Genomic DNA, 49,408 nt, shown 5'->3' with positions numbered 1-49,408 from the left:
GGTTGTTGTGTCCTGGGCCCGCCGGTGGGGTGGGTTTTGTGGGTCGCGGGGCCGTTGGTTCTTCGTGGTTTTTTGGGTTGGTTGGTGGGGCCCCCCCCCCCCCCCAACAACGCCATGACCGCCTACAGCTCCGGCCTCGCCCTCCAGGCCGCCGGCGTCCGCGTCGGCCGCTCCCTCGGGGTCCTGGTCGACGGAGCGCTCGGGGTCGTCCTGACCCTCTACGCCCTCCTCGTCTCCAACTTCCTCGACACGGTCGGCAACCTCCTCCAGCTGACCGTCGTCGTGCTGGGGCCCAGCACGGCCGTCTACGCGACCGACATCCTGCTCCGCGGCTGCCGCTACGACGGCCCCGCACTCACCGACGAGACCCCGGGCAGCCCCTTCTGGTACACCGGGGGAGTCAACTGGTCCGGCGCGCTGGCCCTGACGGCGGGCATCGCGGCATCCGCGCTCTGCGTGGACACCCTCTACACGGGCCCCGTCGCCCGGGCGCTGGGCGGCGTGGACCTCTCCCTGCCCGCCGGCATCCTCGTGTCGGCGGCCCTCTACCGGCTCCTGATGCGAAGCTCCTTGCGCCGCCCCCTGCGGGACTCCCCGCGGGGCCGGGCCGCCGCGCCGCCGGACTGACCCGGATACGGGCCGCCGGCGGACGCGCACCCGCTACGACGGGGCGTGCAGCTCACCGGAGCGCGCCACGCGGGCGTACCAGCGGGCACTCGACTTGGGCGTGCGCTCCAGCGTCTCGTAGTCCACGTGAACCGCACCGAACCGCTTGGCGTACCCGTACGACCACTCGAAGTTGTCGAGCAGCGACCACAGGAAGTACCCGCGCACGTCCACCCCGTCGCTGATCGCCCGGTGCACGGCGTCGAGGTGGGCGTGGATGTACGCGGCACGGAGCGGGTCGTGCACCGTGCCGTCCGGACCGACCTCGTCCTCGTACGCCGCGCCGTTCTCGCTGACCACCAGCGGCAGCCCGGGGTACCGGGCTGCGGTGCGGGTCAGCAGCTCGTACAGGGCGCTCGCGTCGACCGGCCAGCCCATCGCCGTGCGTTCACCCGGCGCCCGGTGGAAGGCCACGCCCTCCGCACCCGGCCACGGCGAGTGCTCGCTGTTGCCGTGCCCGTCGTCCTGCGGCACCCCTTCGCCCTCCGCCGCCCGCGAGACGACCGTCGGGGTGTAGTAGTTCACGGCGAGCAGGTCCAGCGGCTGGTGCACCGTGGCGGTGTCCCCGTCCCGGACGAAGGACCAGTCGGTCAGGCGCGCGGTGTCCGCGAGCAGGTCCTCGGGGTAGGCGCCCTCCAGCATCGGCCCCAGCCAGATCCGGTTGCCGACGGCGTCGATGCGCCGGGCCGCCTCCCGGTCCGCGGCCGAGGAGGTCAGGGGGCGCACCTCGTGGAGGTTGAGGGAGACCGCGACCTGGCCGTCCCGGGGCAGCGCCGCCCGCAGGGCCTGCACGGCGAGGCCGTGGCCGAGGTTGAGGTGATGGGCCGCGCGCAGGGCGGCGACCGGGTCCGTACGGCCCGGGGCGTGCACACCGGAGGCGTAGCCGAGGAACGCGCTGCACCAGGGTTCGTTGAGGGTGATCCAGTGCTTCACCCGGTCGTCGAGGGCGTCGGCGACGAGCCCCGCGTACGCGGCGAAACGCTCGGCGGTGGCGCGCTCCGGCCAGCCGCCCGCGTCCTCCAGCTCCTGGGGGAGGTCCCAGTGGTAGAGGGTGAGGGCGGGTGCGATGCCGGCGGCGAGCAGCTCGTCCACCAGCTTGCGGTAGAAGTCGAGGCCCTTCTGCACGGCCGGACCCCGGCCGGTCGGCTGGACCCGCGACCAGGACACGGAGAACCGGTAGGCGCCCAGGCCGAGTTCGGACATCAGCCGGACGTCCTCGGGGAAGCGGTGGTAGTGGTCCACCGCCACGTCACCGGTATGGCCTTCGAAGACCTTGCCCGGGGTGTGCGAGAAGGTGTCCCAGATGGACGGGGTCCGGCCGTCCTCCCGTGCGGCGCCCTCGATCTGGTACGCGGCGGTGGCCGTGCCCCACAGGAAGCCGGACGGGAAAGAGCGGACGGCGGTGAGCGGCCGGGTCTCGGACGCGGTCATGGAAGGGCGCTCCCAACGTGAGTGTGGATGGAACGGTGCCGGACGAGGGGTGCCCGACGAGGGTGCGGAACGAGGGTGCGGGACGAGGGGTGCCCGGCCGGTCAGTTCTTGACGGCCCCGGCGGTGATGCCGCCCACGATGTGCTTGCCGAGCACGGCGAAGACCAGCAGCAGCGGCAGCGTGGAGATGAGGGCGCCGGTCAGCACGACGGCCTGGTCGACGGTGTGGTCACCCGCGCCGAGGCCGGCCAGGGCGACCTGGAGGGTCGGATTCCCGTCCGGGGTCAGCGCGATGAACGGCCAGAAGAAGTCGTTCCAGGCCTGCACGAAGACGAGCATCCCGAGGACCGCCATCGCGGGCCGGGCCACCGGGAACACCACGTGCCAGATGATGCGCAGGCTGTGTGCGCCGTCCATCCTGGCCGCCTCCACCAGTTCCACCGGCAGGGCCTCGATGAGGTACTGGCGCATGAAGAACACACCGAAGGCGGCGACCAGCGAGGGCAGCACGACCGACTGGAGCTGATCGACCCAGCCGAGATCGGTGATGATCTGGTAGAGCGGGATCACGCTGAGCTGCGGCGGGATCGTCATGGTCGCCACCACCAGTGCCAGCAGGGCGCCCCGGCCCTTGAAGGGCAGCTTGGCGAAGGCGAAGCCGGCCAGGGTGGAGAACAGGACGGTGGACAGGGCCACGAGCCCGGCCACGACGGTCGTGTTGACCAGGGCCTCGCCCATGTCGACCTGGTTCCAGGCGAAGGCGAGGTTGTCGAAGAGCCGGGGGCCGGGCAGCAGCGGGGCCGGGGCCTCGACCACGCGCTCGCCCGTGTGCGAGGCCGCCACGAGGTTCCAGTACAGCGGGAAGAGGGAGACGAGGGCGGCGAAACCGAGGAGGACGTACGTCAGCGGTCCCGCGTGGTGCTGACGGCCCGCCGACTGGCGGAACAGACTGCGGCGCGGCCCCGGCGCGGCGGCCCGGCCCCCGGGCGGGCCCGCGGATCCGGCGGTGGGTGCGGGCGTGGACGGGACTTCGGGCGTGGAGGTCGACGTATCGAGCGTGCGGGCCATGAGCTCAGCTCCCCGGCTTCTTGCGCTTGCGGTGCGTGCGGGTGATCAGCGTCTGGAGGCCGCCGACGAGCAGGAGGAGCAGCAGCATGACCCACGCGATGGCGGAGGCCTGGCCCAGCGCGCCGGTCACCCAGCCCTTCTCGTACATGAGCAGGCTCAGGGTCTGGAACTGGTTCCCGCTGCCCCCGCTGATGCCGACGCTGCCGCCGTAGAGCATCGGCTCCCCGAAGAGCTGGGTGGCTCCGATGGTGGAGACGATGACCGTGAAGAGGATCGTCGGCCGGATGGAGGGGATGGTGACGCTGAGGAACTGCCGCAGGCGCGAGGCCCCGTCCAGCGCGGCGGCCTCGTAGAGGTCCTGCGGTACGGCCTGCATCGCCGCCAGGTAGATGAGCGCGTTGTAGCCCGTCCAGCGCCAGGTCACGATCGCCGATATCGCGATCTGCGCGGGCCACTTGGAGGACTCCCAGGCGACCGGTTCGAAACCGACCCAGCCCAGGGCGGTGTTGATCAGCCCGTAGTCCGTGTTGAAGAGCTGGGCGAAGACGAGCGTGGCCGCGGCGATCGAGGTGGCGTACGGGGCGAGCACCGCGACGCGGAAGAAACCCCGGCCGCGGAGCCGGTAGTTGAGCAGGTGCGCGAGGCCCAGGGCCATCAGCAGCTGGGGGACGGTGGAGATCACGCCGATGGTGAAGGTGTTGCCGAGCGCGTTCCAGAAGAACTCGCTGGTCGCCAGTGAGCTGTAGTTCTCCAGCCCCTTCCACCGGGCGCTGCCGCCGAGTTCGACCCGGTGCAGCGAGAGCCAGCCCGTGTAGATCAGGGGGAAGAGCCCGAAGGCCGCGAAGGTGAGGAAGAAGGGGGCGACGAAGACGTAGGGGACCGCCTTCAGGTCCAGGCGGTAGAGCGTGCTGCGCAGGCTGGTGGGCGGCGGGGAGCCGCCACTGGTCGCCCGTACGGAGGTGGCCACGGGGGCGTCCTTCCGGGTCGGTGCGTACGGAGGTGCGTACGGGGGATGCGTACGGGGGATGCGTACGGAGGTGCCGTACACGGGGATGCTGGACGGCGGCGGCCCGCCACCCGCGGGCGGCGACGGGCCGCGCGCGGCCCCGCTACTTCTCGATCTTGTCGTCGACCAGCTTCTTGACGTTCTCCCAGGCCTTCACCGGGTCGGTGCCGCGCTGCTCGATGTCGAGGATGCCGTTGTCGGTCAGGAAGGTCTTCACCTGGCCGTCCCAGCGGCTGATCGGGGCGGGCGTGATGCCGGCCGCGGCCTCCGAGTAGATCTTGCCGACCGGGGTGTCGCCGAAGTACGGCAGCTTGGCGTCCTGGACGGCCGGGGAGGTCAGCGTGTCCTTGGTGGAGGGGATGTTGCCGTTCACGCCGAAGACCTTGGCGTGCTGCGCCGGTGCGGTGAGCCAGGCGGCGAGCTCGGCGGCCTCCTTGGTGTGCTTGCCCGACTTCGGAACGGCGAGGAACGAGCCGCCCCAGTTGCCGGCCACGGGCGGCGCGGCGATGTCCCACTTGCCCTGGTTCTCCGGGCCCGCCTGGTCCTTGATGATGCCGGTCATCCAGCTGGGGCAGGCGACGGTGGCGAACTTCGAGTTCTTGAAGGCCGCGTTCCAGGTGCCCTTCTCGTCGAACTGGCGCAGCTTGGCGGTCAGTTCGCCCTTCGCCGCCGCCACGGCGGTGTCCCACGCCTTCTTCACGCCCGGGCTGTTCTCGTAGTCCAGTTCGCCCTTGGTGTCGGCGTACTGCACGGGCTGGCTGGAGATCACCGCGTTGAACAGGCCGCTGGCGGAGTCGTGGAAGGCGGTCCCGGCGGGGGCGCTCTTCTTATACGTCTCGCCGGTCTCGATGAACTTGGCCCAGTCGCCCGCCCAGAGCTTGGCGACCTCGGTGCGGTCGGTCGGGAGCTTGGCCTGGGCGAAGAGGTCCTTGTTGTAGCAGATGGCCATCGGGCCGATGTCCGTGCCGAGGCCGATGACCTTCCCGTCGGCCGTGGTGGCCTGCTTGACCTTCCAGTCGAGGAACGCGCCGAGGTCGGCGCCGCCCGTCTTGCCGAGGTCGGTCCACTTGTCCGCCATCGCGGAACCGGTCGCCTCCGCGATGTAGCCCACTTCCAGGGCCTGGATGTCCGCGAGCCCGCTGTCGCGGGAGAGGCGCAGTTTGAGCGTGTCCCAGTACTTCTGGCCGTCGGCGACGTTCGACTCTTCGATCTTGATGTTCGGGTGGGCCTTCTCGTACTCGGCGTAGAGCTTGGCCCCGGTGGCGTTGTCGTAGCCGAACGAGCCGAAGGTTCCGATCCGCAGCGTGATCTGCCCGCCGCCGGCCGCGCCGTCGGCCTTGTCGCCGTCACCGTCGCTGCCGCAGCCGGTGAGCAGGGCCGTACCGGTCGCCACGACGGCGATCGCGGTGACCGCGTTGATCGCAGTGCGGCGTCCGCGTCCGTGTCTGCTGCTGGAAGTGCGCATTCCACTCTCCTCGTCCAAGGTGGTGCTCGTTGTGCGCCGGGGGGTCCGGCGGGCTGTTCGCGGCTCGGCGAGGGCCCGGCCCGGACCTGATGTGAAGGTCGTTCTCGCATCCCAGAGTGGGAGCGCTCCCACGTCGTTGCCGGAAGGTTGCTGCTTGGCGGGTGCGGGTGTCAAGACGTGAACGTGAATTCGTGACGGGAAGCCGTCCGGCGCGTCGGAGGCCCTGCTTTCCGGCGCGGCCTCGTCGGGTTCTGAACGCGGACGTGGCGGCAAGAGGGGATCATGAGTAGTGTGGGAGCGCTCCCATTTGAACCTCCGGTGCGCCGGACCGGCGTAACGTGTTCCGCGTGAGATGGGGGGCGGGATCCGCTTCTTACCTGATCAGCCGTGCTCCGGCCCGGCACGCACCGGCCCGGAGCGCGAGGGCGCACGAGGGGAGTTCGAGGATCGTGAGCGGACGGCAGAACGGCAGACCCACCCTGGAAGAGGTCGCGGCCCTGGCCGGAGTCGGCCGGGGCACCGTCTCCCGGGTGATCAACGGCTCGCCGCGGGTGAGCGAGCAGGCCAGGGAAGCCGTCGCCCGCGCCGTGGCCGAGCTGGGGTACGTACCCAACCAGGCGGCCAGGGCGCTGGCCGGCAGCCGGACCGATGCGGTCGCCCTCGTCATCCCGGAGACCGAGGCCAGGCTGTTCTCGGAGCCGTACTTCCTCGACCTGATCCGCGGGGTCAGCGCCGAACTGGCCGAAGCCGACAAGCAGTTGCTGCTCACCCTGGTCCGGACCGAGGCCGAGCGCCGGCGCTTCGAGGACTACCTGGCCGCCCAGCGGGTCGACGGCGTCCTGCTGGCGTCCGTCCACGGCGACGACCCGCTGCCGGACCGGATCGCGCAGCTGGGCCTGCCGGTCGTCATGAACGGGCGGCGCTCGGAGGCCGAACCCGTCGCCTACGTGGACTCCGACAACATCGGCGCGGGACGGGCCGCCGTCGCCCACCTGGTGGGGCGGGGCCGGAGCAGGATCGCGACCATCAGCGGACCGCTGGACATGTACGTGGCACGGGCACGCCTGGGCGGCTACCGCGCGGGGCTCGCCGAGGCCGGGATCCAGCCCGACGAGTCCCTGGTCGCGACCGCCGACTTCACCGAGGAGGGCGGCCGGCTGGCCATGCGCGAGCTCCTGGAGCGGGCCCCCCGCCTGGACGCGGTCTTCGCCGCCTCCGACGTGATGGCGGCCGGCGCGCGCGGGGTGCTGCGCGAGGCCGGCCGCCGGATCCCCGAGGACGTGGCCCTGGTCGGGGTCGACGACTCCGCGGTGGCCCGCCTGATGGATCCGCCGCTGACCAGCGTGCGCCAGCCGATCGAGGAGATGGGCCGCACGATGACCCGGCTGCTGCTCCAGAAGATCGCGGAAGGTTCCGGAGCCGGCTCCGCGACGCCGGAGGCGAAGGGCGAGGAGCCGCGCAGGGTCCTCCCGACGGAACTGGTCGTGCGGGATTCCTCCTGAGCCGGGATCGCCGGGAGACCGGTTCCCCCTCGTCGCGGCCGTCGGCCGTCGGCCATCGGCGAGCGGCTGCGACCCGACGCGGCCGATAGGCCTCAGGGCACCGGACTTCCGGTGCTCAGGCGCGGGTGAGCAGGTCGGCGACCCCGGCGACCAGCTGGCTCTCCGCTGAGTTGCGGGCGGTCGTCGGGTGGTAGGCGAGAACGAAGCGGCGTTGCTGGTCACGCGTGGAGAACGCGGCGTTCTTGTAGCCGTACGTCTCGCCGGTCTTCCCCCAGAGGGTCACGCCGTTGACCGCCTCTCCGTACGGGCGGCCGGTCACCTTGTCGATGATCAGTACGGCCAGAACGTAGTTGATGCCCCGGTACTCCTGCGGTGTTCAGCGGTGGGAGAGGAACGGGTGACGTGGGAGACGCGACGGCCCGGCGCGCGGGCGGCACGGCGGTGGTGGCCAGTACGGCCGCTCCTGACAGTGTGGCGCCCACAAAGACCCTTCGGGACATGTGTGTTGGTGTGATGACCCTCAGGCTGCCAGTGGGTCTCCGACCGGGCATCGGGGCTGCCCCGGACCCGTCCCCGATGTCACCCCGACCCGGTCCTGCTGGGCGCGCCGCGGCCGGAGCCGTACGGAGACCAGGGGTTTCCGTACGGCTCCGGCTCATCGGTGAGGCGGGTCGGTCAGCTCACCGGCGGTGTGTCAGAGCGCCGGGTGGGCGTTCTTCATGAGCTCCTGGAACTGGGCCGAGAACCACCGGCCCGACAGCGGCGCGTCCGGGAGGGAGCCCGACATGCTGTTCCCGTTGCGTGCGTTGCCCGTGTACGTCGGGTCGCACATCCGGTCGAAGCCCTTGCCCTCGTCGTTCGCGATCTCCTTGCTCGCCCCGTCCGACTCGCCCGGCGGCTTGATCCACACGTAGGCGTCGATGCCCGCTGCCGGAGCTGCCTGCGGCCGCTCGCCGAGGCCGGCGCCCGACTGGTTGCACCAGTTGCCGAGGTGGATGCGCCGGTCGTAGCGGCCGCCGTTGACGTAGGTGTCCACGCTGGTCAGCGCACCGGGTCCGGTCGGCCGCGCCGTGCCTCCCCAGCCGTTGCGGGAGGTGTCGATCAGCATGCCGAGGTTCGCGTCGAAGCCCAGGGACACCAGCTTGGTCCGCATGGCCTGGGCGTAGGAGAGCTCGTCCGTGTACCGGTTCCAGTCGACCCACTTCGACTGGCGCACGGAGGTGCCGTTGACGGAGTCCTCGATCGTGAAGTGGTCCTCCTTCAGGGCGCTGTAGTTGGCCGTGTTCACGATGAAGCCGTGCACCTTGGCGAGCGTGGAGCCCTCGGCGGTCGCCGCCTGCTTGAACATGTCGGCGGAGGCGCCGAAGTTGTCGTCCCAGCCGAGCCAGCCGTGGTGTCCCGCGTCCACGTAGTTGTAGACGTTGGCGATCGAACCCAGCTTGTTCAGCGCGTACCCGACCCCCTTGACGTAGTTTCCGTTGGCCTTCATCACATCGCAGTTGGCCGTGGCCGTCGGGCGTCCGGTGACGTTGGTGACCAGGTTCGGCAGCGAGTCGATCTCCACCGTGGTGACGATGCGCAGGCCCGCGTACTTGCTGTCGGCGAGGATGGCCGCGATCGGGTCGATGTACTGCGTCTTGTACTTGTCGATCTCGGTCGGGCCCAGCTCGCCGTTGGAGGCGAGTGCTGCGCAGTCCCGGCCGGGCAGGTTGTAGATCACCAGCTGGACCACGAGCTCGCCGCTGCCCTTCTGTGCCAGCGCCGCGTCCAGGTGGGCGCGCAGACCCATCGAGCCGCTCGTCCCCGCGATGGCGGCGGTGCGGTCCAGCCAGACACCGGTGGGCTGGTTCGACACCCTGGTACCGCCCGGCTCGGCGGCGGCCTTCGCGGACCACTCGGGGTTCACGTACACCTTGGCGCCGGCGTACGGGTTGTCGGCCTTGCCGCCCGACGGCGGCGGGGTGGTCGGCGGGGTCGTGGGCGGCGTGGTGGGCGGGGTCGTCGGAGGAGTGGTAGGCGGCTGGGTCGGGTCGGTCGCACCGTTGCAGGTGACGCCGTTGAGCTTGAACGTCGCCGGCACGGCGTTGGTGCCGGTGTGCGAACCGTTGAAGCCGAAGGAGGTCGAACCACCCGTGGCCAGGTTCCCGTTGTACGAGAGGCTCTTGGCGCTCACGGCCGCCCCGGACTGGGTGATCGTGGCGTTCCAGCCCTGGGTGACCTGCTGACCGTTCGCGTAGGACCACTCGACGGTCCAGGAGGCCACCGGGTCACCGGTGTTGGTGACGATGACGTTCGCGCCGAACCCGGTGTTCCACTGGTTGGTGATCTGGTACGCGACCTTGCAGCCCGCGGTGGCGGCGCCGGCGGAAGTGCCGAACACGGTGGCGGTGGCGCCGGCCGCGGTGACGAGGCCGAGGGCCGCCAACAGGGCGGTGCGCCGGGTCGTACGGGACGTCGTACGGGACGTGGTGCGGGGAGTCGTGCCGAGTGCTGTGCGGCTCATGGTGGTGGGATGCCTTTCAGTTCAGGGCGCGCAGGTGGTCGCGCAGCCCGGTGCCGAATGCGGTGGGGGTGCCGTCGTACGAGGTGATCAGGGCCGGACCGGAGCTGCAGTTCCAGGTGTTCCAGGTCCAGCCGAGATACGAGAGGGAGCGGTCGTCGAACCACTTCATGACGCGGTCGACGAACGCGTGCGTGCAGGTGTTCTCGCCGATCTCGCCCGCCACGAGGGGGACCCGGGCGGCGACCGGAGCGAGCGTGGAGTCCCAACATGCTTCGCTGGAACAGCTGTTGAAGTTGTAGACGTGCCAGGCCGCGGCCAGATTGCCCGTCGGGTCGGTGGGGGAGTGGGTGAGCCACTGGCTCAGGTCGTTGGAGTAGGCGAGGCCGGGGACGAGCAGGAGATTGCGGGCGCCGGTCGCGCGGACGGCGTCCACCAGGTCCTGCATGCCGGCGACCTCGTAGCCGATGCCCGGGCACGTGCCGCCGTCGCGCCAGCAGGACCATGCCTGGGCGGTGGTGGGGGTGGCCCGGTCCGGATAGGGCTCGTTGAACAGGTCGAAGACGACCCGCCGGTCGTTCTTGAAGGTGTTCGCCACCGAGGTCCAGAACGCCGGGCCGTACTGGGCGTCCGGCATCGGCTTCTGGCAGGAGGCGTGGACGTCGGCGCACCCGGAGGAGTTCCCGGTGTACTGGCCGTACGTCCAGTGCAGTTCGACGACCGGGGTCATGCCGTGCGCGAGGACCCGGTCGACCAGTCCCTTGACCGCGTCGGAGTAATGCGCCCCCCGGTAGTCGGGTTTGATGGTGTCGAGCCCGAGCCAGCACTCCTCGTTGAGGGGAATGCGGACGGTGTTGGCCTTCCAGTCGGCGATGGCGCGCACCGAGGCGTCGTCGACGGGACCGTCGAAGATGCCGTGGCCCTGGACGCACATGAACTCGCCCCCGGAGCGGTTGACTCCGAGGAGGCGCCGGGTGGCACCGTTCCGGTCGGTGATCCGGTTTCCGGTGACGCTCAGTTCGGGCGCACCGGAGACCGGGCCGGTGGGGGTGGGTGTGGGGGTCGGGCCCGTGGGCGTGGGCGTTGGAGTGGGAGTCGGGGTGGGAGTCGGGGTGGGAGTCGGGCTGGGTTCGGGTCCGGGACCGGGCCCGGAACCAGCGGTGCAGGCTGCCCCGTTGAGCGTGAATGCGCCGGGCGCCGTGTTGGCGCCCGACCACGAGGCGATGAAGCCGGTCGTCACGCTCGCGCCGGCGCCGAGCACGGCGTTCCAGCTCTCGTTCACGGCGGTGACGGACGGCCCGCTCTGGGACCACTTGGCGCCCCAGCCCTGACCGAGGATCTGACCGGCCGGGAAGCCGAAGCCGAGGCTCCAGCCGTTCAGTGCGGGGCTGTTGTTGGTGACGGTGACCGAACCCTGGAATCCGCCGGCCCATTGGCCGACGACCGAGTACGTCACCGTGCACGAGGGTGCGGCCGCGGCTCCTGCGGCCGTACCCGTGACGGCGAGCGCACAGCTCACCATCGCGAGCGCTGCCGATGTGAGCAGCGCGGATGTGCGTGGGGGGTGTCGCATGAGCGAGTCCTTGCAGCGAGGGCGCGCCTTCTACGGCGCGCCGACTGACGGATTCGCTCCCACTGGTTGGGGCCAGACCGTAGCGGCAACTGACGTCAAGCAACAGAGGAGTTGAGGAAATTACTGCGGGACGGGCTTCGACTCTTCACGGACCTTGACGGCGTTGAGTCCCGTCTGCACAGTGGGAGCGCTCCCACTGGTTCAGGGCTTGTGTCCATCCTCCCCGTACGAGTTCATCTACGAGTTCATCTACGAGTCCATCCCTCCGACGAGAGGAGACCCATCCCCATGCCGATCCGGTGCCCGGGCCGGCCGATCCCGCTCAGTCCGTGCGGGGAACTTCCAGTCGGCCGACGAGTTCCTCGACGAACGCCTCCAGGTGGGGCGGGCGGGCACCGGTCCGGGTGGCGACGAACCACGTGCGGGTCAGCGGCTTCGCACCCATGCGGACCAGGGCCAGACCGTGCGAGGCCGTGTAGGGGGAAGCCACCCAGTTGGGCAGGACGGCCAGGCCCTGGCCGCCCGCCACCATCTCGATCACCAGGTCGGTCACCACCGGCATCGTGGTGATGCGGGCGGGCCGCGCCCCGGCCGGGATCGGCAGCGGCATCGACGGGATGCGCTTCTGGTCGTAGAAGTCGTAGAGGACCAGGTCCGTTCCGTCGAAGTCGCGGGCCGTCACGTGTGCGCGGGACGCCCACGGGTGCCCGGCGGGCACGACCGCCACCATCTCGTCCTCGAACAGCCGGGTCAGGGACACCCGGTCCATCTGCAAGTCGGGCTTCGTCACCAGGGCCACGTCGACCAGGTCGGCGAGCAGGGCCGGGATCGGCGCGTCGTCGGCGACGGTCTCGATCCGGACCTCGATGTCCGGCTCGCGCGCCCGGAAGGCGCGCAGGACCGGCGGCAGCCACGGGAAGGTGGTGCTGCACTGCGCGGCGAACCGCACGCGCCGGTCCCGTCCGTCGCGGAGCTCCCGCAGGTCGCGCGCGGCCGATTCGAGTTCCCCGAGGACGTGGCGGGCGGCGACCAGGAGCCGGCGGCCGGCGGCGTTCGGGACCAGGCGGCGGCCCTTCCGGTCGAAGAGCGGCATGCCGAGCCGCGCCTCCAGCCGGGTGAGCCGCTGACTCAGCGCCGGCTGGCTGACGTAGAGGCGTTCGGCGGCGGCGGTCAGCGAGCCGGCCTCGGCCGTGGCCTCGAGGAGTTCCAGATCGCGCAGGTCCACATCCATAACGCTGGATTATCACATGCTCCATATTCCGTCGTGGTGTTATGAGTCGGGGGCTCCTAGGTTTCTGGTGCCGGCCACCGGAACTCCCCGGTTGCCGCCCACGAAAGGGACTCCTTCCATGAGCGTCACCAGCACCACTGGAGCCATCAGCACTACCAGGAGCACCGGCATCACCATCACGGCCCTCGTCACCGGCTCCTCCAGCGGTATCGGCCTCGACGTCGCCCGCGCCTTCCTGGCGGCCGGCGCGAACGTCGTCCTCAACGGCCGCGACCCCGACCGCCTCGCCAAGGCGGCCGCGGGCCTCGGGCATCCGGAGCGCACCGCCTGCGTCGCAGGCAGCATCGCCGCCCGGGCGACCGGCGAGGCGCTCGTCCGTACGGCGCTGGAGCGCTTCGGGCGGATCGACGTCCTGGTCAACAACGCCGGCACCTTCGAGCCGAAGCCCTTCACGGAGGTGACGGAGGACGAGCTCGACGGCTACCTGACGGGCAACCTCAAGGGCACCTACCTCACCACCCAGGCGGTCGTACGGGCCCTGCGCACCCAGGGGCAGGGCGGCAGCATCGTCAACATCGGCACCGTGCTGGTGGACCACGCGCTGGCGGGCTTCCCGGCCACCGCACCCGTGGTCAGCAAGGCCGGTGTGCACGCGCTGACGACGAGCCTCGCCGCCGAGCTCGCCGCCGACGGGATCAGCGTCAACCTGGTCGCGCCCGGCATCATCCGCACCCCCCTGCACGAGGCCTCGGACGTGGACGCGTACGGCGGCCTCGCCCTGCAGGACCGGGTCGGCGAGGTCGCCGAGATCTCCGACGCCGTGCTCTACCTCGCGGGCGCCGGTTTCGTGACCGGCCACGCCCTGCGGGTGGACGGCGGCCACGTCACCGGCCGTCGCATCTGACACCACTCCCGCTACCCGGGCTCCCCCGCCCGTCCGTCATCGCCACCGCCCCGAGACGAGGAATTCCCGTGCCGTACGTCAACGTCAAGATCACCCGTGAGGGCGCCACCGCGTCGCAGAAGGCCGAGACCATCGCAGGAGTCACCGACCTGCTGGTCAAGGTCCTCGACAAGGACCCGGCCACCACGTTCGTCCTCATCGAGGAAGTCGCCCTGGAGGACTGGGGCGTGGGCGGCGTCCCGACGGACGAGTACCGCCGCCGCAACCGCGCCCGCGGCTGAGCCGCGACCGGGTCCCCGGCCGGGCCCCGCGGTTGACCGCGTGCGGCGGCCGGCCGGGGCTCCGTAGGGCGGACGGTGCGGGTCAGGCCGGACGCAGGTCCGCCGCGCACAGGTCCGGGCCGATGAAGGGCAGCAGCCGCACCGTGGTCCCGCTGGACTCCAGCAGGCCCTCCAGGACGCCTTGGTGGACGGCGCACACGACCTCGGGCCGGGTCCGGGCCAGCTCCAGGTACGGGCACGCGTGCAGCAGGACCCGACGGGTGCCGGGGTCGGGTTGCGGCGCGTCGCCGGGTGCGAAGCCCATCCGGGCGGCCGCGGCGAACACCCGCTCCGCGGCGGGCCCGCTCCCGGCCAGCCGGCGCCCCCAGCCGAGACCGGCCTCGCGGGACGCGCCGGGGCCGCCCCCGACGGCCTCGGCCAGGACCTGGGCGAGCTCCCGGAAGGCGCTGTCCGCCGGCTCCTCCCGGGGGTCGGGTCCGGTGGCCGCGTACCGCAGCCGGGGACGGCCCCGGCCCGGACCGGCGGAGGCGGTGGCCGTGACCAGGCCCGCCTCGGCGAGGGCGGCCAGATGGTGCCGAACGGTGGCGACCGAAAGCCCCGTGGCAGTGGCCATGTCACCGACACCCAGCAGGCCGTCCGCCTCCCGCAGCAGGGCCATCAGGCGTCGGCGCGACGGTACGGCCAGGGCGTGGTGGACGCGCTGGGCATCCACATCGCGGGGCATTTCGGTCATGGCCCCAATATAATCGACACCCATTGCTTAAAAGGGGAGCGAGCCCCGCCCCGGCTCCTGCCCTGCCCCCGCTCAGGTGCCCGTCCGTACGGCGAGGGACCACTCGTTCAGCACCCCGGCCTTCGAGGCCACCGCATCGGTGATCCTGAGCTTCCAGCTCCCCGGCACGGCGTCGACGATGAGCGGGGCGAGCAGGGAGGGCGGCTGTGAATCCAGGGTCACCCGCAGGTTCTTGGCGTTCCCGCCCGTGCGGTTGTGGATCACGGCGCGGCGCCCGCTCGGGGTGCTCGATGCCGATCGTCACCGTCAGGTCCCGGACCGTGCCCTGGCCCTGGAAGGTGATCGAGTAGGTGAGACCGCCGGCGTCGTCCTCGCCGTCCGGCAGGCCGGACGGGCCCCTACGTCCCTGCGCCCGCCGGGGTCGTTTCCGCGGACTGTTATCGTCCGCTCATGCCCGAGCTGATCACGCCCACGCCCCGTCTGTACGCCTCCTGGCTCGCCGCGCAGGAGGAATGGGGCTCCGACGCCCACATGGACGGCGCCGGGCTCGGCTCCGACGACGATGTGGACAGCGCGGAAGGCTTCGCCGCCTGGACGCAGCGGCTGCGGAGCTACGGGGACCGCTCTCTGCCGCTCGAACCGGGACGCGTCCACGCCACCTACTGGTGGATCGCCGAGGGGGACGCGTACCTGGGCGCCATCGACCTGCGGCACTACCTGAACGGGTTCCTGCTCGACGCCGGAGGCCACATCGGCTACAGCGTGCGCCCCTCGGCCCGCCGCCGCGGGCTGGCCACCTGGGCCCTGGGCGAGGTCAAGCACGAGGCCCGGCTGCTGGGGATCGACCGGGTGCTGCTCACCTGCGACCCCGGGAACCAGGCCTCGATCCGCACGATCGAGGGCAACGGCGGCGTGCTGGAGGACGTCCGCGAGACCTTGATCGGCCGCAAGCGGCGGTACTGGATCGACCTCTAGTGCGTGCATCGAAAATACTTCCTGGAAGATCGTCAGGCTGCCCGGTTACGGTGCGGGCATGGTGAATTTCGTGCTGGTTGCCGGTGCGCGGCTCGGGGCGTGGGCGTGGGGCGAGGTGGTGCCGCATCTGAGCGCGGCCGGCCACGGCGTCCATCCGTTGACGCTGTCCGGTCTTGCCGACAAGCAGGGTGTACCGGCGGGGCAGGCGACCCACGTCCAGGACATCGTTGCCGAGGTGGATCGGCAGGGTCTGCGTGACGTGGTCCTGGTGGGTCACAGCTACTCGGGCATCCCGGTAGGGCAGGCCGCGGAGCGGATCGGTGACCGGCTGGCCCGCGTAGTGTTCGTCGACTCGAGCGTTCCAACTGACGGCGAGTCGTTCGTCTCCGCCCGGCCGGACGGCGGGGCGGCAGTGGAGGCATCGATCGCCGAGAGCGGAGGGTTTTGGCCGCTCGCGCCGGCTGCCCATTACGACGGCGAGGGTCTCACCGATGAGCAGATCGCACGCCTCGTGCGTGGCTCGACGCCTCACCCGGGTGCCACGCTGACCGAGCCCGCCGTGCTGTCGGGGCCGCTCGGTGAACTTCCGGCGACATACGTCCTGTGCGTGATGCCAGGGGCCGGGCCCGACGACGCCGGGCCCGACGAAGATGTGGCCGAGCTGCTGAACAGCAAGCGCTGGCGGCTGGTGAAGATGGACACCGGCCATTGGCCGATGTTCTCCCAGCCGCGCGAGCTGGCGCAGATACTCCTCGATGCTGCCGTGGAGTGAGAGCACCCCCATGCCCGCACCCGACCGCGTGGCGCTCACGGGCCTGCCCGCCCGCTACCGCGACGCCGGATGGTGCGGGTGGGGTGGATGGTGCGGACGGTCCGGGAACGTCGGGGCCGCGGGTGCCGGGCCCAGGGTGGTCGTGCCCGGGGTCGCGCGGTGGCCCAGGCCCGTGCGGTAGGCGTCGAGTGCCGCTTCGGTGCGGCCGGCCCGGCGCAGCAGGTCACCCAGGAGCCGGCACAGGTCCGCGAGGTCGCCCGTCGCCCCGCTGCGCTCCAGCAGCGCCAGGGCCTGTACGTAGTGCTCCTCGGCGGACTCGTACGCGCCCCGCTCCTCCGCCATGAGGCCGAGGAGCCGGTGCGCCCCGCCCGCGTGGACCGCCCCGTGGCTGTCGCCGAGGGCCAGCAGCGCCGAGAGCAGCCCGGCGGCCTCCTCGTACCGGCCGAGCCGGCGCAGTACGTCCGCCAGCTCGACCTCCACCTGCGCGGTGTACAGGGCCGCCCGCCCGGCCGAGAGCATGTCCCGGGCCGTGCGCAGCTCGTGCTCGGCGGAGGCCAGGTCCCCGTTCTGGGCCTGTACGTAGCCGCGCATCCAGTGGCAGTGCGCCAGATCGGTGCGCAGCTGTAGCTGCCCGTAGATCGCCTGCGCCTTGGCCAGGGAGGCATCGGCGTCGGCGACGCGCCCCTCCGTCAGGAAGGTCCGCGCGACCTGCCGGTGCATGCCCGCCACCAGGGCCGGGTCGGTGACCCGGGGGGCCAGCGCCAGGGCCAGTTCGGCGGCGTGGGCGGCCCGGGCGTGGGCGCCCATGTCGATGTACGGCCCGATGACCGCGGCGTAGAGCAGGACCAGTGCCTCCGGGTCGGCAAGTCCGCTCGTGCCCAGCTCGTCGATGGTGGATTCGAGCAGGTAGCAGGCGTAGCGCAGTTCCCCGGCGAGCAGGTGCGCCACGGCGCGGCCGCGGATCGGACGGGCGCGGCGGGGGAGCGGCTCGTCGGCCAGGAGTCGTTCGGCTGCTTCGAAGTAGCCGATGGCTGCGGGGAGTTCGCCCGTCTCCAGGGCGCAGTCGCCGAGTCCGAGGAGCGCCCCGATCCGTTCGCCGGTGAGCCCGAGCTGCTCCGCTTCGGCGAGCAGCCGCCGGTACTGGACCGCGGCCTCTCCCGCCGCGCCGGAGGCCAGGAGCTGCTGGGCGTCGGTGAGGGCCAGGCGTAGCTCGGTGGCCAGCCCGGCGGGGCGTCCGGTGGCCAGTTCCTCGTAGGAGGTGCCCAGTCGCCCGGCCAGGAAGCGCAGCGCGGCCTCGGAGGGGCGCACCTTGCCCGACTCCAGCGTGGAGACATAAGCCGCGGTGTAGGAGGGCTCAGCCAACTTGCGCTGCGTCAGGCCGCGTTCGGTGCGCATGCGCTGAACCCTGCGGCCGATCTCGGCCGGTTCGTCCATGGGATCCCCCTGGTTGCTCGAACTGCCCAGTATTCAGGGGCGGCAGGGCATTGCGCACCCGTCGTGCGCCCCCTAATTTAAGCAACCGATTCAGTTCACTTACATCTCTGCTTAACTCCCTTCAGTGCAGGAGGACTTCATGCACCACGTCAGACGCCCGGCCGCCGCCCGGGCGGTTCTGCGGGCAGCCGTCGCGGCTGCCTGCGCGACCGCAGCGCTGCTGGCCGCCGGACCCGTCCGCGCGGCCGGCGCCCCGGTCGCGCCCCGGCTGGTGGTGGAGATTCCGGGTCCGGAGCAGGGCGGTGACGCCGGATCGGGCCACGCCCGGGTGCCCGCACGGGCCGCCGGGCCGGCCGGAACGGGCGCCCGGCTCTCCGAAGCGGAGCGGGCGGCGGACGGCGAGGTGGCCAAGCTCGTCGACAACGGCCCCACCGCCGACCGACTGGACGTGGTCGTCATCGGCGACGGCTACACGGCGGCCGAGCTGGCGAAGTTCCACGCCGACGCCGAGGCGAAATGGGCCGAGGTCACGGCCGTGGAGCCGTACGCCACGTACCGCAACCTCTTCAACGTCTGGACGGTGGACGCCGTCTCCCGGGAGTCCGGCGTCTCCGGCGACCCCGACCGGGCGGCCGTCCGCGACACCGCACTCGGCGCGTACTTCTGGTGCGAGGAGATCGAGCGGCTCCTGTGCATAGACCAGCCCAAGGTGGACTCCTACGTGGCCAAGGCGCCCGAGGCCGACCTCGTCCTCGTCCTGGCCAACAGTGCCAAGTACGGCGGGGCCGGCTACAACGAGCCCAGCGCCACCCTCGGCTACGAGGGCATCTCCACCGCCTCGGCGGACAACGCCAAGTCCGGCCAGGTCGCCATCCACGAGACCGGCCACTCGCTCGGCAAGCTCGCCGACGAGTACTTCTACCCCGGGGTCCCGGACTACGAGAAGTACACCGGGCCCGAGCCCGCCGAGTCCAACAGCTCCACGCTGTCCGCCGACCGGATGGCCGCCCGGCGGGCCAAGTGGTACCGCTGGCTGGGCGAGCCCTCCCCGGACGGCGGCACCGTCGGCGCCTACGAGGGCGGCGGCTACTTCGTCACCGGCCTCAACCGGCCCACCGACAACTCCCTGATGCGGGTCCTGGGCAAACCCTTCAACCTGCCCGGCGTGGAGGCGATGATCGCCGGCTTCCACCAGCACGCGAACACCGTCACCCCGCTCACCCCGACGGACCGCACCCTGCGGACCCGGCACACCGCGAAGGCGGCCGTGCCCCGGCTCACCGGCAGTGACGGCCGCCAGCTCGTGGTGCGCTGGTACCTCGACGGCCGGGAGCTCAGGCGACTGGCCGGCCGGACCGAGGTGACGGTGGCGGAGCTGCGGCTCCCCGACCACCGCAGCCACACCCTGTCGGTCACCGCCGAGGACCGGACCCCGTCGGTCCGCGACCCGGAGATCGCCCGGACGCTGCGCTCCACCGTCGCCTGGACCGTCCGCCGGTAGGGGGGCGGGAGCGGGCGCGGCCCCGCCGGGCCGGGCGGACATACGACGGGGGCGGCGCGGGAGCCCACCGCCCCCGCGCCGCCACCGCTCGCCCGTCACCGCTCACCCGCCTGCGCGGCGCCCTAGGCAGGCTCGCCCACGGGCTCGGCGACCGGGCCGGCGGCCCGCTCGCCGCTCCGGGGCAGACGGCGCAGGGCAAGGGCCATGGCGGCTGCCGTGTAGGCGCACAGCACCGCGACCCCGGCCCACCAGGGGAGCGGGAAGTACCCGGCGGACGGTGCGTAATGGGCGGTGACCTGCGGGTATTCCACCAGGGTCTGCTGGACGGCGAAGCCGGCCGCCGGAGTCACCCGCAGCAGCCACTGCGCGAGTCCGTCGCTCAGCAGCGGCACGGTGCTCACGGCGTACGGGACCACGACCAACGAGACGGCCACGAGCCCCGCGAGCAGGCGGCGCCGGAGCACCGAGCCGAGGGCCAGGGCGAGCACGGCCGTGAGGGCGAGCACCGCGGAGACGCCGATGATCACGCGTGCTCCGGTGAGCGCGGACAGCCCCACGACGGGCACCCCGTTGGATTTCAGGACCGCGACGCCGACCGGAACCATGACGCCCACGGCGAGCAGCCCGGTCACGAAGGTCACGGCTCCCACGACGAGGGTCCGCGCCCCCAGTACCGCACGGGGGAGCTGCGTACCGTCCCCCGCCTCCCGGCCGTCCGACCCGCCTCCGGCGAACCGCACCGCCACGACCAGCACGATGGCCAGGGCCAGGCTCAGACCGGTCAGCATCCCCTCCACGGGGCGGCCGCCCATGATGGCCACGGGCCCGATGTCACCGGCGCCGGTGACGGTGATCGTGCCGGCCTCCTCCACCGCCCCGGACGGCGTGTGCTGCTTCTCCCAGTCGGTGCTGTTCATCTCGCCGACCATCCCGGCCCGCCAGCTCCCGCCGGGGGCCGCGCCCGCCAGGCCGACGTGGTCGAAGGAAGCGCCGGCCTGGGTGAAGCGCACCTGTTCCGTGGCACCGCCGAGGCCCACCGGACGCAGCGTCAGGTCGCCGGGGGAGGTGGCGAACAGTCCCACCTGGGCCGTTTCGGGCAGCCCGGGCACCTTCACCGCGGCCACCTTCGCCCACCGCTCGCCGTCGGAGGACTCGTACCCCGTGACGGTGTCGCCCGCACGGGTCAGCCGGAGCCACCGCGGCGAGCCCGCCGAGACGGCGGCGCCGTTGACGGAGCTCCCGGCGATGTCGTGGCGGTAGTCGTGCTGCATCCGCACGCCGTGGTCGCCGGTGACCATCAGGGCCGCGTACGAGGACCCCTGGCGGACACCGTCCTTGATGATGATCCCGGCCTTCGCCCAAGGCACCAGGCCCGGGACGATCTGATCGTGGTGGGGCGGCGGATAGGTGATGGTGCCCGTCATGGAGGTCATCCGGACCGTGATGCTGCCCTCGCGCCCCAGATCCCGGTGCATGAAGGCGAACTGGTCGCTGACCACGGCGCCGTCCGGACCGACGGGGTCGGCCGGGCAGGTGCCGGTGCAGGACGCGTGGTTGCCGAAGGCGTAGAGCAGCCCGAGGGCGAGGACCATCAGGGCCGCGGTGACCAGGGCGATCAGCCGGGCCGGACGCAGGAAGCGGGTCCACTCCTGCCGGAGGATTTCCTTGTGTGTGAGCATGCTTCGGTTCTACGCAGCCGCCCGTAACGCGGTCCGAACCGTCGCTGTCATGACGCTGTTAGGTGCTGCCGGGCATGCTGGACCCCATCGGACGGGACGGGGAGTGGAATCATGGCCAGACTGCGGAGCGGGACCGTCGGACGACGGTTCACCCTTCTCTACGCCACGGTGTTCCTGCTCTCCGGGATCGGGCTGATCGCCCTGATCTACCTGTTCTCCCGCTCCGACTTGGCCGTCTCCGTTCCCGGAGAGCCGCCACCGGGCGGGCCGGCCACGGGCCTCGCACAGCACGTCCTCGACCTCGAACGACAGCTCGCGGACGTACACGCCCAGCAGTCCAGGCAGCTCCTGTTCGGCTCGCTCATCGCGATCGTGGTGATGGCCGCCGTCTCGCTCCTGCTCGGCCGGATCCTCGCCGGGCACGTCCTGCGCCCGCTGCGCCTGATCACCGCTGCCACCCGGCGGATCTCCGCGGACACCCTGGACCAGCGGCTCGCCGTGGCCGGGCCCGACGACGAGGTCAAGGAGCTCGCGGACACCGTCGACGGGCTCCTGGCCCGCCTGGAAGCCTCGTTCGCCGCGCAGCGGCGCTTCGTGGCCAACGCCTCGCACGAACTGCGCACTCCGCTGACGACGATCCGGGCCTCCCTCGACGTGGCCGTGGCCAAACCGCAGCCCGCGGCCCAGACCCTCGCGCTCGCCGGCCGGGTACGAACCGAACTCGACCGGGTCGACCGCCTGTTGGACGGTTTCCTCGTGCTTGCCCGGGCCCAGCACGGCGTCCTGCCCGAGCGTGTTCCCGTATCGCTGGCCGAGCTGGCGGGAGAGGCTCTGGCCGCCCGGGCCGCGGCCGTCACGGAGAAGGAGCTGACCGTCGAGGACGGGCTGACACCGAGGGCGTGGACCCGGGGCAGCCCGGCGCTGCTCTCCCGGCTGGTGCAGAACCTGATCGACAACGCGATCGTGCACAACCAGCGGGGCGGCTGGATCCGGATCACCACCGAGGACGGCGCCACGGAGGACGGCGCCGCCGAGGACGGCACCGGCGCGGGCGGTACCCCCGCGGACCCCACATCCTGGGCCCGCCTCGTCGTCGAGACCGGCGGGAGCGTCCTCGACCAGGAGCAGGTGGACCGGCTGACGCAGCCCTTCGAGCGGCTCGGCACCGACCGGACGGGATCGCAGGAGAGCTCCGGACTGGGACTGTCGATCGTCGCCGCCATCGTCTCCGCGCACGGAGGCCGACTCGACCTCCGCGTCCGACCGCGAGGCGGCCTGAAGGTGACGGCCGCGATGCCCCCGGCGGGCGCCACGGGCGCCATGGGCTCCCCAGACGTCCCGGTCTCCCCGGCCGGCGCGATCGGGGGCACGCCGTGAGGATCCTGGTCGTCGAGGACGCCCGCTCGCTCGCTGAGGTCGTCGCCGAAGGGCTGCGCGACCAGGGCATGGCCGTCGACCTCGCGTACGACGGGCTGGCCGCCGCCGCCAAGCTCGACGTCAACGCGTACGACGTGGTGGTCCTCGACCGGGACCTGCCCGGCATCCACGGAGACACGCTCTGCCGGATGATCACGGAGCGGGAGGACCGTGCGATGGTGCTGATGCTCACCGCGGCCGGTTCGCCCGGAGACCGGGTCAGCGGCCTCACCCTCGGCGCCGACGACTACCTGGCCAAACCCTTCCACTTCCCGGAACTGATCCTGCGCATCCGCTCCCTGGCCCGCCGCAGGCCCGCGGCCCGGCCCCGCACCCTGCGCGCCGCCGGCATCGAACTCGACCCGGTCCACCGCACCGCCCTGCGGGACGGCGCCCGCCTGGAGCTCTCCGTCAAGGAGTTCGCCGTCCTGGAAGCCCTGCTCCGGGCCAGTCCGGGCTTCCTGAGCGCCGAGGACCTCCTCGAACAGGTCTGGGACGAGAACGCCGACCCGTTCACCAACACGGTGGCGGTCACCATGGGCCGCCTGCGCCGCAAACTGGGCGCCCCGCAGATCATCACGACGACCCCCGGCGTGGGCTACCGCATCGCAGCGCCCGCACCCGGCTGACCTCACCGGCCACCGGGCTGTGACCGGCAGGCCTGATCCGCTTGAGCGGTCCGGGGTTCCAGTGGCTACAGCCGGGGACTCGGGCCCGACGGCGGATACCCCCCGCCGCCGCCCGGGAACCTCGGTTGGTCTCTGCTGAGTTCGGTGAGGGCATCGGTGATCCGCTGCCGGGGACTGCCCGTTGGGCAGTATGCCCGGAAGCCCTCCCACAGACTCCAGCCCTGGTATCCGTCGAGTTTCCTCACGGCCCCCTGCACCAGGTAGGGGTCCAGGTCGTGCATGGCCAGCAGACCGGTGTACCCGTAGACACCGGTGAACTGCTCGGCCCACCAGAGTGCCGTGCCGTCGTCCCAGGTACGGAAGAACTCATGATGGATGTGCACCGCCTCACCGAGAGTGTCCCACGCTTCGGAGAACGCCGTGTCGGCCGGTCCGATCGCGTCGGCGGCGACGTCGAACGGGGCGGAGAGGGCCTGTTGCCGCTCCGGAAACGCGGCGTCGGACAGGAGGCGCAGCGCACGGTCGGCCTTGTCGCCGACCCGCCGGATGTCCACCGCGGCCCGGGCGGCGTCGCGGGCCGCGAGCGCCGGGCTGGTCCACGCCAGGAGGAGCGAGGGGCGGTCGGCGGCTGCGATCCGGGCTTCGAAGGCGTCCGCCCGGGCGATCCGTGCCAGTAGCGGGCCGCACAGGGCCGTCAGTGCGGCGGCCTTACCGGTCCGGAGTTCCTCCAGCTGGACCGCGCGGGCGACGAACTCGGCGAGCTCCGCGTCCACGGCCGCGGCCAGCGCGGTCAGGTCCTGTCCCACTCTGGTGCCGGCGGCGAGACCGGCGAGCGCTTCCAGGACGGCCGCTGTCGGACGGGCGAGGTCCTCGCCCGTCGGGCGCGGTTCCCTGCTCCGCAGGATCTCCAGTACCTGGCCGGTCGCCTCGGCGCGACGTGGTGCCGCGAACTCCGGGAAGCGGTGGGTGCGTTTGTCCGCGAACGCCCGCAGAACGTCTGTCCACCAGGACCGCCGGGGTCCCTCCGGTACGGCGGCCAGGGCCTGGTCAAGGCCGGGTCGCGCGGTCCACCGGTCGCGCAGTGCCCGGCCGGTCTCGTCGGTCCACTGCTTCACCGCACGTTCGGCGGCCTGCCGCAGCTGTGCGTCGGTGGCTGGAAGCGGAACCGGCACGATGTTTCCCCCAAGCCCGCGTTGTCGGCGTAGACGCCCCCTGTGGAGTGTGGCAGCCCGGTGGCTCCGGCGGAACGAGAGCAGGGAAAGTCCGCTCCGCGGGTGTGCGTGGGTTGCGGCGGGCGTTGTTGGCGCAAGGTGTGGTTCGCCATGTCCAGGTGGCCGACCGTGCTCCCGGCCCGCCAGGGCGACCAGTGCCCCGTCGAGGGGGCATGCTGTCCGCCCAAGATCATTCGTGCAATCCCGGACCGGCCCGCCGGGCCGCGCGGATCGGCACGGATAATGGCAGGGCACACCGAGCGGAGAGTTGACGAAGCGATGACGCTGCAAGAAGGCCTGCGGGTGAGGCTGGCGGGGGACACCCGGCTGACCGACTGGGTCGCGATGACGGAGGACCCCACGGGTCCGGCGGGCCCGGCGGGGGCCGTCGCCGGTTCGCTGTCCCTGGCGGCGGGTACCGAGGGCACCGTGGTGCGGGTGGTCGAGCACGACCGGCAGACCGAGGGGTCCCGCGAGTACGAGCGGCTGAAGTCGCTCCTCGACGCCTACGGCGCGGGCATGCCGGCGGAGAGCAGGAAGCAGCTGGAAGAGAAGGTCGCCGGCCTGGAGCCCGCGTGGACCGCCTACCGTGCGGAGCCGCTGCGCGTGACCGTCCGGGTGCGCTTCGACAACGGATTCATCCTCGACGACGCACGCGAAGACCTCTTCGACTCCGACCCCGACTACGAATCCGACTCCGTCTGACGGCTCCGGCACCGTCTGGCGGGCCTCAGCGGGCCAGCGCCGCGTCCACCGCCGCCTCCGCGTGCAGGCGGGCGGTGGGGAAGAGCGGTACGGGGCTGTCCGCGGGGCCGATGAGGAGCTCGATCTCCGTGCACCCCAGGACGATCCCCTCGGCGCCCCCGGCGACGAGCTTCTCGACGACCCGGCGGTACGCGGCACGCGATTCCTCGCGGACGACGCCGAGGCAGAGCTCCTCGTAGATCACCCGGTGTACGAGCGCACGCCCCTCGGGGCCGGGAACGCTGACATCGAGCCCGCCCGCGGCCAGGCGGCCCCGGTAGAAGTCCTGTTCCATCGTGAACGCGGTACCCAGGAGCCCCACCCGGCGCAGCCCGGCACCGCGGACGGCGGCGGCCGTGGTGTCCGCGAGGTGCAGGAGCGGGACGGAGACGGCGGCCTCGACCGCGTCCGCGACCTTGTGCATGGTGTTGGTGCAGATCAGCAGGAGGTCGGCGCCCGCCGCTTCCAGCGACCGGGCGGCACCGGCCAGTACCTCGCCGGCCTCCTCCCAGCGGCCCTGGACCTGAAAGCGCTCGATGTCCGCGAAGTCCACGGAGTAGAGCACGCAGCGGGCGGAGTGGAGTCCGCCGAGGCGTTCGCGGGTCCGCTCGTTGAGGATCCGGTAGTACTCCGCCGTCGACTCCCAGCTCATACCGCCGATCAAACCGATCGTCTTCATGCGCCGATCATAAAGGGAAGTCGCATATGGCCGTACGTCCATAAGGTTAGCTTTGAGTGTCTGTGGGGCGGGGCTCCAGCGCGTCGAGGACCCGGTGCAAGGGCCGGCGCAGGGCGACGGCGACGGGCCGGGGATCCGTGTCGGCGTACGCGGCGAGCCCGTCGCGGGCGGCGGCCACGGCGCCCCCCGGGTCGCCTCCCGACAGGGCCTCCTCGACGGCCCGCGCGGTGAGCGAGGCCAGTTCGGGAACCCGGAGCCGGGCCCGGTCGAGCTCGGGAGCGAGGCCCTCCCGGCAGGTGAACGCGTCCACCTCGCCGGCCAGCGTCGCCACGTGCACGGCGAGCCCGTCGGCGGTGGCGATGCGCTCGGCCCGGAGCCGCACGGTGCCGCGCTGACGGCGGCGCAAGGGGTTGAACCGCAGGGCGCGTTCGGCCTCGCGGGCGCGCGCGGCCCCCGCGTGCACCGCTTCGACGTGGGTGTGCACCCGGGCGAGGTTGTCGCGGGCGGCGGCCGGACCGCCGCCCAGCACCGCCGCCGTACCGGTGAGGCAACGGCTCAGCCGTGCGGCGCAGTCGTCGGCGACGGCCGTCAGCACGCGCAGGGGGTCGGGCGGCCACAGCAGCGGAGCGAGGAGGATGGTGACCGCCGCGCCCGCCACGGTCTCCCACACGCGGTCCAGTGCGTAGGAATCGGGGGAGGTGCTGGCGAAGACCAGCAGGGAGGACAGCGCGACCTGGATGTTGTTCGTGCCACCGGCCCGCAGGAGCATGCCGACACCCAGGCCCAGGGCCACCACCAGGGTCAGCGTGAGGGTGGACGGCTGCCAGAGGTTCAGTACGCCGATCGCGATCAGCACGCCCGCCACGACCCCCAGGATCCGCTGCAGCGAGGTGCCCAGGGCCGTCATCGGATCACCGCGCAGGGCCACCAGGGGGACCATCGCCGCGAAGACCGGCGGCTGGTCGGCGCCCAGCCACAGCGCGGCCTGCCAGGCCGCGGCCACGGTCACCACGATGCGCGCGGCGGCCGGCCCCTCGGTGCGCAGGAGCTCCCGGGCCCGGTCCGACCGCCCGGCCCGGCGCGCCGGGGAGCCGGCGAGATCGGTCATCCGTCGAGCGGGCGCAGGCCGGGACGAGGGGGCGCGGGATCCCTCCGTACGGGGGAGCACGAGGTCATGGGAGCCCCGATCGCGGGTCGAGTGGGGTGGGAGCCGGGGTGGACGGCGTCGGGAGCGGCGCGGTCCACCGCCGTCCTCGCCCGTCCGCCGCCATCGTCGCCCGCACCGCTCAGCGCTGCCACCCGGGGTTCGCGCTGTTCTCCGGTGCGCCCGCCGGTGGCGGGACGGCCCGGTACCAGGGGGAGGAGGGCGGCCGGCTGCCGAGCGGCTCGGAGCCGGCCGGGGGAGCGGTCGTGACGTGCAGACCGGCGTCCAGGCCGAGGACGGCGCCGACGGCGGTGCCGTCCTGCGCGGTCAGGGCCGCCGGGGCGCCGGTGTAGTGCATCTGGGACTCGTACCAGGACGGTCCGCCGTCCGTGTCCGATGCGCCGACCGTGCCCGCGCCCGCGCGGCCCGTGAGCAGGCTCCCCGCGACGCCGACGGCTCCGTAGCCGCCCTCGCCGCCCACCTCGGTGACCGGGGAGAACCGCGGTGCGGTCCCGCCCGCGGTGGTCAGGCTCGTGCCGACGGTACCCGTGCCGGGGTGGCGGAAGTAAAGGGCGACGCCGTCGCCCTTGGCGCCCGCCGTGAGCGGCCCGGTGGTCGTGGGCAGCCCGGTGGGGACGGGGGCGCCGAACGGGGCGTCCGGGGTCTGCTGGACCCAGGCCAGCACGCTCTGAGTCGTGGCCGCGTACACGTGGCGCCGGCCGGCCGCGTCCGTCGCGGTGACCGGGTCGCCGCGCAGGTCGGAGCCGCCCAGGGACTGCCACGCACCGAAGGTGCCGTCGGGCGCCGACTGGGTGCTGGCACGCAGGGTGCGCTGGGAATCGCGTACGTAGACGGTCATCCGGCCGGTACGGTCCAGGGCCACGGCCGGTGCGCTGATCGCCGAGGTGCCGGACACGTCCTCCGTGTCCGGGGTGCCCAGCGACAGCCACGGGCCGAAGGCTCCGTCGGGCGCCGTCTGGACGGAGTACACGAGCTCGCGTCGGTACTCCTGGGGCGTGCTGCCCAGCGTGGTCCGGGTGCCGAAGACCGCGACCCTGCCGTCGGGGAGCCGGGCCGTCGCCGCTCCCGTGTCCATCCCGGTCCCGGCGAGGAACTGGGGCCCCTGCCACGGGGCGTTGGGGCCGCCGCGCGACCAGTAGGCCATCTGTCCGTCCAGCACGCCGAAGGCCCACAGCCGGCCGGACACGCCCTCGGTCATCCAGGAGCCGACATCGCCCCGGCTGTAGCGGATGGTCCGGTTCCAGCCGGAGCCGGCGGGCCGGGTCGCCGTCTTGCGGTCGCCGCACCCGGCGGGGCTGCCGCACCAGTTCTCGTGGTCGGACCAGGCGTAGGTCTTGAGGTAGCCGAGCTTCTCCTCGGCGGCCTGCGGGTCCAGCACCGGGGGCAGGGCGGTGTTGGGATAGCTCACGTAGTTCTGGACCGAGAAGTGCGGGCGGTCCGTGGACTTCGCGTAGCGCTCGGCGGCGGCCTGCACGAAGCGGGCGCCGTATATGTGGTCCTGGTGGTCGAGGAAGACGCTGCCGCGTATGCGGCCCGGGGTCGGGTCCTGGGTCCGTATGGTGGTCGGCCGGTACAGGGCGAAGACCCCGGCGATGGCCTCCACGATCTGGTCCCTGTCGTACGAGAACCCGGGCTTGACCGGCGTCCCCGAGCTGAGCTGGGCCTCCAGGGCGGGGACCCGGCCGTCCCACAGTCCGCGCAGGCTGTCCGGACTGTCCCCGGAGATGGTGCGGGCCTCGCGCAGCTGCATCCACACCAGGTTGACCTCGGGCCGCGCCACGAGGACGTCCACCTCGGCGCTCCCGCCGCCGAGGGTGGGTATGGAGCGGCGCTGCCAGGCGCTGGTGCGGTCGCCGGTGGCCATCTGCGCGTAGGCGGCCCGTATGCCGTTCTGCCGGGCCTCCGCGTACGCGGCGCGGTCCGCGGGGCCCGCGGGGTCCTGCAGGTGGGGGCTGTGGGCCTCGTTGCGGCCGTCGGACTCACCGGAGGTGAGGTAGACGGTGGTGACCTTGATGCCCGTCGATATGGAGCGGCTCAGGTCGGGGTTCATGAAGTAGAGGTCGTCGTCGGGGTGCGCGACGATCTGCAGGACGGTTCCCTCGGTCACGCTCGGGCGGAGCGCCGCCCCGGGAGCCGCCGACTCGGGCGTGGCCCCGTACCCGTAGGCCCAGGTCGTCACACCGCCGGCGCCGACGGTGAGCGCGGCGAGCAGGCCCGCGATGCGGGTGCGGCTGGCCAGGGACATCTGCAACGCCTCGGGGATCGGTGGGTCGGTCGGGTGCGGAGCCGGGGTGCGGGGCGGTTCCTCACCCCGTCGGCCCCACCGCTTTCCGGAGACGACCGGGCCCGATTATGCCTCGCGCGCGTGTGCCTGACACACCGTCGGGTCGATTATCGGGTTGTATGGGGCACCTTGCGCGGATCGCGGGATTGAGTGCTGTTTGTCCGGATAAGCGGAGGAGGGGATCCCGCTTCGTGCCCACGTGTCCGGGTGGTCGATCTCGCTGTCGCATTCCGGGCGCAATCGGTCGCCCCGGCCGCCGATGCGCAGGTCGGCGGGGTGCGAGGTCCGACCCTCACGCCTGACGGAGCGTCGGCGGCCGACGGCGAATCGTCCGGGGCGGCCGCGCGAGGGAGACGCCTCCCGTGTGAGCGGATCCACACGGTGGTCGTCGGTCTTGAGACGGGCGAGATAGGGGGTGTGCCCGCCGCACCGGCGGCGGCCCGGGATCCGCCGCGCGGCCGAACCGGGGCTGACCGGCAAGAGCCGAAAGGGGCGGCCCGGCCGACGGACGGGACGGCTGCTTCCTCGTCGGCGACGTCGATCGTCTGGTGCTGTCCGCCGTCGTTGACCACCGCGGTAGCGCCTGCACCAGGTGAACGGTGTCCTGGCCGGCGCGTCCCCGGTGGTGTGCGTTCAGGGAGAGGACCAGCTCTGCTCGGCCCGCCGGGTCGTCGGCCGGGGTATCGGCGCGGCCCACGAAGCCTCCGAGACGGCCGCCGAGCCACGTGCGGCGGCGGCGGCGCTGCGCACGGCCCCGGCCCGCGGGACCCGGTCCCGGGCGGCCGATGTGGCCGCTGGTGTCCGCGCCGACGGGACGGCGGTGTCCGCGCGTCCGGGCGGGCCGCTTGACCTCAACTCCGGTCGAGGTCCTACCGTCGGCCCTGTTGGCCGTCGGTTGATCGGTGCCTGACGGCAGCGTGGGAGGACGAGGGGGAACACCATGAGCCTTGGTATCGGAGCCACCGCGCAGCGGGCAGTCGTACTGGGACCGGGCGGCCCGGTCGGTACGGCCTGGATGGCGGGCCTGGCCGGCGGACTGCGCCGCATCGGGGTGGATCTCGGCGGAGCCGACCTCGTCGTCGGTACGTCGGCCGGTGCGATCGTCGGCGCACTGCTGGCCACCGGCCAGGACCCCGGACGGCTCGCCGCCCCCGGATCCGGGGCCGGTCCGGCCGCCCCCGCGGAAGTGGTGGACGCGGCCCGGCTCGGTTCCGTGTTCGCGGTGCTCGGCGAAGCCGGCCTGGAACCGGGCGAGGCCCGGCGCCGCGTGGGCCGGATCGCCCTGGACCACGCCGGCTCGGCGGCCGGCCCCGACGCCGAGCGGGCCCTCCTCGCGGGCCGGGCCGCGCTGATCGGTACCGGCGGCTGGCCGGAGCGACGGCTGCTGATCACCGCGGTGGACGCGGCCACCGGTGAGCCCGTGGTGTGGGACCGTACGAGCGGAGTCCCGCTGGTGCAGGCCGTGGCCGCGAGCAGCGCCTTCCCAGGAGCCGAACCGCCCGTAGCCGTCGGTGGGCGGCGGTACATGGACGGCGCCCTGCGTGCCGGGACGAACGCGGACCTCGCGGACGGGGCCCGCACGCTGGTCGTCGTAGCGCCCATGGCGCACCTGTTCCCCGGCGAGCCGCACGAAGAGCAGCCGGAGCAGGCCGGGGCGCGGACCGTCGTGACCCTCGTACCCGACCCGGACGCGGTAGCGGCGTTCGGGCCGGACCTGCAGGACCTGGCCCGCTGGGAGCCGGCGTTCCGGGCGGGCCTCGCCCAGGCGAGCGCCGCCGCCGAACGGCTCCGCCCGCTGTGGGACACGCCAACCGGCACGGCCTAACAAGCGCCGCCACCGGCCCTCACGCACCGCCCCCACCGAGCCGATGAGCCCGCGACCCGGCCGATGGCCATCCGGTCGTACGGTCATCCGAGCAGCCGAACAGGCGCACGAGCCGAACCCGCAGGCCGGGGCCGTACGTTCCGCATCCCGTAGGGCCCGCCGTCTATCCCGTCCGCCCCACGAATGGGAACCTGAACCTGCCGCTCAGCCGAGCGCGGGCGCCCACACCCTCCCCCCGGACCAGGCCGACACGGCCCGTGCGCGCCCCTGCCGTCGACCTGCCAGCATGGGAGATCACCGCATGCAGACCCGTTTAGACGATGCGCGCAAGCGAGTGGTGTGGGGGATAGCCCTCGTCCTGATCGCCGTCACCGCCCTGCTCGGAGCCGGGCCCGGGGCCGCCCGGGCCACCGCCCTGCCCGCCCCGCCCGTACCCGCCCTGTCCTGGGGGCCCTGTGCCGACGACCAGGGCGACGGCTTCGAGTGCGCGACCGCCCGGGTGCCGCTCGACTACCGGCGGCCCACCGGAGCCACGATCCCGCTGGCCGTCACCCGGCGGCTCGCGGCCGACCCGGCCCACCGCACCGGCGTCCTGGTGCTCCACCCCGGCGGCCCGGGCAACTCGGGCGTGAACTTCGCCCGCGACAGCTACGACGCGCTCCCCGCGGCCCTCCGCGACGGTTTCGACGTCGTCGGGTACGACATGCGGGGCGTGGCGCGCAGCGGCCAGGTCGAGTGCTGGAACGACAAGGAGTACGCGGCCGCCGTCGACGCCGCGCGCGGAGTCCCCGGACCGGGCGCCCTGCAGACCGCGGTCCGGCAGGGCCAGGAGTTCGCCGCCGCCTGCCGGGAACGCTCGGGCGGGCTCCTGCCGTTCATCGGCACCGCGTCGAACGCCAAGGACCTCGACCTGCTGCGCCAGGCGCTCGGCGAGGAGACGCTCACCTTCTACGGCCGCTCCTTCGGCAGTTACGTCGGCACCGTGTACGCCGCGCAGTTCCCGCGGCGCGTGCGCGCCATGGTCCTGGACGGGGCCTACGATCCGCGCCGCTACGCCGACGTGCCCTACGCCTACGACGCCGCGCAGTTCACCGCCCTGGACGGAGCGGTCGCCCGCTTCCTCGACTGGTGCGCACAGAACGCCACCGCCTGCGGATTCGGCGACGGCAAGCCCCGGCAGGCCTTCGAACAGCTCAAGCGGGACCTCGACGCCGATCCGGTCGTCACCGCGAGCGGACGCCCGGCCACCGGCTACACCCTCGCCTACCGCCTGATGTTCAACATCAACTCGGGCAAGGAGATCTGGCCCTACCTGGGAGAGGCCCTGGCCCTGGCCCAGGCCCACAAGCCCTCCTTCCTCCTCTCACCCCCCTCACCCGCGTCCTTCGACTTCCTCAACGTCAACATGGCCGTCGAGTGCGCCGACCGCGTCTACCCGGCCAGCCGCCTCCTCCTGGGCGCCGTCGTCGGCGCGGAGTCCGCATCGTCACCCCTGCTCGGGCCGCCCATCGGCCTGGGACCGCCCACCTACGACCACAACCACGCGCCCACCTGCGCACAGTGGCAGGCGGAACGCCCCAGCCGCTACGAGGGCTCCTACCGGGCGGCCGGCTCCGCCCCGATCCTGGTCCTCGGCACGACCGGGGACCCGGACACCCCGTACCAGGACGCCGTGGCCCTGGCCGCGACGCTGGACGCCGGCCGGCTCCTGACCTTCGACGCCGAGGGGCACACCGGCTACAACCGGAGCGCGTGCGTCAGCGCGCTCGTCAACGCCTACCTGTCCACCCTGGCCCTGCCCGCCCGGGGCACCGTCTGCGCGGACGAGACGCCCCCGGAGCCCCTGGCCCGCCGCACCACCGCCCCCACCCCCGCCGACGAAACGAACGACGTGATCCCGACCCTGCACTGACACCGACCGCTCGGAAGCATCGGTCAGCTTCCCGTGGTGAGGGAGGTGGGACGGGACAGGCGGGTGAGGTACGAGGGAAGGCCTGTCGCGTCCTTGGCCGCCCAGCCCACGTAGCCGTCGGGGCGTACCAGGAAGAGGCCCTTGCCGTACGGCTCGTACGGTCCGATCCGGTGGACGTGGATGAACTCCGCGTCCACCGGAGGCAGTTCGACGTCCGTGTCGACGGCGAGCAGGGTGAAGTGCGGTCCGCGGAACAGGTCGAAGAGCCTGCGCCCGTCCGGCAGCGGGCCGTCGGGTGCGCGGTCCCCGGCCTCCAGGGCGCCCGCGGCTCCCTCGGAGAGGGGGCCTCCCCGGTAGCCCAGGCCGAGCTGGCGGGTGGCGCCGCCGCGCTCCTCCTGGCCGCGGTGGATTCGTGTGGACAGGCCCAGTACGTGCGCGGCAACGGGCTGGCGTTCCTCCTCGTAGGTGTCCAGGAGCGCGGGGTCCGCGCCGTGGCGCAGTACCTGTCCGAGCTTCCAGCCGAGGTTGTAGGCGTCCTGCACGCTGGTGTTGAGGCCCTGGCCGCCGGCGGGGGAGTGCACGTGCGCCGCGTCGCCCGCGAGCAGCACCCGGCCGGCCCGGAAGCGGTCGGCCATGGCGGCGCGCGGCCTGAAGTCGGAGGCCCACCGGACCTCGGTGACGTCCTGTGCGCTCAGGTGCGTCAGCGCGGCGACCGCGGCGGGGATGTCGAGGTCGTCGGTCCGCGCCACGAACTGGTGCTCGTCGGTGCCCGGCAGCGGGCACAGCGCGGCGTAACCGCCGTCCGCGCCCGGGAAGAGGTGCCAGTGGTCGCGGTCCAGGGCCCCGGGGCGCAGCCGGACGTCGGCGACGACCATCGGGGCGGGGTCCACGGTCTCGCCGGTCATGCCGATGCCCAGGGCCTTGCGGACGGTGGAGCGGCCGCCGTCCGCGGCGACCAGGTAGGCGGCGCGCAGCGTGCTGCCGTCCGAGAGGTGCGCGCTCACCCCGTCGGCGTCCTGATCGAAGCCGGTCAGGGCGGTGCCGAAGCGGACCCGGCCGCCGAGCCCGGTGAGGCGCTCGAACAGGATCTCCTGGGTGCGCCACTGGGGCAGCAGCCGGGCGCGCGGATACGGCTCGGTGTCCGTGGGGCCCCCGACGCCGCTGTCGCCGAGCATGTCGTGCTCGCCCACGGGCCGGCCGTCCTGCCAGATCTGCCCGATGGGTGCGTGGGCGCTCGCCCCGTGCACCGCGTCCCCCACGCCGAGGTCGTCGAAGACCTCCAGGGTCCTCGGCTGAAGGCCCTTGCCCCGGGAGCCGGGGAAGAGGGCGTCGGCGCGCTCGACGACCAGGGCGCGGACGCCGCGGCGGGTGAGGTCCAGGGCCAGGGCCAGTCCGGTGGGGCCGGCGCCGACGACGAGCACGTCGGGAGCCCCGGTTTCCTTAACGATGTTAAGTGCGGTCATGGGTACGAGAATGTGCTTAACGCTGTTAAGTTGTCAAGGTGGTGAGAGAAGAACGAGAAGCGAAACCCGAACGGGCCCGGCTCGACCGTGCGAAGGTGGCCTCCACCGCCCTGCGGCTGCTGGGAGACGTGGGCCTGGAGGGGCTGACCCTGCGGGCCATCGCCAAGGAGCTGGACGTCAAGGCACCGGCCCTGTACTGGCACTTCAAGGACAAGCAGGCACTGCTCGACGAGATGGCCACCGAGATGTTCCGCCGGATGACGGCGGACCTGGACGCGGCCCGCCCGCCCGACGACTGGTCCCAGGCCCTGGAGGCCGCCATGCGGGGGCTGCGGGAACACCTGCTGCGCTACCGGGACGGGGCCAAGGTCTACAGCGGTACCCACTTCACCGACATGAGCTACGCCGCTCCGATGGAGGCCCATCTGCGGACGCTCGTCGCGGGCGGCTTCACGGCCGCGGGGGCGGCCCGGGCCTGGTTCACCGCGTACAGCTACACCATCGGGTACGTGATCGAGGAACAGTCGATGGGCCCGCTGCCCGGCTCGGACGGCGAGGGCTACGACCTGGAGGCCCGCGCCGAACGGCTCGCGGGCTACCCGCTGGCGGCCGAGGCGGGACCGGAGATGTTCCGCGATCAGGACGCGGGCTTCGAAGCGGGCCTCGCGGCGGTGCTCGCGGGCATCGCCACGACCCTGCTCCCGCCCGCGGCGCGGCCCGCCCCGCAGGGCCGGTAGAACCCAGCGGAACCGCAGGGCCCGTAGAACGCCACGGAACCGGTCCGCCCCGCGGGTCGCGCGAACCCGTCAGGGCGTAGAGGCCGCGACCGCCGCGCCCCGCACCTCGCGCCGGGGCGCGGGCGCCGGTGCGGTGACCATGACGGCGGCCACCCCGGCGCCCAGGAGCATGATGCCGGCCGCCCACCAGAGGGCGACCCCGAAGCCGTGCACCACGCCCTGCGCCTCGACCAGCCGCTGTGCGGCGGACGCGGAGACCCCGTCGGCGGCCGGTGCCGGCCCCGCGAGGTGCGCGGCGACGTAGGCCGTCGCGGCCGTGCTCGCGATGGTGTTGAGCAGCGCCGTCCCGATCGCCCCGCCCACCTGCTGGGCCGTGTTGATGGTGGCCGAGGTGACCCCGGAGTCCCTGCGGGCCACGCCCTGGGTCGCCGTCGACATCACCGGCATGAAGACCAGGCCCATGCCGAACCCGAGGACCAGCATCGCGGGGAGCACGTGGGTCGCGTACGAGGAGTCGACTGTCAGCCGCGTGAGCAGGACCAGCGCCAGAGTGGCCAGGAGCAGCCCGGGGACGATCAGCCGGCGCGGGGCGAGCCGGTCGAGGAAGCGTGCGGAGACCTGGGTCGCGCCGGTGATGATCGCCAGGGTCATGGGGAGGAAGGCCAGCCCGGTCCTGACGGGGGAGTAGCCGAGGACCAGCTGGAAGTAGTAGGTCATGAACAGGAACAGGGCGAACAGGCCGATGGTCGCCAGCGCCATGGTGACGAGGCAGCCGGCCCGCGTCCGGTCCCTGATGATGTGGGGAGGGAGCATGGGCTCGCTCGCCCGCGTCTGCCACCAGCCGAAGACGGCCAGCAGGACGGCGCCTCCGGAGAGGAGGCCGATGACCAGCCCGTCGGACCAGCCCCGCGGTTCGGCCTCGCTCAGCCCGTACACGAGGGCCACGAGTCCGCCGCATCCGAGGAGCGCTCCCGGGACGTCGAGCTTCGCCCCCGTACGACCCGTGCCGCGCAGCACGGCGAAGGCGCCGAGGACCGCGACCGCGGCGATGGCCACGTTGACGTAGAGGCACCAGCGCCAGTTCAGGTACTCGGTGAGCAGGCCTCCGGCGATCAGGCCCACGGCCCCGCCGCCGCTCGCGATCGCCGCGAACACGCCGAAGGCCTTGGCGCGTTCCCTGGGGGTGTCGAAGGTGGTGGCCAGCAGCGACAGGGCGCACGGCGCGAGGAGCGCCGCGAACACGCCCTGCAGCGCCCGGGCCGCGAAGAGCATGCCCGGTCCGCCCGCCGCGCCGCCCAGGGCGGAGGCGAGGGCGAAACCGCTGAGGCCGATGACGAACGCCCGCCTGCGGCCGATGAGGTCCGCGATGCGCCCGCCCAGCAGGAGCAGCCCGCCGAAGGCCAGCGAGTAGGCGGTGATCACCCATTGCCGGTTGCCGTCCGACATCCCCAGATCGCGCTGGGCGGAGGGGAGCGCGATGTTCACGATGGTGGCGTCGAGGACGACCATCAGCTGGGCCAGTCCGATGACGGCCAGCGCCCACCAGCGCCGGGGGTCGGGCGGGGCGGACGGTGCGCCGCCGTCCGCGGAACGGGGTGCGGCGTCGGGCACCGGGCCGGGTGAGGTTCCGCTGGCGGACGTCATGCAGTCAGCCAAACACGGATCGTGAGGTTCAGCCCGCCTGGAGATCCGGCGGTGGGACCCGGCGGCCCCAGCCGGAACGGCCGGACGGGTGAGCCGTCCGGTGGACCCGGTGGGACCGGAGGTGGAGGCGGTGGAGGCGCTGGGACCGGTGGAGCCGGACGGGCCGCCCCGTCCGGACCGTCCGCGCGCCGGGTTCCGCGACCGGTGCCGCCCGCGGGACGTCCGGTACGGCGGCCGCCGCCCGCTGTTGGCGGACGTGGAGCCGGCGCAGGGCCGTGTACAGGGCGGCGGTGACCACGCTGGCGGCGCACCAGGCGCCGAGGACGGCGAGGATCGTGCTGAGGACGGCCACGGGGACTCCTCGGGTGTGTACGGCAGCGCCTGGGCGAGCCGGGCGAGTGGTTGCTCGCCGTGACCGTCCACTACCCGGAGGAGGCGGACTTCACGCCCTTCGCCACCCCACCTCCACGGCCGCCACCCGACCTACACGGCCGCCACGCAACCGTGACCGCCATGCCGCCACCGCCATGCCGCCACCGCCACCGACGCCGGGCGCCCTCTACGGCGCGATCGGCAGCTGCCGCTTGTGCTCGGTCAGGCGGTAGCGGCGGACGATCGTGTCGAAGGCGCGCTCCCCGACCGGCTTGCCCTCCAGGAAGTCGTCGATCTCGTCGTACGTCACACCCAGCGCGTCCTCGTCGGCCTTGCCCGGGTCGAGGGTCTCCAGGTCAGCCGTCGGCGTCTTCCAGACCAGCTCGGCCGGTGCGCCCAGGGCGTCGGCGCAGGCCCGTACCCGGCGCTTGGTCAGCCCGGTCAGCGGCACCACGTCGGCCGCGCCGTCGCCGAACTTCGTGAAGAACCCGGAGACCGCCTCGGCGGCGTGGTCGGTGCCGACGACCAGGCCGTCGTGCGCGCCGGCCACCGCGTACTGGGCGATCATGCGCTGGCGGGCCTTGATGTTGCCCTGGACGAAGTCCTGGTGGCGGGCGTCCCGGAAGACGGTCCCGCCCGCCAGGGAGGCGGCCAGCGCCGCATCGCTCGCGGGCTTCACGTCCACGGTCAGCACCCGGTCGGCGTTGATGAAACCGAGGGCGAGCTGCGCGTCCCGCTCGTCGGCCTGGACCCCGTAGGGCAGGCGCATGGCGTAGAACGTCGCCTCGTGCCCGGCCGCCCGCGCCCGCTCCACGGCGAGCTGGCAGAGCCGGCCGGCCGTGGTGGAGTCCACCCCGCCGCTGATCCCGAGCACCAGGGAGCGCAGGCCGGTGGAGGTGAGCCGCTCGGCGAGGAACGCCACCCGGCGCTCGATCTCCCGCTGGGCCTCGAAGCTTTCGGCCACCAGGAGTTCCCGGGCGATCTCCTGCTGCAGGGCGGTGGACGCCGGCTGGCTCACGGTTGCTCCTCATGATGGTGGGTCGGTCCGCGCCGCGGTGCGCTGCGGTCCGATGCGGTGCGCTGCGGTGCGCTGTCCCGCCGACCCTAACCGAGCGCGCGGGTGAGCCGCGTCTCACCCTCGCGGCGGCGCTTGTCTATGCAACGAGTTGCATACAAGGATCGGGGCATGGCACTTGAGCACGCGATCCTCGTCTCCCTGCTGGAGCAGCCCGGTTCCGGATACGAACTGGCCCGCCGGTTCGACCGGTCCATCGGCTACTTCTGGACCGCGACCCACCAGCAGATCTACCGCGTGCTCAGCCGGATGGAGGGCGACGGACGGCTCGACGTCCGCGAAGTGCCGCAGCGGACCCGGCCGGACAAGAAGGAGTACTCCGTCACCGAGGCCGGCCGCGCCGCGCTCGCGGCCTGGCTCCACGAGCCGATCCAGCCCGACACCGTCCGCCACGAGCTCGCCGTGAAGATCCGCGGCGCGGCCTTCGACGATCCGGCCGCCCTGATCCGCGAGGTCGAGCGGCACCACCGGACCCACGCCGACCGGCTCACGCACTACCTGGCGGGAGAGCTCCGCGACTTCACCGGACCGCAGGCGCCGGCTCCGGATCCCTCCGACGCCGGGCGCGAACTCCAGCACGTCGTGCTCCGCGGCGGCATCGCCTACGAGCGCATGCAGCTCGCCTGGCTGGAGGACGTACTGGCCACCCTCCACCGCCTGGCGTCCCCCTGACCCGGCGCCGCCGAGCCCTCCCTCCCACTCCCTCGTCACCCCTCATCCTCCGACCGGAAGGCGAACGCCCATGAGCGACCAGCTGCTGTTCAACCCGCGCACCTACGACCCCGCGCACTTCGACCCCGAGACCCGCCGTCTGCTGCGCGCGACCGTCGACTGGTTCGAGGAGCGCGGCAAGCGCCGGCTGATCGAGGACTACCGCACCCGCGCCTGGCTGGGGGACTTCCTCGCCTTCTCCGCGAAGGAGGGGCTCTTCGCGACCTTCCTGACCCCGGAGCCGGCCGCCGGCCAGGACGGGCCCGACAAGCGCTGGGACACCGCGCGCATCGCCGCCCTCAACGAGATCCTCGGCTTCTACGGCCTCGACTACTGGTACGCCTGGCAGGTCACCATCCTCGGCCTCGGCCCGGTCTGGCAGAGCGACAACGCCGCCGCCCGCGACCGCGCCGCCGGGCTCCTCGACGCGGGCGAGGTGTTCGCCTTCGGCCTGTCCGAGAAGACCCACGGCGCGGACATCTACAACACGGACATGCTGCTGGAGCCCGATGCCGACGGCGCGGGGGGCTTCCGGGCCACCGGCTCGAAGTACTACATCGGCAACGGCAACGCCGCCGGACTCGTCTCCGTCTTCGGCCGCCGCACCGACATCGAGGGCCCGGACGGGTACGTCTTCTTCGCCGCGGACAGCCGCCACCCCGCGTACGAGGTGGTGAAGAACGTGGTCGACTCCTCGAAGTACGTCAGCGAGTTCCGCCTCACGGACTACCCGGTCGGCGCCGAGGACGTCCTGCACACCGGCCGCGCCGCCTTCGACGCCGCCCTCAACACCGTCAACGTCGGCAAGTTCAACCTCTGCACCGCCTCGATCGGCATCTGCGAGCACGCGATGTACGAGGCCGTCACCCACGCGCAGGGCCGCATCCTCTACGGCCGCCCCGTCACCGCCTTCCCGCACGTGCGCCGCGAGCTGACCGACGCGTACGTCCGCCTCGTCGGGATGAAGCTGTTCAGCGACCGCGCCGTCGACTACTTCCGCTCCGCGGGCCCCGACGACCGCCGCTACCTCCTCTTCAACCCGATGACCAAGATGAAGGTGACCACGGAGGGCGAGAAGGTCATCGACCTGATGTGGGACGTCATCGCGGCCAAGGGCTTCGAGAAGGACACCTACTTCGCCCAGGCGGCCGTCGAGATCCGCGGCCTGCCCAAGCTGGAGGGCACGGTCCACGTCAACCTGGCGCTCATCCTCAAGTTCATGCGCAACCACCTGCTGGAACCGGCCGAGTACGCCCCCGTCCCGACTCGCCTCGACGCGGCCGACGACGCCTTCCTCTTCCGCCAGGGCCCGGCCCGCGGTCTGGGATCCGTACGGTTCCACGACTGGCGCCCGGCCTACGAGGCGTACGCGGCCCTGCCCAACGTGGCCCGGTTCCGCGCCCAGGCCGACGCGCTCTGCACGTTCGTGGAGACCGCCGCCCCCGACGAGCGGCAGAGCCGCGACCTCGACCTCCTCCTGGCGGTCGGCCAGCTCTTCGCCCTGGTCGTGCACGGCCAGCTCGTCCTGGAGCAGGCCCGCCTGACCGGCCTGGACGAGGACGTGCTCGACGAGCTGTTCGCCGTCCTCGTACGGGACTTCTCCGCGCACGCCGTCGAACTGCACGGCAAGGACTCCGCCACCGCGGACCAGCAGGCCTGGGCCCTGGGCGCGGTCCGCCGCCCGGCCGTGGACGCCGACCGCTCGGCGCGCGTGTGGACGCGGGTGGAGGCCCTGGCGGGGGCGTACGAGATGAAGCCCTGACACCAGGTCTCTCCGATCCGCCCCCGGCCCGGCCCGCTCGCGGGTCAGGCCGGGGCCGGACCCGCGATGCGGGTGAGCAGCTCGCCCAGCAGGAGCTGCTCGCCCGGCGTCAGCCCGGTGGCCCGGGGGAGCAGGGCCTGCAGGGCGATCGCCGCCCCGGCGGGACCGGGGGCCGCCGGGGCGGGGGCGTCGGTCGTGATCGCGGCGATGACCGCTTCCCTGGCCAGCCGGGAGACGGACAGGTCCCGGTGCTCCTCGGGGGTGGCGATGAGCGCGAGCGTGGCGCCGCCGCCCACGGCGTACACCAGCCGGGTGGCCCGCTCCTCGTCGACGCTGAGCCTGCCGGCCTCGGCGATCCGGTGGATGTGGGCGCCGAGGATCTCCAGCGCGGCCAGGGCCGCCGGAGGCAGCGCCCCGGGGCGGGGTTCCCCGTACATGAGGGCGTAGAGGGCCGGGTGGGCGAGCCCGAAGGACAGGTTGAGCTCCCAGCCGGTCCGCAGGTCCTCGACCGGGTCGCCGCTGGGTTCCAGTACGGCCTTCTGCCCGAGGTGGACCGCGAAACCGTGGGCCGCCACGGCGTCGAGGAGACCCTGCTTGTCGCCGAACAGCCGGTAGATGGTCGGGGCCTGGACCCCCGCGGCGGTGCTCACCGCACGCGTCGACACGGCCTCCCGGCCGCCCTCCGCGAGAAGTGCGGCAGTGGCGGCGATGATCCGTTCACGGTTGCTCTCCGCGGGGGCGGAGCGGTCGGTGCTCTCCATGTTTCCAACGATAACAGGATCACGTTAGCGATTTGCGTGGCGCTCGCTAACGTGTTTTGGTTATCAGTGGAAACAATGCACCCCGCAGGAGGCCCTCATGATCGTCATCACCGCACCCACGGGCCGGATCGGCCACCAGGTCCTCAGCGCGCTCGCCCGGACCGACCGCCCGCTCCGCGTGATCGCCCGCGATCCCTCCCGGCTGGATCCAGCCGTCCGTGAACGCGTCGAGGTCGTCCGGGGTTCGCACGGCGACCCCGAGGTGCTCGCCGAGGCGTTCGAGGGAGCCGACAGCGTCCTGTGGCTGGTCCCGCCGGACCCCCGGACCGAGGACGCCCTCGCCCACTACCTCGACTTCACCCGCCCCGCCTGCGAGGCCCTCAAGACCCGTGGCGTCAAGCGGGTCGTCGGCATCACCAGCCTCGGCCGCGCCTACGGCAAGCCCGCCGGACTGCTGTCGCCCGCCTTCGCCATGGACCGGCTGATCGAGAGCGCCGGCGTCGACTACCGGGCCCTGGCCATGCCCTTCTTCATGGAGAACCTCCTCGGCCAGGCCGCCGCGATCGCTGCGGGCACCTTCTTCACCCCGAACACCCTGGACCGCCCCCTCGCGACCGTCGCCACCCGCGACATCGCCGAAGCCGCCACCCGCCTGCTGCTCGACGACTCCTGGACCGGCCAGGAGGAGGTCCCGGTGATGAGCGGCGACGCCCTGACCCCCGAGGACATGGCGCGGACCATGTCCGAGGTCCTGGAGCGGCCCGTCGGGGCGGTCCACGCCGACCTCGGCACGTACCGCACGACGATGGCCGGCTACGGCATGAGCGGGGCCTGGGCGCAGGGTCTGGCCGACATGGCCGCAGCCCAGAACGACGGCATCTACGACGCGGACCGGGAAGCCCCGGGCACGCCCGCGCCCACGACCTTCCGCCAGTGGTGCCAGGAGGTTTTCAAGCCCGCCGTCACCGGCTGAAGCCCGGCGGCGGCCCCGGGGGAGACGGCCCCGGGACTTTGGCCCCGTGCCTCCTGCGGACCCGCTCCGTCCTTTCGGCCGGTGTGCGGGCGGCCCTGCGAAATGTTCACTGGAAGGAGCCGCGACAGCCGGAGCGCACACCCCCGAAAGGCTGGAACCCCACGATGTCGACGTCCACGGCCCAGAGGACGGAGGTGATCGCAGAGAACCGCACCCGCACGGGTCTGCTGCCGCTGTGCCTGAGCGAGGCAGCGGAGCGGTTCTCCTTAGCGGTCCTTCTACGGAATGCGCGCGGTCCTGGCGCTCTTCCTGATCGACACCGCCCACGGCCTCGGCATGTCGAAGACCACGGCGGTCGCCCTCGTCGGCGCCTACCTGTCGGCCTGCTACTTCACCGCCCTGCCCGGCGGCTGGATCGCCGACCGGCTGCTCGGCGCCCGTAGGACCGCGCTGGCCGGCGGGGTGGCCATCCTGGCCGGACACATCGCGCTCGCCTTCGAGGCAGGAGCCGCGGGCGTCTACGCCGGCCTCGTCCTCATCGCGGTCGGCACCGGCCTGCAGAAGCCCACTATGACCGCCCTGGTCGGAAAGCTGTACGCGCGGGGCACCGACCAGGAACGGGACGCGGCCTACAGCAAGTTCTACGCCGCGGTGAACGTCGGCGGCCTGGCCTCGACCCTCCTCGTGGGCTGGCTCGGACTGCACTTCGGCTGGCACGTCGCCTTCGGGACGGCGGCCGTGGCCATGGCCGTCAGCCTCTGCGTCTTCCAGTCCTCGGGCAGCCTCCGCAAGGCCGCCGACGCACCCGGCCGCCCGCTCACCCGCACCGAGGCCCGCACGGTGGCCGTCCGGGCCGTGTGGTGCGTGGCCGGAGTCCTCGCGGCGGGCGCCGCGGCCCGGGCCACCGGCACGCTGACCCTGCCCCACGCACTCACCGCGTTCGCCGTCCTGGCCGTCGTCGTACCGGTCGGCTACCTCGTCACCCTGCTGCGCCGCCCCGACCTCGACGAGCGGGGACGGGCGGGCATCCGCGCCTACGCACGGCTGTTCGCGGCGGCCGTCGCCTTCTTCTGCATCTTCGACCTGGCCGCGTCCAACGTGCAGCTCTTCGCCGCGGACCACGTGGACATGGAGGGCATCCCCGTCACCTGGCAGGCGGCCCTGAACCCCGTCATGACCATCGCCTTCGCCGGGGTCCTGGCCTTCGTATGGCGCAAGGTGCGCCTCTCCTCCCCGGCGAAGTTCTCCGCCGGACTCGTCCTCGGCGGACTGTCCTTCCTCCTGCTCGCCCTCGCCGCGGGCCGCGCCACCGGAAACACCCACATCTCGCTGCTCTGGCTGGTCGGGCTCTACGTCCTGCTGAGCCTGGGCGAACTGTTCCTCGCCCCGACCGGGCTGTCGATCAGCCACAAGCTGGCCCCGGCCGGCACCGGGTCCCAGCTCGTGGGCCTCTTCTTCCTGGCCGCCGCGGCCGGCGACGCCATCGGCAGCCAGGTCGCCACCCACCTGACCGGCGCCGCCCTCTACCTCGCCCTGGGCGGCCTGGCACTGTTCGCCGGCCTCGCGATGGCCGCGGCCACACCGAAACTGCGCCTCCTGACCGGCGAATGACCCGGCCGCCCGCCGGGGCGGGTCCCCCCTCCTACCGGATGGCCTCGAAGGAGGCGACGAGGTCGTTGGGGGAGGGGAGCGCGGCCATGTCGGCCTGCGTGGCGGCCGCCCCCTTGCGGAGGGCCTCGTCGGTGAGCAGGCTGCCGAGCAGGGCGGCGTCCACCTCGGCGCCGGTCGAGCGCAGGGCGAAGCCCAGGCCGGTGGCGGCGTCGACGTTGATGAAGTGGTCCGCGCCCTGGGGCAGGATCAGCTGGGGGACGCCCAGAGCGGCGGCCGTGAGCATGGTGCCGGAGCCGCCGTGGTGCACGATCGCGTCCGAGGTGTCCAGGAGCTGTGCCAGCGGCACCCAGGGCAGCACCCGGACGTTGTCGGGCAGCGTGCCGAGCGGGCTCAGATCGGTGTCGCCGACCGCGAGCAGGAAATCGGCGTCGACGGACGCGGCCTCGGAGACGACCCGGGTGACCGGGTCGACGCCCGCGAACTCGGTCACCACGGTCCCGAGGGTGATGGCGATCCGGGGCCGGGAGCCGCGGGCCACGAGATCGCGCGGAACGGAGCCGCCACCGTTGTGCGGCACGTAGCGGACGCGCCAGCCGGTGCCGTCCCCGCCCAGGGAGGTGGGTATGACGTCGAGGACGGTGTGGGTGGCGGGGCCTTCGACCCCGCGGGCCGCGTACTCGTCCGCCAGCAGGCCGGCGAGCCGGCCGACCATGCCGAGGCCGGACATCACACCGAAGTTGTGGACCACGGCCGGGATGCCCAGGGCCGCGGAGACCAGCGGTGCGGCGGACTGGAAGGCGGCGTGGACGATGACGTCCGGCCGCCAGGCGGCGGCGACGGCGAGGAGGTCGTCGATGGTGACCCGCCCGTGCTCGGCGAAACCGGCCGCGGCGAGCCGCTCGGTGTCGTCAGGGCTGTTGCCGTCCGTGACGAACTTCAGCTCCGAGCCGTTCTGGGCGCGCTTGAAGGCGTCCAGCAGCGTCGAGCCGTCGCCGATCTCGACGGTGGGCAGACCGGCCTGCCGCATCTGGTCGTACGGGGCCGAGACCGCGAACAACACCTGGTGCCCGGCGGCCTGGAGGGCCTGGGCGGTCGGCACCATCGGGAACAGATGGCCCACCGAAGCGGGGCCGGTGAAAAGAATGCGCACGGCATGACTCCTTGGTTGGAGCCCCGAATTCCTGCTCTGCCGGGGCTCCTTGAGGGATCTGGCATCTGTTCGAACGAACCCGCTCTCGCTTCGGTTTCCCACGAGATGGTCGAATTTCGGCCGATTCTGACGCGCATCAGCCCACCCGGACGGGGGCGTTGAGTATTCGTTCAGTCATCGGTCATCGCTCCGCGTCATCGTGGACGGGCGGGGTGCGGCGAGGAGGATCCGGCCGGCCGGGCGGGTCGCGACGTACGCCGGGAGCGAGTGGGGGGCCCATGACCACGGCGGCATTCAGGAACAAGGCGCGACTGCGGTACTCGATCGCCTTCGTCGGGTACGCCGATCTCGAAGGGGAGATCGAGGGGGTCTCGCACCAGGACCTGCGCGGGGACAACTACTACCAGGACCTGCCCGAACCCTCGGACTGGACCGGAGCCCTGCGCGGCATCCAGCACCGCAAGGACGCGGAGCGGCAGGTCGTCAACCTCCTCGCCGACGCGATCTACCACCATCTCGGCTGCCGGAGCACGGCGGAGTACAGGACCGGGATCGCCGCCGTCCGCAAGGGCACCGTCGACCTGTACTCCGACATGGGTCCGTGCCACTCCTGCCGGTCGGTGATCAAGGACTTCCGCCGTGACTTCCCGGCCCTCGCCCTCACGGTCCGCTACCGCAACGCCCTGTTCGGCGGCGGCACGGCGCAACTCCTCCAGGCGGGCGACGGCCTGTACGGGGCCTACGGCATCGGCGACTCCGAGCAGGGCGACGGCGGCCAGTGGGTCAAGAGCTACCCCGGCAGCCCCCTGGCCGCGGTCACCGCGACCTTCGACGCCAAGGTCGCCGGCCCGGACGGCTACCGCTTCCAGGGCGCCGTGACGGCCGTCGACCAGCAGCTCCGCGCCCCGTTCCTGTACCCGGCGCCCAGCAGCACCGCGGCGCCCCTCGACGAGGTCGCCGCCGTCCTCGACCAGGTCGCGGACCACATCCGCGACACCATGGCGCCGGGACAGCAGATGCGCCCGCAGTCCTTCCGCCAGTGGATCCGCGGCATCGACCAGGGCACCGTCCGGCTCCTCGGGGAACGCGGGCCCAGCCAGGCCGGCCGGACCGCGGTGGCGGCCTTCGTGGCCGACTTCCCCAAGGTGCGGATCGAGGTGACCTACGCGGCTGCGTCCGCGCAGGCCGACGGGTGCGGGTACGCCGACGCCACCGCGCGACCGGGCGGAACCTGGCTGAAGGTCTTCCCGGCCGCCCGCTGACCCGGCCGCCCGGCCGTCAGGCCGGGGGCGGGCCCTGTACGAGGAGGCGGGCCGCGGCGTGATCGGCGCGGTCCGCCTCCTCCGAGGCGTCGATGTAGCCGTAGGCGTCGTCACCCACGGGGATCCGCAGCGGAGTGGGGCCCTCGGCGGCCACGATGCCCAGGACCTGCTCGGCGAAGTACTCGGGGCGTCCGGTCTCGGGGCTGTCCGCGAGGCCCCGGGCCCCTTCGAGCATCTCGCGGTTGGTGGCGTCGTAGGCGGGGACCCGGTGGGCGGCCTCGGCCATCGAGGTGCCGTAGCGCGTCGCGAACATGCCCGGTTCGATGACGGTGACCCGGATGTTGTGGGGCGCCGCCTCCATGGCGAGCGTCCGGCTCATGCCTTCGAGGGCGTGCTTCCCGGCGGTGTAGGCGGCCAGGCCGGGGAAGGCCAGGCGGCCGACCACGGACGAGACGTTGAGGATGTGGCCGTGTCCTTGGGCCCGCATCAGCGGCAAGACCAGCCGCGCGAGCCGCCAGGGGCCGACGACCAGCGTCTCCAGCTGGTCGCGCAGTTCGGCGTCCGAGACCTCCTCGACCGCGCCGAACAGCCCCACGGCGGCGTTGTTCACGAGGACGTCGATCCCGCCCAGGCGTTCCACCGCGGTGCGGACGGCCTCCTCGCAGGAAGCCCCGTCCCGCAGTTCGAGCGGGACCGGGACGATGCGGCCGGGCCAGGCGGCGGCCAGGTCCTCCAGGTCCGCGGTCTTGCGGGCCGTGACGGCCAGTTCGTCCCCGGCCCGGGCCGCCGCCGTGGCCAGTGCGTGTCCGAGCCCCGAGGAGCATCCCGTGATCAGCCAGCGTCGTCCCATGGTTCCCCCGTGGTGGCCGAGTTGCCCCTGATGGTGGCGGCAGTTCATGTTCGGGGCGGCTCCGGTCCGGGGTCATCCCCGCTGCGGGGGCGCGCGGAGGCGCGCAGGCGCACGTCGGGGCGCGCGCACGCGCCGGGCGGAGCCGGCCGCCAGGCGGCTATGCCTGGGTGGCCGGGCCGCCGCTCGCCCGGGCGGCGCGGCGCAGCCGGGAGCGGGCCGGATCCTGGGGCGGGTGCGAGGCCGCGCCCGTGTGTTCCCCCGGGTTCGGGCGGACGAAGAGGGTGACGGTGACCTTCTCCGTGAACCCGTTGCGCCGCATCATCGCGGCGGAGGCCGCGTTGCCGCTCTCCACATCGGTGATGATCCGGGACGCCCCCGCCGCGAAGAGCGCCGTGCAGCAGTGCTCGACCAGGGAGCTCGCGACGCCCCGGCCCCGGGCGCGTTCCTCCAGCGCGATCCACTCCAGGTAACCCCAGTCCTCCCGCTCGTCGTACGACAGCGATCCGAGGACGAATCCGAGCAGCCCCTCCTCGTCCCGGGCGATCCAGCAGGCGTCCGGCTGGGCGTCCCAGTGCGCGGCCACCGACGACAGGGACCAGGAGGTGTAGGGCATCGCCTTCACGTCGAAGGACCGGTAGCCGAGATCGAGAACGGCATCGAGGTGGGTCAGACGCAGGGGGAGGATCTCGACTTCAGTCATGAGAACGATGATGACATGACGGGATATGTCTTCCCGTCACCTCGCGGCGAGAGCCTCGGGGTCCGCGGCCGGCTCCCCGGCGGGCTCTCCGGCCGGTTCTCCGGCGGGTTCTCCGGCGGGCGCCACGGCCGGGTTCTTCGGGCCGCGGGCGAGCACGTAGAGGAACAGGACGCCCATGACGGCCACCCCCGCCCACATGGCCTGCTGCCAGCCTTCGACGAAGGACTGCCGGGCGGCGTCGACGAGTTCCTGCGCCCGGGGGCCCGCCCCGCCCGCGGCCCCGACGGCGTTGGCGACGCCCTCCCGGGCGGCGTCCGCCGCGCCCTGGGGGAATCCGTGGAGCCGCCCGTCCACGGCATTGCGGTAGCCGGCCGACAGCAGTGCTCCGAGCAGGGCCACGCCGAGCGCGGTGCCGAACTCGCGGGTGACGTCGTTGAGAGCGGAGGCGACGCCCTGGCGCTCCCGCGGCAGGGAGCCGGTGATGACCTCGGTGGAGGGTGTCATCGCCAGGCCCATGCCGATGCCCATGGCGAGCATGCCCGGGAGGACGGACGGGTAGCCGCCGTCGACGGAGACGATGCCCGCCATGAGGGCGAGGCCGGCTCCGGCCAGCAGGATGCCGGTCGCCATGGTCGCGCGGGCACCGGTGCGCACGGCCAGCCGGGGAGCAAGACCGGAGGCGAGCATCATGGCCACGGCCATGGGCATCAGGGCGAGCGTGGACCGGATGCCCGACCAGCCGAGGACGGCCTGGAAGAACGGGAAGAGCACCACGAAGATGCCCGCCTGCACGCCGAAGATGGTGAGGAGGGTGAGCGAGCCGCCGGCCAGTCCGCGCTCGCGGAACAGCCGTACGTCGAGCAGTGCGGCGTCGCGGAGCCGCAGTTCCCAGCCGACGAAGGCGACGGCGGCGAGCAGTCCGACCACGAGGCCCGTCAGGGTGGCGGGATCGGACCAGCCGCGCTCCGGCCCTTCCTGGAGGGCGAAGATCAGGCCGACCGCGGCGACGACGGAGGTCAGTGCCCCGACGGTGTCGAAGGGGTGCCCCGGGACCTCGCGGGAATCGGGGATCGCGCGCAGCGACATGGCGAGGGCCACGAGGACCAGGACGACGGGCAGGACGAAGAGGTAGCGCCAGTTCGCCACGTCGACGAGCGCCGCGGAGAGGAACATGCCGAGGATGCCGCCGCCTCCGGCGACTCCGGTCCACACCCCGATGGCCCGGCCGCGCTGGTCCGCGGGGAAGGTGGAAGTGATCACGGCGAGGGTGATGGGCATGATCATCGCGGCGCCCGCACCGCTGAGCAGGCGGGCGGCGAGCATGACCTCCACCGACGGGGCGAGACCCGCGAGGGCGCTCGCGACGCCGAAGACGGCCAGGCCCGCTATCAGCGTGGGCTTGCGGCCCAGCCGGTCCCCGAGCGCCCCGAGCGGCAGCAGGAGCGCGGCCAGGGTGAGGGTGTAGAGGTTGATCATCCACAGGACGGTGCTCTGCGAGGCGCCGAACTCGACGGCGAGGTCGGGCTGGGCGACGTTCAGCCCGGAGACCGAGGCGATGACGGCCATCAAGGCGATGCACACGGTGATCAGAACGGTGCGCAGCCGGCGCGGGTCCGGGCCGTCGCCGCCGGGGGCGGGGCCGGGTGCGCCGGGGGCTGCCGCCCCTGCGAGCTGGTTCGTACTCATGGCTTCCTCTCGGAAAAGGGCATGCGGAAGGCAGCGCCGGACCGGGTCCGGCGCTGCCGGTGAAGG

At 72.8% G+C, this 49,408-nt stretch carries 41 protein-coding genes and 2 pseudogenes; 18 read left to right on the top strand and 25 right to left on the bottom strand.

What is annotated here, in order from left to right:
* Positions 1–108: 108 nt before the first annotated feature.
* Positions 109–627 (top strand): annotated as a pseudogene (locus ACFWNV_RS18995) (cytosine permease); the annotation flags it as partial.
* Between the two features lie 33 nt (positions 628–660).
* On the opposite strand, the gene ACFWNV_RS18990 reads toward ACFWNV_RS18995, so the two are convergent.
* The 4 genes from ACFWNV_RS18990 to ACFWNV_RS18975 form a co-directional block, all read right to left on the bottom strand.
* The gene (locus tag ACFWNV_RS18990) at positions 661–2,097 is read right to left on the bottom strand and encodes a GH1 family beta-glucosidase (protein WP_383948000.1); all 1,437 of its coding nucleotides are present in this window, start codon (positions 2,095–2,097) and stop codon (positions 661–663) included.
* Between the two features lie 101 nt (positions 2,098–2,198).
* Entirely contained in the window at positions 2,199–3,164 is a 966-nt protein-coding gene (locus ACFWNV_RS18985) for a carbohydrate ABC transporter permease (protein ID WP_383947998.1), read from the bottom strand.
* A 4-nt stretch (positions 3,165–3,168) separates the two neighbouring features.
* A complete protein-coding gene (locus ACFWNV_RS18980; RefSeq protein WP_383947995.1) occupies positions 3,169–4,131 on the bottom strand; it encodes a carbohydrate ABC transporter permease in 963 nt (320 codons plus the stop codon).
* A gap of 142 nt (positions 4,132–4,273) precedes the next feature.
* The gene (locus ACFWNV_RS18975) at positions 4,274–5,635 is read right to left on the bottom strand and encodes an ABC transporter substrate-binding protein (RefSeq protein WP_383947992.1); all 1,362 of its coding nucleotides are present in this window, start codon (positions 5,633–5,635) and stop codon (positions 4,274–4,276) included.
* 449 nt (positions 5,636–6,084) lie between these two features.
* Between ACFWNV_RS18975 and ACFWNV_RS18970 the strand changes: the two genes are divergently transcribed.
* Positions 6,085–7,137, top strand: coding sequence for a LacI family DNA-binding transcriptional regulator (locus ACFWNV_RS18970; protein ID WP_383947989.1), 1,053 nt, complete (start codon positions 6,085–6,087; stop codon positions 7,135–7,137).
* A 115-nt stretch (positions 7,138–7,252) separates the two neighbouring features.
* On the opposite strand, the gene ACFWNV_RS18965 is transcribed toward ACFWNV_RS18970, so the two are convergent.
* The 4 genes from ACFWNV_RS18965 to ACFWNV_RS18950 form a co-directional block, all read right to left on the bottom strand.
* Entirely contained in the window at positions 7,253–7,456 is a 204-nt protein-coding gene (locus tag ACFWNV_RS18965) for a hypothetical protein (protein WP_383947986.1), read from the bottom strand.
* A gap of 375 nt (positions 7,457–7,831) precedes the next feature.
* Complete coding sequence (locus ACFWNV_RS18960) at positions 7,832–9,640, bottom strand: glycoside hydrolase family 6 protein (RefSeq protein WP_383947985.1); 1,809 nt, start codon at positions 9,638–9,640, stop codon at positions 7,832–7,834.
* A gap of 16 nt (positions 9,641–9,656) precedes the next feature.
* On the bottom strand, positions 9,657–11,210 hold the full coding sequence (locus ACFWNV_RS18955) for a cellulase family glycosylhydrolase (RefSeq protein WP_383947983.1): 1,554 nt from the start codon (positions 11,208–11,210) through the stop codon (positions 9,657–9,659).
* Positions 11,211–11,532: 322 nt separating this feature from the next.
* A complete protein-coding gene (locus tag ACFWNV_RS18950) occupies positions 11,533–12,441 on the bottom strand; it encodes a LysR family transcriptional regulator (protein ID WP_383947980.1) in 909 nt (302 codons plus the stop codon).
* A gap of 118 nt (positions 12,442–12,559) precedes the next feature.
* Here ACFWNV_RS18950 and ACFWNV_RS18945 point away from each other — a divergent pair, with 118 nt between their 5' ends.
* Together ACFWNV_RS18945 and ACFWNV_RS18940 are read left to right on the top strand one after the other, a co-directional pair.
* Positions 12,560–13,345, top strand: a complete 786-nt coding sequence (locus ACFWNV_RS18945; protein ID WP_383947978.1) for an SDR family NAD(P)-dependent oxidoreductase — start codon at positions 12,560–12,562, stop codon at positions 13,343–13,345.
* 68 nt (positions 13,346–13,413) lie between these two features.
* Complete coding sequence (locus ACFWNV_RS18940; RefSeq protein WP_383947975.1) at positions 13,414–13,626, top strand: 4-oxalocrotonate tautomerase family protein; 213 nt, start codon at positions 13,414–13,416, stop codon at positions 13,624–13,626.
* An 82-nt stretch (positions 13,627–13,708) separates the two neighbouring features.
* On the opposite strand, the gene ACFWNV_RS18935 is transcribed toward ACFWNV_RS18940, so the two are convergent.
* A complete protein-coding gene (locus tag ACFWNV_RS18935; RefSeq protein ID WP_383947972.1) occupies positions 13,709–14,359 on the bottom strand; it encodes a helix-turn-helix transcriptional regulator in 651 nt (216 codons plus the stop codon).
* Positions 14,360–14,431: 72 nt separating this feature from the next.
* Positions 14,432–14,632: pseudogene (locus ACFWNV_RS18930) on the bottom strand (proprotein convertase P-domain-containing protein); the annotation flags it as partial.
* A 177-nt stretch (positions 14,633–14,809) separates the two neighbouring features.
* Here ACFWNV_RS18930 and ACFWNV_RS18925 point away from each other — a divergent pair.
* A complete protein-coding gene (locus tag ACFWNV_RS18925; protein ID WP_383947969.1) occupies positions 14,810–15,334 on the top strand; it encodes a GNAT family N-acetyltransferase in 525 nt (174 codons plus the stop codon).
* Between the two features lie 58 nt (positions 15,335–15,392).
* Complete coding sequence (locus ACFWNV_RS18920; protein ID WP_383947966.1) at positions 15,393–16,106, top strand: alpha/beta fold hydrolase; 714 nt, start codon at positions 15,393–15,395, stop codon at positions 16,104–16,106.
* 54 nt (positions 16,107–16,160) lie between these two features.
* Here the strand turns inward: ACFWNV_RS18920 and ACFWNV_RS18915 are convergent, their stop codons facing one another.
* Positions 16,161–17,540, bottom strand: a complete 1,380-nt coding sequence (locus tag ACFWNV_RS18915) for a tetratricopeptide repeat protein (protein ID WP_383947963.1) — start codon at positions 17,538–17,540, stop codon at positions 16,161–16,163.
* Between the two features lie 139 nt (positions 17,541–17,679).
* Here ACFWNV_RS18915 and ACFWNV_RS18910 point away from each other — a divergent pair, with 139 nt between their 5' ends.
* Positions 17,680–19,041, top strand: coding sequence for a M64 family metallopeptidase (locus tag ACFWNV_RS18910; protein ID WP_383947960.1), 1,362 nt, complete (start codon positions 17,680–17,682; stop codon positions 19,039–19,041).
* 122 nt (positions 19,042–19,163) lie between these two features.
* On the opposite strand, the gene ACFWNV_RS18905 is transcribed toward ACFWNV_RS18910, so the two are convergent.
* Positions 19,164–20,720, bottom strand: a complete 1,557-nt coding sequence (locus ACFWNV_RS18905; RefSeq protein WP_383947958.1) for a hypothetical protein — start codon at positions 20,718–20,720, stop codon at positions 19,164–19,166.
* Positions 20,721–20,831: 111 nt separating this feature from the next.
* On the opposite strand from ACFWNV_RS18905, the gene ACFWNV_RS18900 reads away from it, so the two are divergent.
* Entirely contained in the window at positions 20,832–22,097 is a 1,266-nt protein-coding gene (locus tag ACFWNV_RS18900) for a sensor histidine kinase (protein ID WP_383947955.1), read from the top strand.
* Positions 22,094–22,765, top strand: coding sequence for a response regulator transcription factor (locus ACFWNV_RS18895; RefSeq protein ID WP_383947953.1), 672 nt, complete (start codon positions 22,094–22,096; stop codon positions 22,763–22,765). The genes ACFWNV_RS18900 and ACFWNV_RS18895 overlap by 4 nt, the downstream gene beginning before the upstream one ends.
* A 65-nt stretch (positions 22,766–22,830) precedes the next feature.
* Here the strand turns inward: ACFWNV_RS18895 and ACFWNV_RS18890 are convergent, their stop codons facing one another.
* Complete coding sequence (locus ACFWNV_RS18890; protein ID WP_383947950.1) at positions 22,831–23,937, bottom strand: hypothetical protein; 1,107 nt, start codon at positions 23,935–23,937, stop codon at positions 22,831–22,833.
* Between the two features lie 318 nt (positions 23,938–24,255).
* Here ACFWNV_RS18890 and ACFWNV_RS18885 point away from each other — a divergent pair, with 318 nt between their 5' ends.
* The gene (locus tag ACFWNV_RS18885) at positions 24,256–24,681 is read left to right on the top strand and encodes a hypothetical protein (protein WP_383947947.1); all 426 of its coding nucleotides are present in this window, start codon (positions 24,256–24,258) and stop codon (positions 24,679–24,681) included.
* A gap of 25 nt (positions 24,682–24,706) precedes the next feature.
* Here the strand turns inward: ACFWNV_RS18885 and ACFWNV_RS18880 are convergent, their stop codons facing one another.
* From ACFWNV_RS18880 to ACFWNV_RS18870, 3 genes are all read right to left on the bottom strand, one after another.
* Positions 24,707–25,399: an aspartate/glutamate racemase family protein gene (locus ACFWNV_RS18880; protein ID WP_383947944.1), complete on the bottom strand. Its 693-nt coding sequence runs from the start codon at positions 25,397–25,399 to the stop codon at positions 24,707–24,709.
* Between the two features lie 46 nt (positions 25,400–25,445).
* Complete coding sequence (locus tag ACFWNV_RS18875; RefSeq protein WP_383947941.1) at positions 25,446–26,507, bottom strand: aromatic acid exporter family protein; 1,062 nt, start codon at positions 26,505–26,507, stop codon at positions 25,446–25,448.
* 178 nt (positions 26,508–26,685) lie between these two features.
* Complete coding sequence (locus tag ACFWNV_RS18870) at positions 26,686–28,809, bottom strand: PIG-L family deacetylase (protein ID WP_383947938.1); 2,124 nt, start codon at positions 28,807–28,809, stop codon at positions 26,686–26,688.
* Positions 28,810–29,788: 979 nt separating this feature from the next.
* On the opposite strand from ACFWNV_RS18870, the gene ACFWNV_RS18865 reads away from it, so the two are divergent.
* Together ACFWNV_RS18865 and ACFWNV_RS18860 are read left to right on the top strand one after the other, a co-directional pair.
* A complete protein-coding gene (locus ACFWNV_RS18865; protein WP_383947936.1) occupies positions 29,789–30,673 on the top strand; it encodes a patatin-like phospholipase family protein in 885 nt (294 codons plus the stop codon).
* A gap of 301 nt (positions 30,674–30,974) precedes the next feature.
* Positions 30,975–32,585, top strand: a complete 1,611-nt coding sequence (locus tag ACFWNV_RS18860) for an alpha/beta hydrolase (RefSeq protein ID WP_383947933.1) — start codon at positions 30,975–30,977, stop codon at positions 32,583–32,585.
* Between the two features lie 23 nt (positions 32,586–32,608).
* On the opposite strand, the gene ACFWNV_RS18855 is transcribed toward ACFWNV_RS18860, so the two are convergent.
* Positions 32,609–34,048 carry an FAD-dependent monooxygenase gene (locus ACFWNV_RS18855; protein ID WP_383947930.1) on the bottom strand — a complete coding sequence of 480 codons (1,440 nt, stop codon included), beginning with the start codon at positions 34,046–34,048 and terminating at the stop codon, positions 32,609–32,611.
* 38 nt (positions 34,049–34,086) lie between these two features.
* Between ACFWNV_RS18855 and ACFWNV_RS18850 the strand changes: the two genes are divergently transcribed.
* Positions 34,087–34,785, top strand: coding sequence for a TetR/AcrR family transcriptional regulator C-terminal domain-containing protein (locus ACFWNV_RS18850; protein WP_383947927.1), 699 nt, complete (start codon positions 34,087–34,089; stop codon positions 34,783–34,785).
* Positions 34,786–34,854: 69 nt separating this feature from the next.
* Here ACFWNV_RS18850 and ACFWNV_RS18845 read toward each other — a convergent pair whose 3' ends face one another.
* The 3 genes from ACFWNV_RS18845 to nadE form a co-directional block, all read right to left on the bottom strand.
* Positions 34,855–36,429: an MFS transporter gene (locus tag ACFWNV_RS18845; protein WP_383947923.1), complete on the bottom strand. Its 1,575-nt coding sequence runs from the start codon at positions 36,427–36,429 to the stop codon at positions 34,855–34,857.
* A gap of 28 nt (positions 36,430–36,457) precedes the next feature.
* Complete coding sequence (locus ACFWNV_RS18840; RefSeq protein WP_383947921.1) at positions 36,458–36,781, bottom strand: hypothetical protein; 324 nt, start codon at positions 36,779–36,781, stop codon at positions 36,458–36,460.
* Between the two features lie 207 nt (positions 36,782–36,988).
* Positions 36,989–37,819, bottom strand: coding sequence for an ammonia-dependent NAD(+) synthetase (gene nadE / locus ACFWNV_RS18835; protein ID WP_383947918.1), 831 nt, complete (start codon positions 37,817–37,819; stop codon positions 36,989–36,991).
* A 168-nt stretch (positions 37,820–37,987) separates the two neighbouring features.
* On the opposite strand from nadE, the gene ACFWNV_RS18830 reads away from it, so the two are divergent.
* Both ACFWNV_RS18830 and ACFWNV_RS18825 read left to right on the top strand, forming a co-directional pair.
* Entirely contained in the window at positions 37,988–38,548 is a 561-nt protein-coding gene (locus ACFWNV_RS18830; RefSeq protein WP_383947916.1) for a PadR family transcriptional regulator, read from the top strand.
* 70 nt (positions 38,549–38,618) lie between these two features.
* Positions 38,619–40,349: an acyl-CoA dehydrogenase family protein gene (locus ACFWNV_RS18825; RefSeq protein WP_383947913.1), complete on the top strand. Its 1,731-nt coding sequence runs from the start codon at positions 38,619–38,621 to the stop codon at positions 40,347–40,349.
* A 44-nt stretch (positions 40,350–40,393) separates the two neighbouring features.
* Here ACFWNV_RS18825 and ACFWNV_RS18820 read toward each other — a convergent pair whose 3' ends face one another.
* Entirely contained in the window at positions 40,394–41,110 is a 717-nt protein-coding gene (locus tag ACFWNV_RS18820; RefSeq protein WP_383947910.1) for a TetR/AcrR family transcriptional regulator, read from the bottom strand.
* Between the two features lie 97 nt (positions 41,111–41,207).
* Between ACFWNV_RS18820 and ACFWNV_RS18815 the strand changes: the two genes are divergently transcribed.
* Together ACFWNV_RS18815 and ACFWNV_RS18810 are read left to right on the top strand one after the other, a co-directional pair.
* Complete coding sequence (locus ACFWNV_RS18815; protein WP_383947907.1) at positions 41,208–42,083, top strand: NAD(P)H-binding protein; 876 nt, start codon at positions 41,208–41,210, stop codon at positions 42,081–42,083.
* Positions 42,084–42,368: 285 nt separating this feature from the next.
* Positions 42,369–43,694 carry a peptide MFS transporter gene (locus ACFWNV_RS18810; RefSeq protein WP_383947905.1) on the top strand — a complete coding sequence of 442 codons (1,326 nt, stop codon included), beginning with the start codon at positions 42,369–42,371 and terminating at the stop codon, positions 43,692–43,694.
* Positions 43,695–43,725: 31 nt separating this feature from the next.
* Here ACFWNV_RS18810 and ACFWNV_RS18805 read toward each other — a convergent pair whose 3' ends face one another.
* Positions 43,726–44,844: a glycosyltransferase gene (locus ACFWNV_RS18805; protein WP_383947903.1), complete on the bottom strand. Its 1,119-nt coding sequence runs from the start codon at positions 44,842–44,844 to the stop codon at positions 43,726–43,728.
* Between the two features lie 278 nt (positions 44,845–45,122).
* Between ACFWNV_RS18805 and ACFWNV_RS18800 the strand changes: the two genes are divergently transcribed.
* Positions 45,123–46,106: a deaminase domain-containing protein gene (locus ACFWNV_RS18800; RefSeq protein WP_383947900.1), complete on the top strand. Its 984-nt coding sequence runs from the start codon at positions 45,123–45,125 to the stop codon at positions 46,104–46,106.
* Positions 46,107–46,122: 16 nt separating this feature from the next.
* On the opposite strand, the gene ACFWNV_RS18795 is transcribed toward ACFWNV_RS18800, so the two are convergent.
* The 3 genes from ACFWNV_RS18795 to ACFWNV_RS18785 all read right to left on the bottom strand — a co-directional run bounded on the left by ACFWNV_RS18795 (position 46,123) and on the right by ACFWNV_RS18785 (position 49,342).
* The gene (locus ACFWNV_RS18795) at positions 46,123–46,956 is read right to left on the bottom strand and encodes an SDR family oxidoreductase (RefSeq protein ID WP_383947897.1); all 834 of its coding nucleotides are present in this window, start codon (positions 46,954–46,956) and stop codon (positions 46,123–46,125) included.
* Between the two features lie 157 nt (positions 46,957–47,113).
* Entirely contained in the window at positions 47,114–47,656 is a 543-nt protein-coding gene (locus ACFWNV_RS18790; RefSeq protein WP_383947895.1) for a GNAT family N-acetyltransferase, read from the bottom strand.
* A gap of 36 nt (positions 47,657–47,692) precedes the next feature.
* A complete protein-coding gene (locus ACFWNV_RS18785) occupies positions 47,693–49,342 on the bottom strand; it encodes an MFS transporter (protein ID WP_383947892.1) in 1,650 nt (549 codons plus the stop codon).
* Between the last annotated feature and the right edge of the window lie 66 nt (positions 49,343–49,408).

It is taken from the genome of Streptomyces sp. NPDC058401, assembly GCF_042722885.1.
Lineage (GTDB): Bacteria > Actinomycetota > Actinomycetes > Streptomycetales > Streptomycetaceae > Streptomyces.
This window is presented reverse-complemented; position numbering and strand designations above follow the sequence as displayed.

Bases quoted from the DNA above. Each gene is read 5' to 3' on its own strand.
- ACFWNV_RS18910 (WP_383947960.1), top strand. From the start codon at position 17,680: ATGCACCACGTCAGACGCCCGGCCGCCGCCCGGGCGGTTCTGCGGGCA.
- ACFWNV_RS18945 (WP_383947978.1), top strand. From the start codon at position 12,560: ATGAGCGTCACCAGCACCACTGGAGCCATCAGCACTACCAGGAGCACC.
- ACFWNV_RS18795 (WP_383947897.1), bottom strand. From the start codon at position 46,956: ATGGGACGACGCTGGCTGATCACGGGATGCTCCTCGGGGCTCGGACAC.
- ACFWNV_RS18815 (WP_383947907.1), top strand. From the start codon at position 41,208: ATGATCGTCATCACCGCACCCACGGGCCGGATCGGCCACCAGGTCCTC.
- ACFWNV_RS18825 (WP_383947913.1), top strand. From the start codon at position 38,619: ATGAGCGACCAGCTGCTGTTCAACCCGCGCACCTACGACCCCGCGCAC.
- ACFWNV_RS18820 (WP_383947910.1), bottom strand. From the start codon at position 41,110: ATGGAGAGCACCGACCGCTCCGCCCCCGCGGAGAGCAACCGTGAACGG.
- ACFWNV_RS18950 (WP_383947980.1), bottom strand. From the start codon at position 12,441: ATGGATGTGGACCTGCGCGATCTGGAACTCCTCGAGGCCACGGCCGAG.
- ACFWNV_RS18785 (WP_383947892.1), bottom strand. From the start codon at position 49,342: ATGAGTACGAACCAGCTCGCAGGGGCGGCAGCCCCCGGCGCACCCGGC.
- ACFWNV_RS18985 (WP_383947998.1), bottom strand. From the start codon at position 3,164: ATGGCCCGCACGCTCGATACGTCGACCTCCACGCCCGAAGTCCCGTCC.
- ACFWNV_RS18920 (WP_383947966.1), top strand. From the start codon at position 15,393: ATGGTGAATTTCGTGCTGGTTGCCGGTGCGCGGCTCGGGGCGTGGGCG.
- ACFWNV_RS18975 (WP_383947992.1), bottom strand. From the start codon at position 5,635: ATGCGCACTTCCAGCAGCAGACACGGACGCGGACGCCGCACTGCGATC.
- ACFWNV_RS18845 (WP_383947923.1), bottom strand. From the start codon at position 36,429: ATGACGTCCGCCAGCGGAACCTCACCCGGCCCGGTGCCCGACGCCGCA.
- ACFWNV_RS18870 (WP_383947938.1), bottom strand. From the start codon at position 28,809: ATGTCCCTGGCCAGCCGCACCCGCATCGCGGGCCTGCTCGCCGCGCTC.
- ACFWNV_RS18960 (WP_383947985.1), bottom strand. From the start codon at position 9,640: ATGAGCCGCACAGCACTCGGCACGACTCCCCGCACCACGTCCCGTACG.
- ACFWNV_RS18855 (WP_383947930.1), bottom strand. From the start codon at position 34,048: ATGACCGCACTTAACATCGTTAAGGAAACCGGGGCTCCCGACGTGCTC.
- ACFWNV_RS18885 (WP_383947947.1), top strand. From the start codon at position 24,256: ATGACGCTGCAAGAAGGCCTGCGGGTGAGGCTGGCGGGGGACACCCGG.
- ACFWNV_RS18905 (WP_383947958.1), bottom strand. From the start codon at position 20,720: ATGCTCACACACAAGGAAATCCTCCGGCAGGAGTGGACCCGCTTCCTG.
- ACFWNV_RS18955 (WP_383947983.1), bottom strand. From the start codon at position 11,210: ATGCGACACCCCCCACGCACATCCGCGCTGCTCACATCGGCAGCGCTC.
- ACFWNV_RS18935 (WP_383947972.1), bottom strand. From the start codon at position 14,359: ATGACCGAAATGCCCCGCGATGTGGATGCCCAGCGCGTCCACCACGCC.
- ACFWNV_RS18880 (WP_383947944.1), bottom strand. From the start codon at position 25,399: ATGAAGACGATCGGTTTGATCGGCGGTATGAGCTGGGAGTCGACGGCG.
- ACFWNV_RS18915 (WP_383947963.1), bottom strand. From the start codon at position 17,540: ATGGACGAACCGGCCGAGATCGGCCGCAGGGTTCAGCGCATGCGCACC.
- ACFWNV_RS18865 (WP_383947936.1), top strand. From the start codon at position 29,789: ATGAGCCTTGGTATCGGAGCCACCGCGCAGCGGGCAGTCGTACTGGGA.
- ACFWNV_RS18875 (WP_383947941.1), bottom strand. From the start codon at position 26,507: ATGACCGATCTCGCCGGCTCCCCGGCGCGCCGGGCCGGGCGGTCGGAC.
- ACFWNV_RS18830 (WP_383947916.1), top strand. From the start codon at position 37,988: ATGGCACTTGAGCACGCGATCCTCGTCTCCCTGCTGGAGCAGCCCGGT.
- ACFWNV_RS18990 (WP_383948000.1), bottom strand. From the start codon at position 2,097: ATGACCGCGTCCGAGACCCGGCCGCTCACCGCCGTCCGCTCTTTCCCG.
- ACFWNV_RS18800 (WP_383947900.1), top strand. From the start codon at position 45,123: ATGACCACGGCGGCATTCAGGAACAAGGCGCGACTGCGGTACTCGATC.
- ACFWNV_RS18925 (WP_383947969.1), top strand. From the start codon at position 14,810: ATGCCCGAGCTGATCACGCCCACGCCCCGTCTGTACGCCTCCTGGCTC.
- ACFWNV_RS18790 (WP_383947895.1), bottom strand. From the start codon at position 47,656: ATGACTGAAGTCGAGATCCTCCCCCTGCGTCTGACCCACCTCGATGCC.
- ACFWNV_RS18860 (WP_383947933.1), top strand. From the start codon at position 30,975: ATGCAGACCCGTTTAGACGATGCGCGCAAGCGAGTGGTGTGGGGGATA.
- ACFWNV_RS18810 (WP_383947905.1), top strand. From the start codon at position 42,369: ATGCGCGCGGTCCTGGCGCTCTTCCTGATCGACACCGCCCACGGCCTC.
- ACFWNV_RS18900 (WP_383947955.1), top strand. From the start codon at position 20,832: ATGGCCAGACTGCGGAGCGGGACCGTCGGACGACGGTTCACCCTTCTC.